This window comes from Lysinibacillus sp. IITD104 (assembly GCF_036698265.2).
Lineage (GTDB): Bacteria > Bacillota > Bacilli > Bacillales_A > Planococcaceae > Lysinibacillus > Lysinibacillus boronitolerans.
The window spans coordinates 3,570,330-3,615,126 of the sequence record NZ_JBAHYH020000001.1; the positions used below are offsets into that span (position 1 = coordinate 3,570,330).

Consider the following 44,797-nt stretch of genomic DNA (forward strand, 5'->3'; position numbering starts at 1 on the left):
CTTCAAAAGCTTCCGTAAGCTCTCGATAAATATTCTCTAGCAGTATAAATGCTTGTTGATTAGTCACTAACTCTCCGTTCTTTACTTGCAATACAGCTGTCAATGGATTAATTAAGCTATTAAGTACCGCTTTTGCAAAAAGCATTTGCTCTGCATTACTAGCCAATTCAATAGGAAATGAGGAATGTTGTAATTGTAGTAGCTGTTGAAAAGCCTGGTGTTCTCCTCGTTCTATCGCTATTTTACATAGTCCTACTCCTCTATGCTGAACCGTTGATTGGTCCAACAATTGAGCTCCAAAGGTCACTGAACCAAAGGCGATATTTTTTTGTGGCAAGAGTAGCGCCTCCTCAAAATGCGCTAAGCCGTTTTGCATAAAAAGCAACGGCATATCACTTGAGAATAAGGATAATTGATTGTAGAGCTTTTGCAAATGTCCATATTTAACAGCAATCACTAGTAAATCTTGCTTCGGGAGATTAGCCAAATCCGTAGTAGCAACAATCCTTTGCACAGTTTTAGTCCCATCAACGTTGATACGTGTTAACTTCTTGGCATTTAGTTCATTTACTTGTTCCTGCCTTCTGGCAACCAACGTTACCGGTACACCAGACTCCGCTAAAAAGCTTGCTGTTAATTGACCAACCGCCCCTGCCCCAATTATCGCTACTTTCATTGTCTCCACCCTTTCCATCTTTACTGATCAATGTTACCTCGAGGTCTTTACATCTGGATTGTTCAAAAAAATTGAAACACTCTGGGATACTTTGAAGCAACACGATATTATTCACACCATCAAAGAGGGTTACGCACTTTTTTGCATGCCCTTATATCAGTAGACTTCTAAAACACCCATCTGATGCTTCACCTCTGAATAATACATTCATAAAACTATAAGAATAAGGTGCCTTAGAATACATCTAAGGCACCTTCTACGCAGGTTCTTTTATTATACAGGATAGACTGATTATTGACGATATACAGAAAGGGTTTTATGTCCATAAAAGAAAAGCAATGTAATTCATGTTCCAAAAGCCACGTAAGCATAATTTTAATCTTTCATTAATGAATAACCTTGCTGAAGCCATTTCACTAGCTTATCATGCTCATTTTGCAATTCACGATGCTTCATTTCAAGCGTTTGATAAGCCTCCGTTAATTCGTCAAAACTTGTCAACGCTAATTTCAAATGACTTCGCATAGATTGTTGGGGCTGATTTCGCACAGCTAATAGCGACTGACTATATTGACCACGTAATGTTTTATTCCAGCGGAAACCACATGCTTGTTTTGTACGACCTAGTTCTGCAGCCGCCATTTCAAAGGCTTCTAGCTGCGTTTTACCATTTTGCACATTATGCAAGACAATCTCTGCTAGTCTTTCATCGTCTTCCTTTGTCCATTGATCTTTTCTTTTTTTCAATTCCATAATCTATCACCCTCGCATTTTTTACTACTATATGCAGTAACGAGCAAAATAGAATCATTGCATGAAAAAAGACAGTGATCTTGATTTCCTCTTATCACTGCCTCTATACATTACTTATTATTATTCTTTGTCAAGAAATTATTAACTGCTTGGTGGTGCGCGTCACTTTCCCACAACTTTGCACATGTCCGAACTTCCTCCATTACACGCTCATACATATTGCGTTCACGCCACTTCCGAAGTTCAATTTCTTTATACGCCTTATGAACAGAAGGATGGATTTTACGCATATGTTCAATAAAATCATCCAACGCTTCTTCTTTCGAGCCTTCAAAAACACGCATAGCCCACCCTATCTCATATAATAGCTGTGCGGGATATGGCTTTGCATCTACAAGCATCTTCATCGCACGATCATGGCGTAATCCCCGCTCAAATAAGTATGTACCACCACCCCAACCACTTGTAATCGCTAAGGTCCCTTGAATAAAGCCACACTTCGCATGACTTGCCACTAGACGAAAATCACAGGCTGTAGCAATCTCACAACCACCTCCAACAGCAGTACCATTTATAAGAGCAATAGTCGGCACCGGCAGTGTTGCAAGTTCATATAATATTTTCCCCATCTTACTTAACATACCAAATGCCTCATCTTCTGTTTCTAATGAATGAAACTCAGATAAATCCCCTCCTGAGCAAAACGATTTATCGCCAGCACCAGTCACTACTAAGAAACGCACATCTTCGTGCCCACGAATATATGTAATGACTTCTTGAAGACCGTTCATCACTTCATCATTGACCGCATTCCGTTTCTCTTCTCGGTTAATGGTAAACGTCATAATGCCATCATGATTGTCAATTGTATAAGACATATTACTACCCCCTTTGTCGCAATGAATAAATTGTATCACACAATTATTTCACTATTGTAAAGAACTTCATAATCAACGAAATATTCCGTCTTTTCAAGCAAACAAAAAGGCTAGTAAAGAGCCATGGTCTCTCTACTAGCCTTTTAAGTGAGCAAACACTGTATTATTTGCTTACTACTTCTTTACCTTTGTATTGTCCGCAAGCTTTGCAAACACGGTGTGATAATTTAGCCTCACCACAGTTAGGGCAAGTTACCATACCAGGTACAGATAATTTGAAATGCGTACGACGCTTTCTTTTTGCAGTTTTAGAAGTTCTTCTAAATGGTACAGCCATTGATGGCACCTCCTTACAGATCGTCTATTCGTCTGTTTGATCAAAATACTTAGCTAAAGCAGCTAGTCTTGGATCCACTTTTTGTTCGTCAGCTTTTTTGTGTAGCTCTACGTCTTCATCTGTTGCATAAGACCAGTTTTTACCACCATGCACTTGTCCTTCAGAATCTTCCTTGAACACTTGCATTGGTACCTCAAGCAAAACTAATTCCTCAAGAACTGGTTTCATGTCGATGACTTCACCGTCAATATAGTGAATGTCTCCGTCATCGTCTCCTCGTTTATCTTCGTCAATCCAGCTAAAAATTTCAACTGTCTCAACTTCAATTGGAAACTCAACATCCTCCCATGTGCGAGCACATGGTAGTGTTAACGTTGCTGTCACAGTTAACTGACATGTCATTTGCGATGCACCAAAAGTACATAGCCCTTTTACATGAACGGGCGAAATTGCTCGAATATCCTGGTTTCGCTCCATCACTTCGTCCAGCTGGACAAAGGCATCGATTGGCATCCCGTTTTGGCGGTATTTAGATAATTGATGAATTGACCATTTCATTCGTTTAATCACCTCGAGACAACACTGTTGATTATATAATGTGTAAAAATAGATGTCAAGATAATTTCTTGTCACCACTTTAAAACCCACCTATAATTATATACTATGAGAAGTGTATTTACTCCTAACAGTTTAAAATAAAGACACAAATTATAAGGGGGAGAAGCATGCAAGCAGTTGGAATTGTTGTTGAATATAATCCTTTTCACAACGGACATGCTTATCATTTAGAACAGGCTAAAAAAGCAGCACAGGCAGATCTCGTAATCGCTGTTATGAGCGGCACATTTTTACAACGTGGAGAACCTGCCATGGTAGATAAATGGACACGTACGAAAATGGCACTTTCTGGCGGTGTAGATATTGTTATTGAACTGCCTTATGTCTATAGTACAGCACCTGCCACAGACTTCGCAAAAGGAGCCATTTCCTTATTAAGTGCTGTTGGTTGCAACTCTTTTGCCTTTGGAAGTGAAGACGGCTCTATTCAGCCCTTTCAAAACACTTTTGAGCTGATTGACAGCCACCGTACAGAATATGACCAGTTCATTAAAGACAGCCTTAAAACAGGTGCAAGCTACCCAAAAAGCCTACATTACGCCTATGAACAGCTTTCTCAGATGTACCCTGCTCCATACATCGATCTTGCACAACCAAATAATATATTGGGTTTTCATTATCTTGAAGCAGCAAGGGCACTTAACAGCAACATTAAACCATTAACAATTCCTCGCGTTGCAGCAGGATATCATGATGCATTAAAGGAAGATGCATCGATCGCCAGTGCCACTGGCATACGTAAAGCCCTTGCCTCTACAAATTCTTTACAAAGTGTACAAAATGTTGTTCCTACTGCTACTTTTGATTATTTAACAGACTGGCATACAAAGTATAACCAATTTGCAAGCTGGGAAACCTTTTGGCCGTTATTACAGTTCACCATTATAAGACATACCCCTTCAGAACTTACTCGTTATGCAGAAGTAACAGAGGGCATAGAAAACGCAATTGTAAAAGCAGCAAAAAACAGCTCTACATTTTATAGCTTTATGGAAAAAATAAAATCTAAGCGTTATACTTGGACCCGCCTTCAACGGATGATAACACATATCTATACAGGGTTTACCAAAAAGCAGCTTCAAAGTTTTAACGCACCCTCTTTTATTCGGCTATTGGGTATGAGTTCGACAGGACAAGCTTATTTAGGTCAGCAAAAAAAGAATATAGAATTACCCTTAATCAGTCGAGTTGCAGCTACAAATGATGCGATGTTAGCTATCGATATTCATGCAGCAGAGCTTTATAATTTAAGTATCGAGCAAGGAACAAAGGGGCTTACGCTGCCAAGGGATTATCAAACACCACCTATTCGTTGCTAAAGACATCAAAAGGGATGCTAAAGTCCTCTTAGCATCCCTTTACATTATTTTGGTTGAAGTTGCTTTAAATAATTGATAGCATCGTCAACGCTTTTCACGGGAACGATTTTCATTTTTGTTTTAATCTCTTTGGCCGTTTTGACAGCAGTTGCATAATTCGATTCTAGCTCTGGATACTTCGCTTTCATTTCTTGAGTGATTTCATCATCTGGTGCAAAAAAGATTTCCATACCGTCACGATCAGCGGCAATAACCTTATAATCTATTCCACCAATTCTGCCAACCGATCCATCTATTAGCATTTCACCTGTACCAGCAATTGCATAACCTTTTGTTAAATCTTCATCAAGCAGTTGGTCTAATATTTCAAGTGTAAACATCAGTCCAGCAGAAGGTCCCCCAATATCCTCTGTTTTCATCGTCACTTTCGGATTCGTTTCAATTGATTTGCTTTCTGTATAGGAAATACCTAAACCCGCTCTATGTTCTTGGGCGTTTGGAATTTCCTGTAGTGTAATAGTCTCCTGATGTTGTTCTTCATTACGTATAAATTGAATGGTTACTTTATCGCCAAGCTGCTTAGGTTTTAATAGATCCACAAGCATTTGCTGGCTAGTTATTCTTTGACCATCAACCTCGATAATTTCATCACCAGCTTTTAAAATACCGTCAGAAGCTCCTCCGTCTAATACATTTAATATGAATACACCATTAAAAAGAACCTTTGTCTCTAGTCCTGCTCTTTGGAAGGCTACATATTTGGCATTAAATTGTGAATCAGACATTAACTTTAACTGTCGAATATTATATTCCTCATCATCCTCTAAAGGATTTCGTACTTGCTCAATATCCATTAGCTTTTGATATTTTTGAACTTTCGCCCACAAATACGAAAATGGTGTGGCTTGCTGCATAGCAACTGTCATTAAACTTAAAGACCCCTCACTATCTGCCTCTTTACTATCCACAGTAACGAATTTACTGACATCATAGGCACTTCCAGGTTTCATAATATACGCGTCTAGTCGGTATAACATCATAAAACAAATCACGACTATTAACACTGCATAAATACTAATTTTTTTCTTCACTTGAAAACACCTCCTAGGACGCTTGCAAAACCATACGTTCATGTTTTTGCCTTTCTCACATATATTGATTTTAGCATTTGCCTATGTGAATGACAAAAAGTTGAAACGAGATGATAACATGTTTGCTACAATTCAAATAGTGCTCTGCGTAATTCTAATTCTCTTACTCTTGTTATTCCCACAAACCGCTCACAGTGGTACTGATTTAGGCTTAAATCTTTTCATGGAAGCACTTTTTCCGTACTTATTGCCGTATCTTGTGTTAACACAATGGCTTCTGCGTTTAACAGCCCCTATGCGTACCAAAACTAAAAGGGCTTCTTTATACGTACAAGCCTACATTATTAGTGCTCTTGGAGGCTATCCAACTGGCGCAACCACTATTGTTTATTTGAAAAATAGTGGTCAACTACACCCTAAAGAGGCAAATTTTTTGCTAGCTGTTTGTCATGCCCCCAGTCCACTTTTTGTATTAGGTTTTGTAAGTCTTGATTTACTACACAATAATACATTTGGATGGTTGTTTTTATGTTTACTACATACGTTTAATATTTGTTGCCTAGTAACTGGCTACTTTTTCTTTCGCAAAACTGATTCACCTAATATCTCCGTACACAACACACCACTCTATAGTGCTCCATTTTCGGAAAGTATTAAAGAAACAGCCCCAACAATTCTGCTAGTTGGTACAACCATCATCTTTTTCACAACGATTCAAACCATCGTACAACAAGGCTTAGATCAGCTGATACCAAAGCTTCCCTATACGCTTGAGCTTTCCATAGCAGCTGTTCTGGAGGTAACGAACGGTCTTAAAATGACAGTTACAGCATTTCCAGATCTTCCGTATATCCATTTACTTGTTGTGATTTTGTTAACGATGCAAAGTATAAGTATTCACTTACAAATTTTTGTTATCGCCAAATCTGCAAAACTTTCTGTACGACCTTATATTAAATTCCGCCTCCTTAGCATAATCATTGTACCCACTATTTATGCTCTATTTTTTCTAAAATAACAATCGCTCTAAATATTAAAAAGAGGATGTCGTTGTTCTTTTGACATCCTCTGCATCCTTATTGTGCAAAACCATATTTTTCTTTTAAAGCCTTTACGACACATGTAGGGACTAGCTCGTTAACATCACTACCGTATTTCGCAACCTCTTTTACTATACTAGAACTTAGGAATGAATATTGATTTTTCGTCATGATGAAAAATGTTTCGATTGTTTCATCCAGGAAACGGTTCATCGATGTAATTTGCATCTCATATTCAAAATCTGACACTGCTCGTAAGCCACGAACAATTGCCTTCGCCTTTTTTTCCTTAGCATAATCAATCAATAAGCCTGAAGAACTCTCTATACGAACATTAGGTAAGGTGTTTGTCACTTCAGCCATCAAAGCCATACGTTCCTCTACAGAAAACAAAGGATTCTTTGCTGAATTGTTTAATACTGCTACATATACGATATCAAACACATCCGCCGCACGTTTAATTATATCTAAATGGCCGAATGTTACAGGGTCAAAACTTCCAGGAACTACAGCAATTTTTTCAGACAACTTATTCTCCCTCTTCCTCTGTACAGCGATAAACAGAAATAATTGTTCCGCCATATGTTTCTTGTCTTGTTAAAACAAATTCCCCAAAATTTTGAGGTAATTGTACCTCTTTTGCATGTTCACATAAAATAATACCATCTTGTTGTATTTTACTGTTATCGACCAAAATCTGTACGAGGTCATAATATTCCTGCTGATGGTATGGTGGATCTAAAAAAACGAGTTTAAACGTAATGTCACGTTTTAATAGCGCTTTCACAGCGCGTTTTGCATCTATACGAAAAAGCTCTGTATATTCTTCATAACGGCATTTTTTTATATTTTCTTGTAGCACCTGGAATGCTTTAGGATCTTTCTCAATAAAAACGGCACGCTCCGCCCCTCTGCTTAATGATTCAATCCCCAAGCCACCGCTTCCAGCAAACAGATCTAGCGCGAAACCTCCATCAAAAAACGGCCCAATTATATTAAAAATGGATTCCTTTACTTTGTCAGTTGTAGGCCTTGTCGTATTTCCTGCTATTGCTTTAAGCGGCATTCCTTTGCGCTCTCCTGCTACAACTCTCATATCAATATCTCACCGTGCTTTCGTCTATATAAAGTATTTTGCAGCGAAAGGTTGGCCCTCCGCTGCAAAAGTTATTGTTGCTCTTGTGTTAATATTTGAATACGCTCATCCTTTTTTTGCAGTTCAACTTGGAATAATCGCTGTAACCAAGCTTCTTCTACATAATAATGATCAGCAATCTTAATAATTGGTTCAGAGATTGATGAATATCTACGTTGGTTGAATACATAAAATCCAGGCTCTTTCGGAAAGCGGAATGTCCGATGCTCACTATTTACATAATAGCCATTCTTTCCTTCCTCAGCCGAGTAGCCAAGGTAAGGCAATAATGTATCTGCCGTATATAACACCTGTCCATCATATAGAATAACATGAACATCTTCTTTCAACGTATCATCCACATAGATATCACGTGCATCCTCAAATAAAAGTGGATAGGTTCCATTTTGCTGAGCTGCATTTAAGGCAAAATAAGATGTTTTGGCATCTAATACCTGTGATAAGTACTTGTCCATTGTATCTGGTGAAATCGATTCATCTCCAAGCTTTTTCAATGTTTCCTGCCAAGCTTGTTGTTGACTATCCGTCATGTAATCATTTAATGTCTTGATGATTTTCTTTGTTTTTTCTCCACCAATTGGATCGTTTATTAAATAGGATGCCACAACCTCAGGCAACCATTCTGGAGAATCTACAAAATTATATTGTGATTTTATTTGTGATAAAATTACTTCCTGCTCTACAGCTTGTGCAGTAAGTGTTGGTAAAAATAACAATCTTTCGTCATGAACTGCTACTGGACTTTTTTCTTGAATAATTGCAATATGTTCATCACTTAGAAGCTGTATATTTTCTACTGATTTCAGAAAATCATTAGGGACTTCTTGCTGTGCATAAATTGATAATACAGGTGTTTGCTCTTGCGCTTTAAGCTCCCCAGCTTGCCAATATAAATCTTGAACAGTACCGTTTCCTCTAAACATTGTGTAATTGACAAGTACAAGTTGTTGTTGACCTACTAGGGGTAAACCTGTAACCCATTGTCCTTTCACTTTACTGTCTGTAGAAATCGAAACAATTGAATAGGACGCTTCACCATTTATTAGTGTAGCAAAAACATTTTGAAGGAGCATCTTATTTTTTAAGCCACCTTCAATTGGAATTATGTATGACACAGATTGTGATTTTGTCTCCCCTTTTGCAAAATAAGAGACTTCATCTGATAAACGATCACAGCTTTTTTCATTTTCAATAAAGCAACTAGCGTTTGTTGCTTTTTCAGGCCATTTAATTTTCACCTTTTGATTTGGTAGGTTTTTAAAATGTTGACGAATATCTAAGCTATTTTCGCGATAGACAATTTCTATTTCCTGAGAATAATGAAAATCTCCTATGCCTGTTTCTAAATCAGATGAATAAGCATGGTATTGGAAAAATACCGTTCCTGTAATGATTAGTGCTAAAATAGAAAAAAAGCTTAATGCAAATTTCATGTGCTTGACCTCCCGCAGCATGATACTATGAATATTGGAAAGGATGTGCAATTATTATGCCACAACAATTTATAGAATTAGGTGAAGGCTATGGTGATGTTTACGAGCTACTCGAAATTATTAAAACCAACCAGGAACGTTTTCATCAAGCCTTTTTACTAACATCTACAAAAGAAGACAAGAAGGTGATTTCTTTAGCTGTCGCCCTTAAACCAGTCGGCGAAAGTAAGTTCATGCCTATTTATATTTGTCGAGAGGGCATCCCATACAATGAAGAACAGCCAACACAGCGACAAAAAATGTTTGAAGCACAAATAGAACAACTCGGTCGAAAAGCAGTAGTTGTAGAAATAAAGCACTCATCTATATTTTCGGAATCAAAACTATTTTATCAATACTTAATAGGTATATTAAGACTAAATAACTATATACCTGCATTGACATAAGTTTATAGACCTACTTTATAGTCATATTCCTTTGCTTTATCTGGTTTTGCATTTTCATATTCAGTTTTTACAAATGGACGATAAGACGCCACAACGTCTTTCACAAATGGAAGGCGTTGTAGTTTTGTTGTCATCATGTCAATATCCTCACGATCGCAGTAAAGCACTACGTATTTTTGCCTTCTAGAAATATAAAGAACATGACCATATTTCCGAAGTGACTTCGCATGTTTTAATTGATGGACGTAAACGATTAGCCCTTGTCGTTCGTTCATATTGGATTCCCTCATTTCTTACATAAAAGAATACCATAGACCAGAAAATGATAGCAACAGAGTTTAGCTGACAGAACGCTCAATTTTCCGTTATAATGGAAAAGCATACGACGTTGAACATCGTGAAGATGAATCAGTGGTTTTAATTAAATTCAATTGTAGCATCATTACAGGAACAGAAGAATGCTGAAAGATGATCATGCCACAAATGAACCCTTTACAAGACATTTGCATCTCCATAATGATTGTTTTTCAAATAGGATGGCAAAAATCGGCATAAAAAAAATCATCATTCACTTATACTAGTAACTCATTTAATAGTAGGACACCTGTACTTACTACTATTGATTAAACAATGAATTCACTACTACTTTTTATATGAGGATAATTGTTAAGGAGGACGAATATGGGTAAGAAAACAAAAATTGCGCTTGCAATTGCAGCAGCAAGTGCAGCAGCTTGGGCAGGCAGTAAAGCTATTTCAAAACCACAGCAACGCGAAGGTAAACAAGCATTACAATTCGAACGCCCCATAATTCTTGCACATCGTGGCGGAGCTCTTTTAGCACCAGAACATACAATGGTTGCATTTGAAAAAGCTGCACAGCTAGGTGTTGATGGCTTTGAAATCGACATTCGCCTAACGAAAGATGAGGAAATTATTGTTTTCCATGACGAGACAGTTGAACGTACAACGGACGGCTATGGGCTTATTGCAGATATGACGTTGGCAGAAATCAATGCCTTAAACCACGGCTACCAATTTGAAGATTTAGAAGGAAATTTCCTATATCGAGAGGATAAATTAGATGTCGTCACTTTACGAGAGTTGCTTGAAACCTATCCCAACATGCTAATCAACATTGATATCAAAGATGCTCCTGATACTTACGAAGGGAGTCTAATGCCTTCTAAACTTTGGCGCTTAATTGAAGAGCTTCAAGCTGAACATCGTGTCGTTGTGACAAGCTTTTATGGTGAGCAAATAGATCGCTTTAATTTATATGCGCAAAATCAAGTAGCACTTGGTGCAGGTGAATCAGATGTAAGAAAAGCATTTGCTTCCTTCTCAAGTCAGTTTGGACATTTATATCACCCTAAAGTGGATGTTTTTCAAATTCCTCCAAAGTCAGGGGTTATTGCATTAGATTCTCCTAAATTTATTCAGTTTTTAAATAACCTCAATATTCCAGTCCACTATTGGACAATCAATGACATAGATACGATGAAAAAATTACTCCATAATGGGGCAAAGGGCATTATTACCGATCGTCCTGATATTGCTGTTGAGTTATTACAAGCTCAAGAATCTAAATAAGTCAAGACATAAAAGGGAAGCACACTGAACGAATGTGCTTCCCTTTCATTTAAATGTTAGACCCATTATTACTTTCCATATCATTAAACGTTATGTTAAATAGTTTATGATTGCATCAGTTACTTCTTGTAGTGTGGCAGTTCCACCCAAATCAGGCGTTTTTATATCCTGCGCTAATGTTTGCTCAATAGCATCTAATATCCTTATTCCCATATCTTGATAACCAAGGAAATCGAGCATCATCTTACCTGTCCAAATTTGTCCAATAGGATTGGCGATTCCTTGACCAGCTATATCTGGTGCAGAACCATGGACAGGCTCAAACATTGATGGATATTGCCCTTCAATGTTTAGATTTGCTGCAGGTGCAATACCGATGCTTCCCATAATGGCACCTCCTAGATCTGTCAAAATATCCCCAAATAAATTCGATGCTACGATAACATCAAAGTTTTCTGGTTTCATCACTAAAAATGCCGCTAGAGCGTCAATATGATTAGATGCTTGACCTATCTCTTCATATTCTTTTCCTACTTGAGCAAACACTTCATCCCAAAAAGGCATGCTATATGTAATCCCATTTGATTTTGTAGCACTAGTCACATGTCCATTACGTGTTTTGGCTAGTTCAAATGCATAGCGCATCGCCCGTTCTGTTCCCTTTCTTGTAAAAACAGCATTTTGGATTGCTACTTCATCTTGACCACTATGTATTCTTCCTCCGCTTTCCGCATATTCCCCTTCGGAATTTTCCCTTACAACAATAAAATCAAAGCCATTTGGTTGTCGTAAAGGTGATGGTAGCCCTTGTAGAAGCTTTGCTGGTCGCACATTAATAGATTGCTGTAGCTCACGTCGAATTTTAATGAGCAGACCCCATAATGATACATGATCTGGAACCAAGTTAGGCATTCCGACTGCACCTAAAAAAATTTGATCATACTGTTTTAACAGCTCAATGCCATTATCAGGCATCATTTTCCCTGTCTCTAAATAGTATTCACAGCCCCAGGGAAAAGTTGTCCATTCAAATTGAAAGCGACCATCTAATAACGCTGCCTGATCTAGAACTTTTATTGCAGCTGGCACAACCTCTTTTCCTATTCCATCCCCAGGTATCACAGCGATACGATATGTTTTCATTCATGCTTCCTCCTTCAATTTAATGATAAAAAAGACTGTAAACTAACTCAGTTGTTGCCTTCGAGTTGTCTACAGTCTAGAAGAGATATGTTATATACACATCCGATTTACGCTGAGCAAGAGCATGAACCGCCTGAGCCGCATCCACCTCCGCAAGATGAACTAGATGCAAAGAATGGATTACTAACAGGAACTTTTACCGCTTCAGAGACTGTTTTTCCTATTAATAAGCTAATCTCATCAAGTAAATCCTGGAAATCGTTTTCAGCAATTTTCAAGGCCGAAACTTTCTCATTTAAGTCAAGGGCCCTTTTCTGTTGGCGAATCGACTTCATAATTGTATGGTAGTCCGGATGATATTTACCGAAACGTTGTACATCTTCGTACTGCTCTTTCATGCGATTAAATGCATATATAGCTTCAACAATTTGTGCATCACTATATACTGCTTCATAAGCTTGTTGTAGCGCCATCGCAGGTTCTGAGGAAAGAATCATCTCACAAAGCGCTTCCGCCTCATCCAAAATGATTACCCAGTCAGAGGTCATCATCATTTTTAATTCCCCCAATCTCTTTCCCATCATAACAGATTTTATGGTAATTTTACATTATTGATAATTTTAATGAAAGAGGTTTTCCAAATGATGACAACATCTAAAGGTCAGATTGAACAATTAGTTGCCGAGATTTTACAAGATAGTACCGAGGAAGATGAAGAAGTTTTATTACATCTTTTAAATGGACTGCGGGAGAAACAGCAAGGCATTCACCGTCGTTATCTTAATGCTACTTTACATATGGTAGGTAAATTTGAGCCTGAGGCCAGTGAGGTTCGTATCCCTATTACACCTGTCATCCACAATACGATAAAGGTGCCACATGGAGGTATTATTGCCACGATTGCTGATGCTGCTATGGGAGGGCTTGCTTCGCGGTCTGTGCCTGAGGGCTATAATGTAGTTACTACGAATATGAATGTATCGTATATTGCTACCACAACCAATAAAGAATTGATTGCACGTGGTCGTTTTGTCCATAAGGGACGCCAAACGCTTGTCATGGAATGTGATATCGAAGATGAAACTGGTCGTAGGCTTGCCATCGCTACAGGATCTTTCTTTGTTATTCAGCGTCGTCTGTAATTAAACTCGCAAAATAGTCTTTAATACATTGTTGATCGGAAAAAGGGAATTTTTGATTTTTAATTTGCTGTGTTTGTTCATGCCCTTTTCCGGCAACAAGGACAATGTCACCTTTTTCTGCCTTTGCTAACGCTTGATGGATAGCGAGTTTGCGATCTAAATAAATTTCATAATATTGTTGCTCTGAAAAACCAGCAATAATACTTTCATTAATCACAATAGGATCTTCATCACGTGGATTATCTGTTGTTAAATAAATAACATCAGCGTATTTACTTGCAACTGCTCCCATTGCAAAGCGTTTCGCCTTATCTCGATTTCCCCCACAACTGAAAACAAGGTAAATTGTTTTGGAGCGATCAAAGGTTTGTAACACCGCTTGTAAAGCTTCTGCTGTATGGGCATAATCTACATATACATCAATACCTAATGGATTTTCAATCTTCTCTAGCCTGCCCTCTGGTAGCCTTAATGACCACATATGTCCAACTATATCTTCCATAGGTACACCTAAGCGCCATACAGCCATTAAAGAAGCTACAGCATTTTGCACATGATATTTTCCGACAAAAGGAATTTCTACAATATGTTCACTCGCTGTAGTCTGTAAACAAAGAACGGTTTTCCCAACTGATTCACTGACGATTTGGATATGTAAATCATTGTGATTATCAAAACCAAATGAGCAAGATTTTTTCTTATCATAAATGCCAACAGAGCGGCAAAAATTATCATCTCCATTTAATACTAGCTTTTTTGATAAATCCGCTAAACGCTTTTTAGCACGTTTATAAGCTTCTAACCCTCCATGATCTTCTAAATGATCTTCTGATAAATTTAAAAATACACCACAGTCAATGTCACAATGATCGAGCCTATGCTGCTGCAACCCCATTGAAGAAGCTTCTAATACAACATGAGTCACACCTTTTCGCACACACTGTTTAAGAATGGGATGTAATTCTTTAGCCTGCAATGTTGTTAATTGCTCATAAGCTGTTTGTTGTTTCTCACCATTGATGAAAAAGCCAACTGTTCCAATAACTGCTGCTTGTTTATGTAGTGCATTTAGTAGCTGACTGACAAAATGACTCACTGTAGTCTTCCCATTTGTACCCGTAATGGCGATAACAGTTAAAGCTTCTGCTGGAAAAGCAGCAAGCTTCGCACTTGCATACGATAAAAATAATGCTGTATTTGGAACCCATACAAAAGGAATTTCTTTATCTATAATTGGCAAAGAAATACTTTCTTCTGAAACGATGGCAGCTGCTCCGCGTGCCAATGCTTCTTTGACAAACCGACTTCCCGATGTTTTTTTACCTTTTCTCACAATAAATATGTCACCAGGCTGTACTGCCTGTGCATAGTCCTCTACACCAGTAATTTCTGTCCGTATAGATCCCCCTGTCACGCTGCATGGCCAGTCTTTTAATAACTCTGCTAATTGCAAACCTCATTCCCCCTCTCAGTTCTCTATCATATGACGGCGTTTGTAACGGTGTGACGAAAAATGTAGAAGCCTCAAAGAAGGAGAAATGCACATAAAAAATGAAGACAAGCCCTTTTGCTGAAAGCTTGTCTTCATTTGAATATTATTCTGTTATGGTGAGGTTTGATCTGATTTCTCTGTAGAATCTTCGCTATCTTGTTTTTCATTTTTTGTCTCTTCATCATCATCTTGCTTTTCTCTTTCCAGTTCTTGCGTAGTAGGTTCAATATATATTTGCGTGTAATAATCTACAAAGACGCCAGAACCAACGCGGGTATATCGATCATTCAAAAGAACTTTTCTGTGTTCAGGAGAATTTGTCCAGCCATGCATGGCTTCAATCGCATCAAAATAGGCAGTTGCCAGGTTTTCATTCGCTTCACTATACTCGATATGTTGCGTCTGTAATCGCTTTTTTAGATCGCCATAGGTTGGAGATTCATGCGCTAAAAAATTTTGCACCTTCATGTCCTCACTATGCATCCTTGCCGCTTCCTCTAACGATTCATCCATTTCTAAAGGAAGTAAATCATGATGGACTCTTGTTACATTTAACAAATCATCTAATTGTTTAGCGCTAGCCACATCAATTTCTTGCTGTAAAAATGAGGAAGGAGGCGTACGTCTTACAAGCTCCCCTTGGTAGCTCATTTCATATGGCTGATGAAGGACAAGTGTTTCACTGTCTGTATATCGTATCCCTTGTAACTCACTCGTCTCTCTATCTATATAAAGCTGTGCATAAAGACCATCAAATTTGATCAGCAGCCTTGTTTGCATATCTTCTTCACTCATCGAGAAAATGAAAATATTTTCGCCTACAGTGGCCGCTACCTCATAATCAATGATTGTCATTCTGTATATTTCATCACGTTTTTGGCCCACTTTAAAAGGAAATGCATCAATTTCTTGTCCTGCTATGTAAATTTGTGTCACAATATTATTATCAATACCAATCATAAAAAAAGTTGACACATCTTTATTGTAGACCCACCATTGATAACCAAATGAAGATGGCTCTTTTCTTGCTGGCTCCCCATATTGTTCTAAAACAGTTTGCGTGCTTTTTCCTATCAATGTGGAGATACCCGTTTGTGGACGTGTCATTGCTCCTATTGCAGGTTCCTGCTTTAGTTGTGTTTGAGGTATGATATTCGAGTTGGTATTTGGGCCTTCTAGTGGCTCATTTTCCTTAGGGGTATTAAAGAACATAAAGCCAATTAATGCAACTGCACCACAAACCATTAAAATGCGGAATAAAGCTTTCATACAGGACTCCTTTTCATCACCATTATTGTAAGTTATTATATCAATTGTAATTGGGTTGACACAATGTTGTCATTGCAACAATGTCGAATATGCTCTATTATAAAAATGAGCGTATACTTTGTACGAGAACCTAAAGGAGGACTATACATGTATTTTGAAAATACTAACCTTGAAAATTTAACAGCTGATCAAGAACTACTTGTCAGCATTATGAAAAAACATGGTTTAAAATGTGATGGCGGCTGGGATTACGAGCGTATGACATTCGATAAACGATTCGATACTCGTGAAGGTCGTTATTACCTACGCGTATTCGCATATGCTATTTCTGGTGACGTAGGTGCACACGATGCCATCCTTACATTAATGAAACCAGTCCTTGGTAAATACTATTATCCACATGGTGTTGAATATGGCGATGACGAAGTTTATCCAGCACACCTTGTAAAAAAATGTGAAGAAATCTTAAAAAAGGTTAAATTAGAATTAGATCAATTCTCAATCGAACCTACAAATAAAAATAACTTTGAACCTGTTAACGCACGCTAATCTTTCGTACATTAAAGTGACTACAAGTAAGTGTAAATAGCTTCATGGTTGTAAAAAGACTGGTGGTCCAGTCTTTTTTATTTTGAGTAAAAAAATTTTTTCTTCTCATACTACCTATATCTATTACAAGATGTAGGTGGGAAAAATGTTATCATTTTTTAATCGTCCTTTTTTTCGTCATCCCATTATTGTTATCGCAATGGGTATACTTATCCTTTGGTCAATCTCTATATCGTTACCAATTTTACTTGCCTACTTAACCGCGTTACTTTTAGAACCAATCATTGTTCGAATGTGCAAACGGTTTAGAAAAAAATGGAAAATCGTTGTTTTCTTCTTTTTTTTATTTTTTCTAAGTATATCTTTATTATTATGTACACTTATCCTCTATATAAGCTGGAAACAATTTTCTTCCTTTATTATTGATATACCAGATTATCTTAATCAATTGTCTGCCCTATGGATACAAATGCAATCTAAGCTCAGCAACTACACCTATCATTTACCTGTAGAGCTAGTTTCACAAATTCAATTCATGATTGCAAAAGCCTTAGCATCCATTGAAAAATTTTCCTTATCCTTAACTAACGTCAATGTTTGGTCCACATTACTAACATATATTCCCACACGACTATTTGATATTTTTGTTTATTGGATTGTGTTGTATATGTTGCTTTTAGAATTACCAACAATTAATCGCAAATTATTAACGCCTGTTCCTTTTCATTACCATCAAAAAATTATCTTTATTGGACAACGTGTTAAGCTAGCCTTATTTGGATTTCTGAAAGCTCAATTACTTGTAGGGATAGGGATCTTTGCCATATCATTCGCTGCGTTTTATTTTTTAAAAACACCTTTTCCTATACTATTAGCACTTTTACTTGTTGTTTTAGACTTTATCCCTTTTCTTGATTCATTTATTTTATTAGTCCCATGGGCAATCTATCAGGTATTTGCTGGCGATTATTTATATGCAGCTATCTTAATTTTATTAACCTTTGGGCAATTTCTAATCCGCCGAATGATCGAGCCCAAAATTATTGGCGATAAAATTGGACTTTCTTCCTTGAATACCTTTATTGCTATGTTTATTGGTTTTAAAATCTTTGGATTTCTTGGGATATTAATTGGTCCATTACTTGTTGTCGTAGTGCTTTCATTATTCCAACCAACTATAAAAAATCTCCCTCCTGCACAGAAATAAGGAGGGAGATTTTTTTTAAAATCCTAAAATGGCTTTAATTACTGATGTTGTTTCACCAGGTTCAAATAAAATATACAATAATAAATAAACTAATACACCTGTTATGGCAACAAAGAACCAAATAATACTTGTAATTGGCCCAATTCGTCTGTGTAATTTAATGTTCATTTTCAAACCTGAAATAATACTAACGATACCAAACACTGCTCCAGATGTCGCTAAAATAATATGGAAAATCAAGAAGAACGTATAATATGGTTTTAAATCTTCTCCACCGCCAAAAGCCGTATTTCCAATAAAGATTGTACGGGACGCATAGATGATAAAGAAAATAAGTGCTGCAACACCTGCAGCAAGCATCACTTTCTTATGTCCCTCTACATTTCTTTTTATAATTAAGCCCCACCCTATTGCTACTAGTACAGCACTAATAACGATAAACGATGTACTAATAGTAGGCAAAATTTGCAATTCCATTGTCAAAACTCCTTACACAAAGTAAATTTCTATTCTTCATTTAATGTTGCTGTTGACTTTCCCACTTCTTTTGGTGGGCAGCTAAAGCGTCAGCAGTGATTTTATCTGGATCTTTTTGCTCAGAACGATACCATCTTGTGAAGATTGTACCAATAAGTACACCAAAAATAAGTTCTTGTAGGATTTTCATTAACACGCCACCTAACTGCTGATCTGCAACGGGTTTCATGTCTGTAAATAGCTCTGGTCCAGATAAAGATAATCCTGACAATGTAGAGGCTGGTACACAAAGCTCCATTGCCTTTAACCATGCATCACCGTTTGTGTATGTCTCATACATTGCATTTGGAGCAAAGATGATTAATCCACAAGCAGGTGTAATTAAAACGGCATTGGCAATAATATACGCCAGTTTATGCAAAGGCTTCATTTGATCACTATTTGGCATATTTTGAATTAAAGGCCAGTACATAAACACTGCTGAAAGAAATAATACAAATGTATAGGTACCATGTAATGTTTCATTTAATTTAATGTAATCCAATACGGACGGTAAATGATAGATAGAAAATAGACCGATAAATACAAAGACTGCAACAACTGGTAATGTTAGCACTTTAAACAACGTTCTAACTACCGGCGCCTCAATAGCCACCTTCCAAACCCACCAAGGAATCCCTTTAATTAGGAAAATAGGAACAAGCAATAACAGAATAGCCATTTGCACCATGTGCATGGTAAACATAATATGAGCCATTAAATCGATAGGTGATCCTTTGATAATATAAATGGTAATCATAGCTAAAACAAAGTAAATAGCTTCACTTTTTTTCAAAGGTTCACTTACTTTAAAATCTTTACGCCACTTTGTTGTGACTAAAAAATAAATGATTGTTATAAAAACAAGAACCCCTATTAAATACGGGCTCCACAATGCTTGGAAACCAAATATACTAAGTGGCATATAGAACGCACTCCTTTAAACTTCAGTACTCCTATTATAAAACGCTTACAGCTATACTGCAATGAACGAAAGGTGAACAAATGTTAAGTTTAACAGCGTTTGCCTCTTTTGATACCTTAATAACTTCAAAACATAAGAAAAGCACGTTCGTACAAAATAACGAACGTGCTTTTTTGGTGATTACCACCAAATGATTGTTAAAAATGCTAAGAAGAATGTAAATGCGATTAAGATTCCCATCCACATGAAGAATCCAATAACGCCACCAAAGTGCGTTTTTTTGTCTTCTAAGTGCATGAAAGAATAAAGTTGAAGTACAACTTGAACGCCAGCCAATAATAATACGAATGGCATAATTAAGTATTTAGAAAAATCAGCTGCAACTACTGCGAATGCGATAAAAGTGAAGAAAATCATAATCGCAAAGTTGATTACTTGTTTACGCATATGAACGGCATTATGATGACGATCATACTCATACTGTGCTTGAGACTTAGCAACTATAGGTGTATCGTGTGAAGACATTATCCGATCACTCCCATCAAGTAAACTACTGTGAAGATAAATACCCAAACTACGTCGATAAAGTGCCAATATAAAGCAGCTACGAAGAATTTAGGTGCATTGTACAGGTTTAATCCACGTTTAGCATTACGGATCATTAAAGTACCAATCCATACAAGACCTAAAGTTACGTGGAAACCGTGTGTACCAACTAAAGAATAGAAAGCTGTTGCGAATGCAGATTGGTTAAATGTAAAACCAAGGTGCACATAGTGGTTGAACTCATAGATTTCAAGTGCTAAGAATCCAAGACCTAAAGCTAATGTAATCGCTAACCAAGTTTGCATACCTTTAAAGTTAAAGTTACGCATATGGTAAATTGCATAAACAGATGTTAATGATGATGTTAATAATAACATCGTCATAGCAAATGCTAATGGTAATTCAAATAAACCTTGAGTTGTGAACTCCATGCCAGCTGGCCCTTTGTTCTTAAGCGCTAAATAAGTAGCGAATAAACTTGCGAAAAGTACAACTTCACAGGCAAGGAAAATCCAGAAACCAACGACTTTATTTTTACCTTCCATCGTAGCTTGTTCAGGATGATCTGGCCAAGTATGAGGAGTAAATTTAGTATTGAAATCCATTATTTATTTCCTCCTTTGCCGTAAAGATGTTCTTCAATTTCAAGAATTTCTTCTTTGTGTAAATGGAAGCCATGATCGTCTTTAACAGAACGGGCAATCATCGCACCAAATGTAATAGCTAAACCAATGATTAATACATAGATAGACCATGGTTTATCTGCGTCTGGATTGTAAAGTGCACCAAATGCTGCAATAAACATACCTAATGAAATAACGAATGGAATCGCTGAGTTATTTGGCATATGGATATCACCTAGTGGCTCAGCAAATGTAACTTCTTTATTACCTTCTTGCTTTTCAATCCACCATGGATCTAAACCACGAACAAGTGGTGTTTGACGGAAGTTATAGAATGGAATTGGTTGTGGAATTGACCATTCTAAAGTACGTCCATCGCCCCATGGGTCGCGTCCTGCTGGTTTGCCCTTAATAGACATTAAGCAGTTGATTACCATTAAGATAACCCCTACACCCATCATTAATGCACCGATTGTAGAGATATAGTTGAATTGATCCCAACCTTGACCTTCCATGTAAGTGAATACACGACGTGGCATACCCATCAAACCTAAGAAATGTTGAAGGAAGAATGTTAAATGGAATCCGATAAAGAATACCCAGAAAGTAATCTTACCAAGCGTTTCGTTTAACATACGGTTGAAGAAAATTGGCCAGTAGAAGTGCGCTGAACCGAATAGTGCTGTAACAATACCACCAACGATTACGTAGTGGAAGTGAGCAACGATAAAGTAAGAATCGTGTAATTGATAGTCAAGAGGTGCAGATGCTTGCATTACCCCTGTAACACCACCCGCAACGAATGACGGGATGAATCCAAGTGCATAAAGCATTGGAGTTGTAACTTTAATTGACCCACCCCAAATAGTTAGGATCCAGTTGAATACTTTCATACCTGTTGGAACCGCAATTGCCATTGTTGCAACAGCGAAAATTGCGTTTGCTGTTGGCCCAAGACCAACTGTAAACATATGGTGAGCCCAAACCATGAACCCTAAGAAACCAATTAAAATTGTAGCGAATACCATTGAAGAGTATCCAAATAGACGTTTACGAGAGAACGCTGGAATGATCTCAGAGAATAAACCAAATGCTGGTAATACTAAGATATAAACCTCTGGGTGTCCGAAGATCCAGAATAAGTGTTCCCAAATTACTGTGTTACCACCCATTGTATGGTCAAAGAAGTTACCACCGAACATACGGTCAAATAACATCATTAATAAACCAATTGTTAATGGAGGGAATGCGAATAAAATTAAGGCACTTGATACAAGAGCAGTCCAAGTGAATAATGGCATACGCATAAATGTCATACCTGGAGCACGCATTGTAATAATCGTAACGATAAAGTTAAGACCTGAAATTAAAGTACCTGCCCCTGAAATTTGTAAACCAAGTACATAGAAATCAATACCATGTCCTGGAGAGTATAAAGATAATGATGCATAAGAAGTCCAGCCCGCATCAGGAGCGCCACCCATAAAGAATGACAGGTGAAGGAATACTGCACCTAGGAAGAATAACCAGAACCCTAATGAGTTAAGGAACGGGAATGCAACGTCACGCGCACCAATTTGTAATGGTACAAGCATGTTCATAAATGCGAATAGTAGTGGCGTAGCAGCTAGGAATAACATTGTTGTTCCGTGCATTGTTAATAATTCATTGAAAAAACCAGCTGATACGAAATCATTATTTGGTTTCATTAATTGAATACGCATTAATAATGCTTCAAAACCAGCGATAGCGAAGAACAATGTACCGGCTAATAAATACATCACTGCTAACTTTTTATGGTCGACAGTAGTGATGTAATCCCAGACAGCTGCTCCAAAGCCCTTTTTCTGTGTGTATGAGCTCACAACTTTTACCTCCCTCAAAATTTGTTACATAGAACGAAAATTATTTTTCTACTGATAAGCCCATGATGTAAGTTGCAAGAGCTTCAATTTCTTCATCAGATAAATTACCGTAAATAGGCGCAGTGCCATCAGAATTCATCATTAAGTTACCTGGTTTAAATTCCTCAGGGTTTTTAATCCAAGCTTTTAAGCTTTCTTCATTATGCTCTAAGAAACCAGCAACACGGTTACGGTCACCAAACGTAGTTAAGTTTGGACCTGGTGTACCGCCTGCTCCTGAACCAGAGATAGCATGACAGCCTAAGCAGCTATTAGCAAAAGTTGCTTCACCAAGATCAGTTGAAGCTTTGTCAGCAGTTTGTCCTTCAGTTGCTTTCATTGCATCAACCCATGCATCAAATGCATCTGGGCTTAATGTTTTTACTTTAAAGTCCATTAAAGCATGTGAAGGTCCACATAATTCAGCACATTTTCCATAAAATACGCCATCTTTAAGATCTTTTGATTCTTTATCGAATACTAAGTAGAATTTGTTTAAGTTTTCCACGTTTGTATCCATTTTACCGCCTACAGCAGGAATCCAGAATGAGTGCTTAACATCGGCAGCTTTTAAATTAAAGTAAACTTTTTCACCTGTTGGTACCACTAGCTCTTGAGCCGTTACGATACCTTGGTTAGGATATTCGAATTCCCACCAGTATAATTTTGCCGTTACATTGATTGTTAGGGCTGTTTTGTTCCCTTCTTCATCTACCTCATCCATTGCAGCAACATCTGCAAATTTATAAGTAGTTGTAACAACTGGTACAGCGATAATTAATAATAAAATAATCGGAATAACTGTCCAAATCACTTCTAAAGTATGACTACCCTCTACTTGCTTAGGGATAACATTTTCACCCACGCGTGCACGACGGTATTTTAGGAATGCAAGTAAATAGATAACGGATACTATTACTACTACTAGCGTCATAATTACAGTAGTTAACAGTAATAAATTCAATTGTTGTTTACCTACTTCTCCAGATGGTTTTAGTGTAGAAAGATAATCTTCACCACAACCTGAAAGGAAAACCATCATCACTGCTAGAAGTGAAAAAAGACGCCATTTTTTAAGCCCTTTCATCATAGCTTAATTAAACCCCTCTTTCTTTGTTGTATTTTCATGTGTACCTAGGACATCAGTTCTGTCTATATGAATTCTTATAAAAAGAAAGAATCCCTAACTTTAGCTAAACACCGCAAATATTATGATGGCTACAAATAGTATGGTCATATGATTCAACGAATAAATAAACATTTTATTTGCCCATTTCATATCATCTTTTGTTGTAAAGCCTTTCAGAGCTAGTATTAACCAACCCAAGTTCAATGCAGTAGCAAGAGTTAAAAAGCCAATTCCAAGCTCTGTTAAAAGGAAAGGTAACGGTAATAATAAAAGAATCCAGAATAACATTGAGTACTTTGTACGTTTAAATCCCTTTATAACAGGTAGCATTGGTATTTTAGCTGCACGATATTCCTCAGTCCGTTTCATGGCAAGCGCATAGAAATGTGGTGGTTGCCATGCAAACATAATAAGGAATAAGGCTAGTGCTCCTGGACCTAAGGCGGGCTCAATCGCTGCGAATCCAATAACAGGAGGAATAGCCCCCGAAATACTACCTACAACCGTGTTACTAACATGCTTCCTCTTTGACCACATTGAATACAGAACGACATAAGCAAATATTCCTACTAGTCCCCACATGCCGGCTGCAAACGATGCCGCAAATAACAAAATTTCACCTACAATTAAAAATGAGAGGGCAATGGTCAACACAAAGTTTGGCTTAAATCTGCCTGTCACTGTCGGTCTTGCCTTTGTTCTTTTCATGATAGGATCTATATCCTGATCTATGAAATTATTCATTGCACCTGAGCCACCAATGATTAATGCCGCACCCAGCATGGTGTAAAATATGACATCAAGCTCTTGCAAGAAATGTCTACTAGTAAACTGAAAAGCCAGCCACATCCCTGTAAACGTTGTGACAAGATTCGAGTTAACGATTCCAATTTTTATTAGTGCTAAGAAATCTTTTACAACAGATGTTGTTTCTGGACCAGGATTTCTAGTAGCCGCCAGTGTACGACCGTTTGACATAATACCTCTCCTTTCATTTTTGTAAGCATATTCCGCTAACAATAACTATAGCGAAATTTGCGATTGATTTCTAGACATTAAGTGAAATTTAGATGAAGTTGTAAAAATTAGCTTTGTCTAGAAATATAATTAAAAACAACATATCTATAGTAAAACATTTTCTAAAATGAATTGTGAAGGTTAAAGCACGAAATTATGAACAATTTGTGAAATGGAATCGACATCTAGTAGTCCCTTCTCTTTACAAGTTGTTTTTTATACGTATTTTCGATATTATCTAGTAGCAGAAACATTACGTTCTTGTAATGTTGATAGATAAAGTAGGTGACTCATTTTATGCAACACAACAGGTATTTGAAGTGGTTTGCTGTTGCCGCTACAGTAGGGATGCTCCTTATATTACTAGGTGGGGCTCTCGTTACCAAAACAGATAGTGGCCTAGGCTGTGGTCGAAACTGGCCTGATTGCAATGGATCTCTTATTCCAAAGGAGATTACACCAGAAGTCCTTATTGAATTCTCACATCGTCTCGTAACAGGAGTTGTATCTATTTCAATTCTTGTGTTAACCGTTTGGACATGGCGTAAGCTCGGACATATTCGTGAAGTAAAGCTATTAGGTTTCTTAGCAATGTTTTTCTTAATCGCGCAAGCTCTTATTGGAGCAGCTCAAGTATTATGGGGGCAAGGTGATTTCATCTTAGCACTACATTTTGGGATATCTCTTATTTCCTTTGCCGCGGTTCTTCTTCTCTCTATGATTGTATTTGAAGTCGATCGGAAATTTGATGCTGATAACGTATTTATCGGTAAAAAGTTACGTTGGCATACAATTGCTGTCACAATTTATTCTTATTTAGTCGTTTATACTGGGGCGCTAGTTCGTCATACAGATTCGAGCTTAATTTGTCCTGATTGGCCATTTTGCTATAATGAAACACCTTTCGCACCGCCGAATAATATGTATGAATGGGTGCAAATGGGACATCGATTAGCAGTTCTTATTATTTTCATTTGGATTGCATACATAACTTGGCATGCTGTAAAGGAATATAAACATCAACGTGTTATATACTATGGATGGATAATTGCCTTTACAATAGTAGTTTTACAAGTTATTGCAGGTATGTTAGTAGTCCTTACTAAACTGAATTTAACGGTAGCTTTACTGCATTCATTATTTATTTCCCTTTTATTCGGTTTATTATGCTATATGATCATGCTAGTCGCTCGAAGTAATTATAATGAGAAAAAGAAATAGCCCATTAAAAAAGATTCGCCACCAACGATGTGTCGAATCTTTTTTCTATGACTATTTTTGTTTCTTCATAGCCTCAGTCCCTATAACTCCAACAATTAAAATAATCATGGATACAAAAGCATAATCTTTAAAAAATGTTGTAAAAGGAATGTCGAAATATCGACAAATTAGCGTTACGAGACGGCCTCCTAATAAAATTAAACCTATGACTAACATCCAGTTAAATAGTGCTTTAAGCATTTTTTGGCCCCTCTACTTTCATTGCTGTCCATATAATATTTGTTACCTCGAGACTGTAATCCTCTGCCGCAATAGCAAGCGGTCCCCCTATAAGCATGTATTCACCAATCGCTCCTTGAATTACTTTTGCCATTACATCGACAGAGCGAACACTAAATGTCCCCTGTTTTTTTCCATCTTCTAAAATATTACATAATGCCTTCAATAGTGGATCTTCCTCTTCATCTGGCAGTTTATAGTAAGGGATGTCTTGTTCAGTTCGAGCGTTGAAGACAATTTCTAATAATGCTGCATTTTCTTTTGGGTGTGTCGCTTGATAAGCAATGCTTGCCTCTATGAAGTTTGCTAATTGTGTGACAGGGTCACTGGCAGTATATGTTTTTGTCAAAATAAAAGTTGTGGATTGCTCAATTAGTGCTAGCAGACTTTGGTTGATTAAATCTTGTCGATCTACAAAATGATAAGAAATTAATGCTGTGCTAATAGAAGCACGTTTAGCAATTTGTGCTAGACTCGCCTTTACATAGCCAATATCATCAAGTGTCGTTATCGTAGCTTCAATAATTTGCTGCTTTCTTGCTTCCTGAATAAAGGTATTTTTACTGCTATCCATAGACCCCTCCTGATTGGTCGAACATTTTTTTGATTAAGTAATCAAATTTTATATGATTTATCGCTTAAACGCAATAAAAAAGGTTATGTAGATATTACTAATAAAAGTATCTAATAACCTTTTTTTACGACTATCTATTCAATTTCAATTAATAGATCCCCTGTTGAAATGGCATCTCCTGCACTTGCATATACCTCTTTTACAATGCCGTCTTTAGGTGCTTGGACAGTTGTTTCCATTTTCATCGCTTCTGTAATTAACAGGTGATCCCCACGTTTAACAGGACTACCTTTAGAAACAACAACTTTCAACACAGTACCTGGCATTGTAGCACCGATTTGGTTTGGATTGCTTGGATCGGCTTTTAATGCTAAATTGCCATCAACCTCAACAGTCATATCTTGAATCACCAATTCACGCGATTGTCCATTGAGCTCAAAGTAAAGGACACGTGTTCCATTGTGTTGCGGTTCCCCGATTGAAACGAGTTTAATAATCAATGTTTTCCCTTTTTCTATTTCGACTTCAATAATTTCCCCAAGCTTTAAGCCATATAAGAATGTTGGTGTGTCAAGAACTGAAATATTACCGAAGGATTCTGCTGTTTTCGCATACTCCTCAAAGACTTTTGGATAAAGAGCATAAGCCAGAACATCCTTTTTCGTAACAGGACGATTTAACTTTTCCTCTAGCACAGCCTCTAATTGATCAAACTGAATAGGCTCTAATAATTCTCCTGGACGAACTGTAATTGCTTCGCGATCTTTTAACACTACTTGTTGTAATGCCTCTGGGAACCCGCCATGTGGCTGTCCAAGATACCCTTGGAAGAATTCAATTACAGAATCTGGGAAGTCAATTGTTTTCCCTCTTGTTAAGACCGTATTTTCGTCTAAGTCATTTTGCACCATAAATAAAGCCATATCTCCTACCACCTTGGAGGATGGTGTCACTTTGACAATATCACCAAACAGTAGATTTACACGGGAATACATGCGTTTTACTTCTTCCCAACGATCACCAAGCCCTACCGCTTTTGCTTGCTGCTGTAAGTTACTATATTGGCCACCAGGCATCTCATGCACGTAAATCTCAGAATGTGGGCTAATCATGCCACTTTCGAAATCTTTATAGTATTTACGAACATCTTCCCAGTAGTACGATAATTTTTCCAAAGAATCAATATCCGCACGTACTTCTCGTTTACTCCCCTTCATCGCATAGTACAAGGAATTTGCACTTGGCTGAGATGTTAAGCCCGCCATAGATCCAAGCGCTGTATCGATAATATCTACACCTGCTTCAATGGCTTTAGCATATAAGTAAATCCCATTGCCGCTTGTATCATGCGTATGCAAATGGATTGGCAGACTTGTCGTCTCTTTTAACTCGGAAATTAAACGATAGGCCGCTTCTGGCTTCAGTAAACCAGCCATATCTTTAATCGCTAAAATATGTGCACCAGCTAGCTCTAGCTCCTTCGCCATATCCTTATAATATTGCACCGAATATTTCGCTCGACTATCATCCAAAATGTCACCTGTATAACAGATGGCCGCTTCAGCAATTTTTCCAGATTGACGCACTGCATCAATCGCCACTTCCATACCTTTAATCCAGTTTAAACTATCGAAAATACGGAATACATCAATTCCTGATGAAGCCGATTCAGCGATAAATTCTCGGATTAGATTATCAGGGTAATTCGTGTAACCAACGGCATTAGCTCCACGCAGTAACATTTGGAACAAGACATTTGGTACTTGCTCGCGCAGTTTTTCTAGGCGCTCCCATGGGTCCTCTTTTAAGAAACGATAGGCTACGTCAAATGTTGCACCGCCCCACATTTCCAGCGAGAATAACTGATGCATCATGCGAGCTGTTGCATCTGCAATCTGATACATATCCTGTGAACGAACACGTGTTGCAAGGAGAGATTGGTGGGCATCGCGGAATGTAGTATCTGTTAGTAGTACGTCTTCCTGTGCTAAAATCCACTGCACTAAGCCATCTGCTCCCTGTGTATCTAAAATCTGCTTCGTACCTGCTGGTGGTACAATTAAAGGATCAATTTTAGGTTGGTTCGGCTGAGCAAAGATAGGTTTTGACTTCTTCTCTACACCTGGGAAGCCATTTAAGGTCACATTCCCTATATAGCTTAACAGCTTTGTTCCACGGTCTTTACGCACAGGGAACTCGAAAAGCTCTGGCGTTGTATCAATAAAGCTAGTATCAAAGGCACCTGATAAAAATTTCTCATGTGTAACAACATTGTTTAAAAAAGGGATATTCGTTTTAACGCCACGAATACGGAATTCTTTCAAATTACGATCCATTTTCGCTGCAGCTTCTTTAAAGTTCATGCCCGATGTTGAAATCTTTACTAACAAAGAGTCATAGTATGGTGTTACAACAGCGCCTTGGAATCCATTTCCAGCATCTAACCGCACGCCAAAACCACCACTTGAACGGTAAACCATTAACTTTCCAGTATCTGGCATAAAATCATTTGCAGGGTCTTCTGTTGTCACACGGGCCTGAATGGCATAGCCAATCATTGGCATATCGTCTTGCTTTGGCATATGAATTTCTTCACTGTGTAGCCCATAGCCTGCCGCTACCTTAATTTGGGCATGGACGATATCGACACCTGTAATCATTTCTGTAATTGTATGTTCTACTTGGATGCGAGGGTTTACCTCGATGAAATAAAAATCGTCTCCTGCGACTAAAAATTCCACTGTCCCTGCATTTATGTACGAGACATTCTTCATTAATTTCACAGCAGCATCGCAAATACGATTTCTTAACTCTTGTGAAATCGAATGAGATGGCGCAATCTCCACCACTTTTTGATGACGACGCTGAATTGAGCAATCACGCTCATATAAATGCACAATATTGCCATGTTTATCGCCAATAATTTGTACTTCAATGTGTTTTGGCTTTATGATTGCTTTTTCTACATACACTTCATCGGAACCAAAAGCAGCCTTTGCCTCTGATTTTGCTCTTTCATAGGAAGAAGCAAGATCCTCTGGCGCATGGACTAGACGCATCCCTCGACCACCACCGCCAAGTGCTGCCTTAATCATAACTGGATAGCCATAATTGCTAGCAAATGTCTCTACCTCTGCTAGATCGGCTACTGGGCCATCTGTACCAGGAATAACCGGAATCTCAGCCGCAATGGCTTGAGAGCGTGCTTTGACCTTATCTCCAAACATATCTAAATGCTGAGAAGTTGGTCCGATAAAGACAATGCCCTCTTCCTCACAGCGACGTGCAAATTCCACGTTTTCTGATAAAAAACCATACCCTGGATGAATCGCATCAACATCTGCATCTTTTGCGATGGCAATAATACCTTCAATATCTAAATAAGCATCGATTGGTTTCTTGCCAGCTCCCACTAAATAAGCTTCATCTGCTTTAAAGCGATGAAAAGCACCACTATCTTCTCTTGAATAGATGGCAACAGTCTGGATATTCAGCTCCGTACAGGCACGGAAAATACGAATTGCAATTTCTCCTCGATTGGCTACGAGAATTTTGTTGATTGATTCCATAGGTATCCCCCTTTATGATTGTGTTTTTTTCCTCTCTACCTTTTCAAACATAGAAACATTGATCAATATTCCCATCGCTAAAGATAGAATGATTATAGATGTACCGCCATAGCTTATAAAAGGTAACGTTACACCGGTTAACGGGATTAACCCGGTTACACCCCCAAGATTAATAAACGATTGCCAGCCTATCCAGCTCGCAATGCCAGCCGCAATCATGCGTGCCAATGGATCTTTTGTTCGCAATGCAATAGAAAAACCTTTATATACAATAAATCCTAAACCACATAGGACAATTAAAACACCCCAAATCCCTAGCTCTTCCATTATGATTGCCATAATAAAATCTGTTTGTGGTTCAGGCAAGTATCCTAATTTTTGAATGGATTGACCAAGGCCACGCCCTTCTAAGCCGCCTCCGCCAATGGCATAATAACTATTCACCACTTGGTGACCACTACCATCCTCATACTCAAACGGATTTAAGTAAGACAATATCCGTCCTTTTCGATTTCCTGTTAGTAGCTCTCCCTTAAATATCCATAGAATACCAAGAATGGCTGTACCAAATGCACCCAATACACCAAAAAACTTCCAAAATGTTTTAAATGGAATACCACTTGAAGCAACAACTGAAACAGCAATACCACATAGAATAATCACTGCTCCTAAGTCTGTTTCAAAGGCTACCCCAGCAACCACTAAAATCCATAGAAAAATTGGGTAAAAAATTTCAGTAGGTTGTAGCTTTTCAAACGTATATTTTTGCGCTTTTCGATAAAAAGCAGCTGCAAAATATAAAATTATAAATAGTTTCGCATACTCTGAAGGTTGAAAATTCCCTAAACCTGGAATAGCAATCCAACTTTGAGAACCTACTTCCTCTGCCCCATTACCTGCTACTTTTACCCATGTAAATAACACAACTAACACAACAGTTAGCAATAACATAATATTCTTATTCGCATAATGCTTATATGGGAAAAATGCTGTAAGGATAAAGCCAAGAAATGCCACCATTAAATTGGTCACTTGCTTTTGATAAAAATAATCAGGTGCTTGACCTTTTTGAACAATAGCAACCATCATACTTGAACTGTAAATCATAATTAATCCAAATAAACTTAATAATAGGACCGTAAAAAATAAGGGGTAATCAAAATTTTGTGCATAACGTTTTAAGTATTGTCTCATTGGAAAACCTCGTTCTAGTAAAAAAACTCAAAGCGCAAAAAAGCGTTTGAGTTTTTCTTTTTATTTGTCTGTATACGCGTCGTGTAGTACAGAAAGTTCCTTCTCGAGTGAATCGAGAATTTCTTTGCCTTTTTCACGTTCAATTAATCCAAGCTTCACAGCAAAGTCAATTTCACGTGACAGGCCGAACATTTGTGTATCTAATACTTCCTCATATAAAGGGCATTGTGGCATTGTTAAATGATCCATTTGTACTCGAATAAGGCGAGCAATCTTATCTGCATCAGCAACTAATAGCTCCAAAGCCTTCTCTTGAAAAGAAGTTTGTGATTTCGTATCCATGAGGACGCCCCCATTATCTGATATTTCTTCGATTCTATCTTAATAAAGTTTATCTTTTAGTCGATAAAAATGCAAGTGTCTTCATTGGAAAATAGAGAATTCGAATTATATTTCTTTATTATCTCTAGGCATTAGCGTTATACTATGTCATGGATATACAAGATTTGAGGAGGATTTCTATTATGGAAACAATAATTCCTATCACAGGTGCAGTCACATACCAACTAACATTAGATCCTACTGTGTGGATTTTTGATGATCGTAAATTAGATTTAAACACTTACTTCACTACTCAAAATGTTGAGGAAGATGCTGACGTCAAATATATGCGTGAAGTAGGGGCACACTGGTCACGTGAAATTATGGAAGGAGCAACATTCCCACCTACATTAAAATCAGAGAGGAAATTTGACCGTAAAGGCATGGAGACAGGTACATTTGGTATCGAATTAAGTCATTTCTTGAAGAATGCTGAAATTAAACCTGAAGCGACAAAAATCGTCTTAACTTGCAAAGATGGTCAAGAATATCCTTTCACAATTGAAGAAGCTTTTACACTTATTTTAAAATATAGCCAAGACGGGAAGCCTCTTTTAGAAGACGGTCCAATCCATGTATTACTAAGAGACGGTTCAAATATTGACAATCCTATTAAAAACGTATCAGCCATCCGCGCTGAATAGGAGGGAATGCAATGCGCGTTAAATGCGTTATTTGCGATACGATTCATAATTTAGATGATAATTTACCTTTAGCAAAAAAATTGCGTAATCGACCAATTCATACTTATATGTGCGATATTTGTCATGATCGCATTTCGGAAAATACTGTCGCACGAATGGAAACAGGCAATTTCCGTTTTTATCGTACGTCACCACAGATGGATAAAGAATTTTAACTAAAGAACAGCTTTAAAAGAGGTGCCTCTATTTTGAGACACCTCTTTTTTTCTACTATCCATTATTTTTAATAATCGTTTTTTCAACTAATTCTACAACTTGATACATAATAGTAGCAAAAAAGGCAATGATCAGAAGTGACATAAGGACAAGGTTAAAATTAAATACTTGGAAGCCATAGATAATTAAATAGCCAAGTCCTTTTGAAGCTACTAAAAATTCCCCTACAATAACCCCTACCCATGATAAGCCAACATTCACTTTCAGGGTTGAAATGATCGTAGGAAATGATGCTGGCAAAATGACCTCACGAAAGATTTGCCATCTGGTCGCTCCAAATGTTTGTAAAACCTTACTATAATTTGGATCGACTCCTTTAAATGCCGTATATACTACAATTGTTGTAATGATGATGGATATTAATGCACCCATCGCTATGATGGAAAAGTAGCCTGGGCCAAGTGCAACAATCAAAATCGGACCTAGTGCAACTTTTGGCATCGCGTTTAAAATTACTAAATATGGATCAAGTACTTTTGATAGTAACGGGGACCACCACAAGACAATAGCTATCAATGTTCCTAATAAGGTCCCCGCTAAAAAGCCAATTACGGTCTCCATTAATGTAACACTTACATGCAATGTTAAAGAACCATCACTTACTTTTTCAATAAATGTATGCCATACATGCGTTGGCGAGCTAAAAATTAAACGATCAATCCATTCTAATCGTGAAAGCAGCTCCCATCCTCCAAAGAATAGTAGTAAAATAATAAGCTGATATACTCGAACATAGCGTTTTTCTCTTTTTAACAATTGCTGATATTGCTTAAATAATGTATTATCCAAGGCTCTCCAGCTCCTTCCAAATCGTTTGGAAAATATCTGCATAGGCTGGATGCTGTCTTACATCAAAAGGTGATAGCTCACTAAGAGCTTTAGGTATTTCAAACACCTTGTGAACTGTCCCTGGGTTTGCAGAAAATAGAACTACACGCTCACTCATCGCGATTGCCTCGCCAATATCATGTGTCACAAGAATAGCAGTCTTTTTATAAGTTTTTAATGTTTCCACCACTAAATCCTCAAGCTTTAATTTCGACTGATAATCTAATGCAGAAAATGGTTCATCTAATAATAAAATTTTAGGATTTACAGCTAAGGTACGAGCAAGGGCGACACGTTGCCGCATACCTCCTGATAATTCTCGAGGATAATTTTTCCCCACATGCGGTAATCCTACTTCCTGTAATAATGCGTTGGCCGTTACTTTATGTGTTTTATGACTTTTCTCCATTATCTTCAAGCCAATTGTGACATTTTCCTCAATGGTCTTCCAAGGAAATAAATAGTCCTGCTGAAGCATATAGCCAATGCTAGATTGATTATTTGCTGATAGCTTTTCACCATCTATATAAACATTGCCTTCAGTGGCAGGGAATAATCCTGCAATAATTGATAATAATGTGGTTTTTCCGCAGCCACTCGGACCAATAAACGAAACAAACTCTCCTTCATGAATGGCTAAACTGATATCACGTAATACTTCCTTTGCCTGTGTACTTGAAAAATAACTATGGTGAATATTCTCTAGCTGTAAAAATTCCATATTACTCAGCAGCCTTTTTAGCAAAGGTAGTATTCACAAGTTTTTCATACTCCACTCGTTGAGGAAGTTCACCTGCTTCCTCCATAATTGTTTGCAAGTTATCCCACTCTCCTTCATCAAGGATTGGGTCAGTAGCATAAGAGCCTTGTGCTTTATATCGCTCAATTACAGTTTCAATTATCTCTATATCTACATTTTCAAAATATGGTTGAATAATTTTTGCTACTTCAGCAGCACTCTCATTTTGCACATAATCCTGTGCTCGTTGTAATGCATTTGTAAAAGCTTGAACAGTTGAAGCTTCATCCTTTAAATAACTACTTTTTGCCATAAAGGACGTGTAAGGAAGATTACCAGACTCCGTTCCAAATGAAGCTACAATATAACCTTTCCCTTCTTTCTCGAAGACACTCGCAGTAGGTTCAAATAATTGTACATAGTCACCAGTGCCTGATGCAAAAGCAGTTGCAATGTTGGCAAAATCAATATTTTGAATGAGCGTTAAATCATTTACAGGGTCGATGCCATGTTTTTTCAGCACGAATTCACCTGCCATTTGTGGCATACCACCTTTACGTTGCCCCAAAAACGTTGAGCCCTTCAATTGATCCCACGAAAAATTATCCATCTTATCTCTTGCCACTAAAAAGGTTCCATCCGTTTGGGTTAACTGTGCAAAATTTTGAATAGGATCATTTGCACCTTGTAAAGTGACATAAATAGACGTCTCCGATCCAACTAAAGCTATATCAATTCCATCTGACAGTAACGCCGTCATCGTTTTATCGCCACCTGCAATCGTTTGTAGCTCCACAGAAAGACCCTCCTCCTCGAAGAATCCTTTCTCAAGTGCTACATATTGAGGCGCATAGAATATTGAACGAGTTACTTCTCCTACTTTGACTTTTTCTAGCTCTGCTTTATTACATGCCGTCAAAGAAAGGAGTAACAAAGCAATGACACCTAACAATAAACCTTTTGTAAGCCAACGCATTCCCTTTCCTCCTTGATGTGTTGAAAATAAGCCTATCGACATTAACTTATTCACATAAGAAGATTTCGGTGCCTATCATTTTTTAATTTGTGTAGAGTGCGGGTGTTTTCCTCAGCTTGACTACAGGGGGAAACATACAAAAAAACAGCCTTAGCATTAAAACCGCTAAGACTGTTTATAACAGATAAAAAGTTCTTATTATAAAGTTCGTAATTGTTACTGATTGGTAGCTTGTTGCTCTTCTCTTTTTTCACGCCATAATCTTGTTTTATAGACAATTAGAATTAAGGCCGCTACAATCAGACCTTCAATCATTGGTAAGAATAGGGCAAAGAACGTAAGCATAATACACCCTAAAAATAGGAACGCATAAATAATAATATTTTGAGATAACTTTAATTTCTTGGCAAAGCCTAGCTTATAGACAATGGCAGAAAGTGCAAATACAAGAAGAAATACAACATAACCTGCTATTTCATAGCTTGGTAAATTTTCATATAAAAATCTAGTTATACCAGCCATTCTTCCATAAACTCGTGTTGTTTCATCTGTACCTGTCTGTGCAGCAACTTGAATAACATTTAGTTCACCCAATAAAGCGGACTTCAGATCCAAGACTCCTCTTCCTTTCGTGGAAGCAAAAAATTATTGTTCAGCGTTTTTTAATTTTTTCGCTATTCTTTCACGTTCATTTTTATCTAGAATTTGTTTACGAAGGCGAATAGATTCTGGTGTGATTTCTAAATACTCATCATCATTTAAGAATTCTAACGCTTCTTCTAGTGTTAATAAACGTGGCTTTTTAATAACGTTTGTTGCATCTTTTGTCGCAGAACGAACATTCGTTTTTTGCTTCATTTTTGTTATGTTTACAGTGATATCATTATCACGTGTATTTTCACCAACGATCATACCTTCATAAATTTCAGTACCTGGTTCTACAAAGAGTGTACCACGGTCCTCTACTTGCATCATACCATAAGTTGTGGATTTACCAGTTTCCATTGATACAAGAACACCTTGATGACGTCCACCAATACGTCCTGGAATATATGGTTGGTAGCAATCGAATGTATGGTTAATGATACCAAAACCTTTAGTCATAGACATGAATTCTGTTGTATATCCAATTAAACCACGAGCTGGAACAAGGAAAGTTAAACGAACTTGGCCATTGCCATTGTTCACCATATCTAACATTTCACCTTTACGCGTACCAATCGATTCAATAACCGAACCTACATTTTCTTCTGGCACATCAATTTGTACACGTTCAAACGGTTCACATTTTACACCATCAATTTCACGAATGATAACTTGAGGTTTTGATACTTGTAGCTCAAAGCCTTCACGGCGCATATTTTCAATAAGAATTGATAAATGTAGCTCACCACGTCCAGAAACCGTCCATGCATCTGGTGAATCTGTATCTTCTACACGTAGAGATACGTCCGTTTGAAGTTGTGAACGTAAACGCTCTTCTACTTTACGAGCAGTTACCCATTTCCCTTCACGACCTGCAAACGGTGAATTATTCACTAAGAAAGTCATTTGTAATGTTGGCTCGTCTATACGTAATGGTGTTAAAGCTTCTTGATGTTCAACTGGACAAACTGTTTCTCCAACGTTGATGTCTTCCATACCTGAAACAGCAATTAAGTCACCAGCTTTTGCTGATTGGATTTCTTCACGTTTTAAACCAAAGAAACCAAATAGTTTCGTTACACGGAATTGTTTCACAGTCCCATCTAACTTCATTAAAGCAACTTGTTGTCCTACTTCAATTGTTCCGCGGAATACGCGTCCAATCCCAATACGACCAACATAATCATTGTAGTCAAGTAATGCCACTTGGAATTGTAATGGATCTGCTGAGTTGTCTACTGGTGCAGGAATTGCTTCAATTACCTTTTCAAATAGACATTGCATATTTTCTTCTTGTTTTGTTGGATCAGCATCAAGAGAAGCTGTACCGTTTACACCTGATGCATACACAACAGGGAAATCTAATTGATCATCATCAGCACCTAGCTCGATGAATAATTCTAATACTTCATCAACCACTTCTAATGGACGAGCTGAGTCTTTATCAACTTTGTTTACAACTACAATCGGTGTTAACTTTTGTTCTAACGCTTTTTTCAGTACAAAGCGTGTTTGCGGCATACAACCCTCATACGCATCGACAACTAGTAAAACGCCATCTACCATTTTTAAAATACGTTCTACCTCACCACCGAAGTCGGCGTGTCCAGGCGTATCAAGGATGTTAATACGAGTTCCGTTATAGTTTACTGCAGTATTTTTTGCTAAAATTGTAATACCACGTTCGCGTTCAATATCATTAGAGTCCATTGCACGTTCTTCAACATGTTCGTTTGAACGGAATGTACCTGATTGTTTTAATAGTTGGTCGACTAAAGTAGTTTTACCATGGTCAACGTGGGCGATAATTGCGATATTGCGAAGATCTTGACGTAAGTTTGTCATTATTCCACTCCATATTCTTTTTTCGAATGTTTAACTGTGATATTATAGCACAAGAAGGATAGAAATGTCCTTATTAGAATTTCCATCATTCTAAAAAATATATTTGATCGACAAATTTTTTATATAGGAGGCTAGGCTAGGCTATGAATCGTGCAAAAATCGTAATGGCCATCTATGCATTGGCAGCTGTATTAGCAATGTGCTCTATCGGCTACTCTGTTGCAGCTAGTAGTATATTTGGTGTAATAGCTGGTATTGTGGCTACTTGTGTCATTTTCATGACAGCCTTTAAAATGAAGCGTAAACTACGTGCGCAAGGATTACTTTAAAGAACATAAAAAGGAGCTGTCTAGTAAATAGACTGCTCCTTTTTATTCATATGGCACAATATATTTTTCTAATAACTCTTTATGAATAGCGGGATTGGCAATAATAAATGTATCCTGATGAAGGAAATCAAAGCCTTCACCATGTAGATTTGTAGCAACTGCTCCAACTTCCTGAGCAATGATGGTCCCTCCTGCAATATCCCATGGTGCTAAACGCATAGAGACATAGGCATCTAATTTGCCGCTAACAACAAATGCAATTTCCATTGCCGCAGAGCCATAAGACCGTGTACCGCGAACTTTACGAACCATATCTATCACCTTTTCATGGTGAATATGTCGATTAGGTGCGACCCAATGTGCATTGATGCCAATGACAGACTCTTCCATTGTAACAGACTGTAGTTTTCGCAATGGTGAATCATTATACCATGCCCCTTGACCCTCAATGGCACTAAATAAATCCTCTCGCATGACATCAAATATGTAACCTAATTTTCCTACGCCATTGACAAAAATACCTATAGAAATCATAAAATGACGATGCTGTTTGACAAAATTCATCGTGCCATCAATTGGATCAATAATCCAAACTACACCATCTAGCGATTTAACCTGTTCGCCCATTCCTTCTTCCCCTAGGATTTTGTGGGTTGGATCAAAAGCTTTAATTTGCTCAATAAAGAATAACTCAGTCTCTCGATCAATATTGGTAACGAGGTCATTTGCACCTGATTTTGTCTCTATTACTAGATTATACGAAAAAGCCTCCCGAATACGTCGCCCAGCTTCAAAAATAATATCTTTTGCAAATTTATCAATTTGTTGTAAATCCACTCATAACCCACCCTTCGAATATAAGAAAAGGCCATCTATGTTGGTCGCTCTCGTATGTTTATGATACCTTTTCCCACTACTTCATAACTTTTGCTATATAAAAGCTAATATTACCTTATGATATAATTTCTATTTTACCCTTTGTCACAATAAAAATCACCTGCTGTCGGAATATTCAGCAAGTGATTTTTTAAATGGGTATTAGATTTTGACTACGCATAGGCGTGCAAACTTTCAAGTTCCATCTGAATTTCTGCCAGACGTTTTTTACTTTTTTCAATTTCAATGTCATTTTTTTCATTCATTGCTGCAAAAAGTGAAGCTAATTCATAATCTAATTCTAATTGTAATATGTGCTCATATTGCTTTTCAATGTCAACTTTACGTATAATTTTTACGAACGGTTTCATAAAAAACACTTCCTTTTTTTATTTTTTTTACAAAAACTTCGCTCATTTGATAAAGTTCTTGTTATAAGATTTTTTCCCAAATTCAGCGTAAAATAAACCTTATAAAACGAAAGGAGTAAAATAAAATTGCCAAAAATAAAGTGGACAAACAAAGACTTTAAGGTTTTTACAATAGACGGTTTAGAACAGAGAATGGATGCTTTAAATTTACATGTACGTCCAAAATTTAATCAGCTAGGGGAAGATTTCTCTTCATACTTCTCTAGCCAATTAGGTGAAGAATTCTTCCCTCATGTGGCTAAACATGCTCGAAGAACTGTTAACCCCCCAAAAGATAGCTGGGTTGCCTTCGCCCCTTATAAAAGAGGCTATAAATCATTGCCTCACTTTCAGATTGGTCTATGGCACACACATTTATTCATCGTCTTAGCTATTATTTATGAAGCGCCTCAAAAAAATGTTATGGCTGAGCGTTTACTAGCTCATAAATCATTAATTGAGCAGCTTCCAGATGATTTTATTGTGTCAGGAGATCATATGTCCCCTGAGGCCGTTTCTCTGGAAGTAGCAAAAGAAGACAAGCTTGAAGAACTACTTATTCGCCTACGTGATGTCAAAAAAGGTGAATTCTTAATTGGCCGTCATATTCCAAAAGAGCAAGCAACAAAGCTAACAGCAAGCGAATTACATCAATTAATAGAGGACACATTTAACAGCTTACTTCCTCTTTACAACGTTATTGTGGGAAAATAGGATTAGCTATTAAAGCTTTTTATTGATGTAGTTTATGCAAAATGTCGTTTTCTAACACAAAAAATAAAGAGTGGATGTGAGATTAACTCACATCCACTCTTTTAACGACCATTTTTAGGGGTAACTTTTATGATCATCCCATCTTCTGCTTCCTTTGTTTGTTTTACAACAGGATAGCTAATGTAGCCACTCGCCTCTTCAAATTCGCGAAAAATTGATTTTTCCTCTGCTTGGGAAGGAACAATCTCTTTAAAGCGTCGATATTTAGCTAGCATAACTTCACGCTTGATGCCCTTTTCATAAGCTTTCTCAATTCCCTCGAAGAATTGAATAACATCCACGATCTCCTCTGTGGACCAATCAGTTGAAAACGGATAAGAGTATTCCATTCGACAAAACCACCTTTACGTTATTGCCCCCATTTTAACCGTATACTTTCAGCTTCTGCAACCATTCGCTTAATAAGGTCTTCAACCGTTGGGATATCGTGAATCATTCCAGTCACTTGTCCAGCCCAGCCAAAGCCCTGATCCTTGTCACCATCGTAAATAAAACGTTTATTCACTGAGCCACTAATATATTCTTTTAATGCCTCATATGTTGGCGTTTTTTCCTCGATCTCCAAAATCTTTGCAGTAAAATCATTGCGTAAGGCACGAGCTGGTGCACCAATTGAGCGCTTAATAATGGTTGTATCTGCCTCAGTACTCGCAATTAGCGCCTCTTTGTAAGCCTCTGAAGCATCAACACACTCTTTTGTTGCTATAAAACGAGTGCCCATTTCAATGCCTTCAGCTCCCAAGGCTTGAGCAGCCATCCAGCCACGTCCATCGCCAATTCCGCCAGAAGCAATGACAGGAATACTTACGCTATCAACCACTTGTGGAACAAGAACCATTGTGCCGACATCATCACGACCAAGATGACCACCGCCCTCTTGACCCACGACCATCACAGCATCTGCTCCAAGCTGTTCAGCCTTTTGAGCTTGTCTACGAGCAGCTACAAGGACTAATTTTTTTATATCCGTGCCTGCCAGTAAATTAAATATAGGCGCTGGATTTCCCCCCGTCATTGTAACAACCGGCACTGCTTCTTCGATTGCCACACGCACCATATCCTCATAGCCTGTACCATGCATGCCAATCGCAAAATTTACGCCAAATGGTTTATTTGTTAATGTTCGGACTTTATGGATCTCTGCTCGTAACAATTCAGGATCTCGTAAACTCATAGCTGTTATTTGCCCTAAACCACCAGCATTCGACACAGCTGCAGCTAAATCAGCATATGCTAAATAGGCTAATCCCCCTTGAATAATTGGATATTTAACCTGTAATAGGTCCGTCACACGTGTATTCCAATTCATAGTACCTCCCCTTTCGTTCAATACTATTTTCTCGATATCCTGAAAAAAATCCTTTTATTTTTTAGGAAAAGCCTATTTTTTCGTGTCGTTAGGTGCTATAATTCATTTGTTTTCTTAGATATTATAAAGTGAGGTGGTACCTGCGTTGTCACAATTAGAGACTCCATTGTTCGACGTATTATTAAAACATCGGAACAGACATCCCATTCAGTTCCATATTCCAGGCCATAAGAAAGGGCAAGGGATGGATCCTGCTTTCCGAGAATTCGTCGGCGACAACGTTTTATCAATTGATTTAATTAATATTGCTCCACTAGACGATTTACATTCACCAAAGGGTGCTATAAAAGAAGCGCAAAACTTAGCAGCTGAAGCCTTTGGTGCTGATCATACATTCTTTTCCGTTCAAGGTACTAGTGGCGCCATCATGACGATGATTCTAACCGTCGTCGGTCCAGGTGATAAAATTCTAGTACCACGGAATGTCCATAAATCTATTATGTCAGCGATTGTATTCGCTGGTGCCATTCCAATTTTTATTCATCCTGAAGTCGACAGCGAATATGGGATTTCTCATGGCATATCCCCTGAAGCTGTGGAAAAAGCATTAAATGCTTATCCAGATACAAAGGCAGTACTTGTTATTAATCCAACATATTTTGGCTTTACAGCTGATTTAAAGCGCATTGTTGAGATTGCTCATGACCGTAATATTCCGGTAGTAGTAGATGAAGCGCATGGCGTACACATAAAATTCCATGATGACCTTCCATATTCAGCTATGGAAGCAGGTGCTGACATGGCAGCTACAAGCGTGCATAAGCTTGGTGGCTCCATGACACAAACGTCTATTTTAAATGTACGTGAAGGTCTTGTTTCTGCAAAACGTGTACAAGCTGTATTTTCTATGTTAACAACAACTTCGACATCCTATCCATTACTTGCTTCACTTGACACAGCGCGACGTCAGCTAGCCATTCATGGATACGATTTAATTGACGATGCATTACGTTTAGCAAAGGATGCTCGTAAACGCATTAATCAAATACCACATTTAAAGTGTGCAGGTAAGGAAAAGTTACATTCATCTGCAACTTATGATATGGACCCATTAAAACTTCTGATTAGTGTGAAAGATTTAGGTATTTCTGGTCATCGAGCTGAGGAATGGTTGAGGTATAATGCCAATATTGAAGTAGAACTGTCTGACCTTTATAATATCTTATGTTTAGTGACTTTAGGAGATACAAAAAAGGAAATTAACCTTTTAGTAAATGCCTTAACTCGTATGTCAAAAGCATTTGATTCTGAAGCAGCTATAACAGAGGCCTTGGTGAATGTGCCAGAAATTCCAGCACTTGCCATGTCCCCACGTGATGCTTTTTATGCAGATACAGAAGTCGTTCCTCTTGCCGAAGCAGATAACTGTATTTGTGCAGAGTTTATTATGGTGTATCCTCCTGGGATTCCTATTTTTATTCCCGGGGAAATAATTACACAAGAAAATATTCATTATATTCAAATGAATATTGAAGCAGGTTTACCAGTTCAAGGACCAGAAGATACAACATTAAAAACAATTCGTGTTATCAAAGAACGTAAGCCAATTTTCTAAAAAATAAAAGCTAGCTCTTCAAAAAGTGAACTGAACCCCGAATAGTAGACACTTAAAAAAAAGTGCCCTATTCGGGGTTTTTTCTATGGGAAAAGCCCGTTATACTTAACATAATTAATTTGAACGGGAGTTATCTTATGAGTAAAATCTATTTTAATGAACATCAACGTCAACTATTAGAAGCCAATCCCAATGTTGCTTCAGTATCTGACCGAGCGATTCAATATACACCTGAATTTAAAATTAAAGCAGTAAATGAGAACTTAGCTGGGAAAGGACCTACTCAAATCTTTATAGAAAATGGGTTTGATCTTGAAATGATTGGCCCTAAAAAAGCTAAATCAGCTTTGAAGCGTTGGAGAAATACTTTTAATCAATATGGAGAAAATGGTTTTTTGGAAGAACGTCGAGGAAAAGGAAGTACGGGAAGACCAACAACTAGTGAGTTATCCGCTGATAAGAAGCTAGAAAAAGCAGAGGCTCGTATTCGTTATCTCGAAGCTGAAATTGAATTACTAAAAAAGCTAGAGGAACTCGAAAGGAAGGCGAAGAAACACAAGTAGCTCCACATGAAAAATACGCAGTCATCAATGAAGTAATTCGTAAATATCAACTAATCAATAGTGTCTCTGAGCTATGTACTGTCGCACATGTTAGTCGCAGTGGTTATTATGCATGGCTGCGGAATACTGAAAAACATGCCATTCGAGAGAACAATGATTATGAGGATTATCTCTTTTTAAAGTGCATCTATGATGCATTCAAAGGGAAAGTTGGCTATCGTGGACTTTATATGAAAGTATGTGAATTACTTGAAAACCCAATGAACCCAAAGAAAATACGCCGTCTAATGCGCAAGTATAATTTCTTTGCGAAAGTGCGACGTGCAAACCCATATAAAAATATTGCAAAAGCTACTCAAGAACATAAGACATTACCAAATAGATTAAACCGTGAATTTACACAAGACGAGCCGGAAAAAGTATTTTTAACTGACATTACCTATTTAAAGTATCGAGGAAAAACAGCCTATCTATCCTGTGTTAAGGATGTCGCTACACGTGAAATAGTGGCATATGAATTATCACAAACATTGAAAATGTCGATTGTTTACAATACTCTAGCAAAATTAGAAGAGAAATTAGGGAATAATATACATCCAGAAGCCATGATACACTCTGATCAAGGTTTCCATTACACGCATCCAGAATTTCAAAAAAGGGTGAAACAGATGAATTTGAAACAATCTATGTCACGTAGAGGGAACTGTATCGATAATGCACCAATGGAATCCTTCTTTGGACATATGAAAGATGAAATGGACTATAAAGAAGTTCATACATTTGAAGAACTAAAACAATTAGTTAATCAATATATGATTTTCTATAATGCATCAAGAAGACAATGGAATTTAAAAAAGATGACTCCGGCAGAATACCGAAGTCATCTAATCGCTGCTTAAATAGCAGGGTTACTTTTATTAAACTGTCCGAAATTTAGGGCGCAGTTCA

At 37.6% G+C, this 44,797-nt stretch carries 49 protein-coding genes (1 of these 49 running past the window's edge); 14 read left to right on the forward strand and 35 right to left on the reverse strand.

What is annotated here, in order from left to right:
- The 5 genes from V1L66_RS18190 to V1L66_RS18210 all read right to left on the reverse strand — a co-directional run.
- A protein-coding gene (locus tag V1L66_RS18190) for a 2-dehydropantoate 2-reductase (RefSeq protein WP_312125009.1) crosses the window boundary here: on the reverse strand, positions 1-694 show its 5' portion. The gene continues 227 nt to the left of window position 1, outside the view; only the first 694 of its 921 coding nucleotides appear in the window; it begins with the start codon at positions 692-694; its stop codon lies off the left edge, out of view.
- 357 nt (positions 695-1,051) lie between these two features.
- Positions 1,052-1,429, reverse strand: coding sequence for a transcriptional regulator (locus tag V1L66_RS18195; RefSeq protein WP_333006130.1), 378 nt, complete (start codon positions 1,427-1,429; stop codon positions 1,052-1,054).
- Between the two features lie 110 nt (positions 1,430-1,539).
- Positions 1,540-2,307 (reverse strand): enoyl-CoA hydratase/isomerase family protein, encoded by a 768-nt coding sequence (locus V1L66_RS18200; RefSeq protein WP_333006132.1) that lies wholly within the window; start codon positions 2,305-2,307, stop codon positions 1,540-1,542.
- 163 nt (positions 2,308-2,470) lie between these two features.
- Positions 2,471-2,644, reverse strand: a complete 174-nt coding sequence (gene rpmF, locus V1L66_RS18205; RefSeq protein WP_004224819.1) for a 50S ribosomal protein L32 — start codon at positions 2,642-2,644, stop codon at positions 2,471-2,473.
- A gap of 24 nt (positions 2,645-2,668) precedes the next feature.
- Complete coding sequence (locus V1L66_RS18210; RefSeq protein ID WP_004224818.1) at positions 2,669-3,202, reverse strand: DUF177 domain-containing protein; 534 nt, start codon at positions 3,200-3,202, stop codon at positions 2,669-2,671.
- Positions 3,203-3,369: 167 nt separating this feature from the next.
- On the opposite strand from V1L66_RS18210, the gene V1L66_RS18215 reads away from it, so the two are divergent.
- On the forward strand, positions 3,370-4,581 hold the full coding sequence (locus tag V1L66_RS18215; protein ID WP_333006140.1) for a nucleotidyltransferase: 1,212 nt from the start codon (positions 3,370-3,372) through the stop codon (positions 4,579-4,581).
- Between the two features lie 44 nt (positions 4,582-4,625).
- Here the strand turns inward: V1L66_RS18215 and V1L66_RS18220 are convergent, their stop codons facing one another.
- Positions 4,626-5,672: a SepM family pheromone-processing serine protease gene (locus tag V1L66_RS18220; RefSeq protein WP_258859591.1), complete on the reverse strand. Its 1,047-nt coding sequence runs from the start codon at positions 5,670-5,672 to the stop codon at positions 4,626-4,628.
- A gap of 118 nt (positions 5,673-5,790) precedes the next feature.
- Between V1L66_RS18220 and V1L66_RS18225 the strand changes: the two genes are divergently transcribed.
- On the forward strand, positions 5,791-6,690 hold the full coding sequence (locus tag V1L66_RS18225; RefSeq protein ID WP_258859592.1) for a hypothetical protein: 900 nt from the start codon (positions 5,791-5,793) through the stop codon (positions 6,688-6,690).
- A gap of 58 nt (positions 6,691-6,748) precedes the next feature.
- On the opposite strand, the gene coaD is transcribed toward V1L66_RS18225, so the two are convergent.
- The 3 genes from coaD to V1L66_RS18240 all read right to left on the reverse strand — a co-directional run bounded on the left by coaD (position 6,749) and on the right by V1L66_RS18240 (position 9,301).
- Positions 6,749-7,240, reverse strand: coding sequence for a pantetheine-phosphate adenylyltransferase (gene coaD / locus V1L66_RS18230; RefSeq protein WP_036077107.1), 492 nt, complete (start codon positions 7,238-7,240; stop codon positions 6,749-6,751).
- Between the two features lies 1 nt (position 7,241).
- A complete protein-coding gene (gene rsmD, locus V1L66_RS18235) occupies positions 7,242-7,808 on the reverse strand; it encodes a 16S rRNA (guanine(966)-N(2))-methyltransferase RsmD (protein ID WP_036077105.1) in 567 nt (188 codons plus the stop codon).
- A gap of 71 nt (positions 7,809-7,879) precedes the next feature.
- On the reverse strand, positions 7,880-9,301 hold the full coding sequence (locus V1L66_RS18240; RefSeq protein ID WP_036077102.1) for a hypothetical protein: 1,422 nt from the start codon (positions 9,299-9,301) through the stop codon (positions 7,880-7,882).
- Positions 9,302-9,357: 56 nt separating this feature from the next.
- Here V1L66_RS18240 and V1L66_RS18245 point away from each other — a divergent pair, with 56 nt between their 5' ends.
- A complete protein-coding gene (locus V1L66_RS18245) occupies positions 9,358-9,747 on the forward strand; it encodes a hypothetical protein (RefSeq protein ID WP_036077099.1) in 390 nt (129 codons plus the stop codon).
- 2 nt (positions 9,748-9,749) lie between these two features.
- Here V1L66_RS18245 and V1L66_RS18250 read toward each other — a convergent pair whose 3' ends face one another.
- Positions 9,750-10,022, reverse strand: a complete 273-nt coding sequence (locus V1L66_RS18250; protein WP_004224806.1) for a YlbG family protein — start codon at positions 10,020-10,022, stop codon at positions 9,750-9,752.
- 406 nt (positions 10,023-10,428) lie between these two features.
- Here V1L66_RS18250 and V1L66_RS18255 point away from each other — a divergent pair, with 406 nt between their 5' ends.
- Positions 10,429-11,340 (forward strand): glycerophosphodiester phosphodiesterase, encoded by a 912-nt coding sequence (locus V1L66_RS18255; protein WP_036077092.1) that lies wholly within the window; start codon positions 10,429-10,431, stop codon positions 11,338-11,340.
- Between the two features lie 90 nt (positions 11,341-11,430).
- On the opposite strand, the gene V1L66_RS18260 is transcribed toward V1L66_RS18255, so the two are convergent.
- Positions 11,431-12,483: a tartrate dehydrogenase gene (locus tag V1L66_RS18260; protein ID WP_333006141.1), complete on the reverse strand. Its 1,053-nt coding sequence runs from the start codon at positions 12,481-12,483 to the stop codon at positions 11,431-11,433.
- A gap of 107 nt (positions 12,484-12,590) precedes the next feature.
- Entirely contained in the window at positions 12,591-13,037 is a 447-nt protein-coding gene (locus V1L66_RS18265; RefSeq protein ID WP_016992780.1) for a YlbF family regulator, read from the reverse strand.
- Positions 13,038-13,124: 87 nt separating this feature from the next.
- Here V1L66_RS18265 and V1L66_RS18270 point away from each other — a divergent pair, with 87 nt between their 5' ends.
- Complete coding sequence (locus V1L66_RS18270) at positions 13,125-13,625, forward strand: PaaI family thioesterase (protein WP_258859596.1); 501 nt, start codon at positions 13,125-13,127, stop codon at positions 13,623-13,625.
- Here V1L66_RS18270 and V1L66_RS18275 read toward each other — a convergent pair.
- Both V1L66_RS18275 and V1L66_RS18280 read right to left on the reverse strand, forming a co-directional pair.
- Positions 13,606-15,078: a UDP-N-acetylmuramoyl-L-alanyl-D-glutamate--2,6-diaminopimelate ligase gene (locus V1L66_RS18275; protein WP_016992778.1), complete on the reverse strand. Its 1,473-nt coding sequence runs from the start codon at positions 15,076-15,078 to the stop codon at positions 13,606-13,608. The two genes, V1L66_RS18270 and V1L66_RS18275, sit on opposite strands and share 20 nt — an antisense overlap.
- Before the next feature lie 150 nt (positions 15,079-15,228).
- Entirely contained in the window at positions 15,229-16,386 is a 1,158-nt protein-coding gene (locus V1L66_RS18280; protein WP_016992777.1) for a CAP domain-containing protein, read from the reverse strand.
- Between the two features lie 147 nt (positions 16,387-16,533).
- Between V1L66_RS18280 and V1L66_RS18285 the strand changes: the two genes are divergently transcribed.
- Together V1L66_RS18285 and ytvI are read left to right on the forward strand one after the other, a co-directional pair.
- The gene (locus tag V1L66_RS18285; protein ID WP_333006142.1) at positions 16,534-16,935 is read left to right on the forward strand and encodes a YugN family protein; all 402 of its coding nucleotides are present in this window, start codon (positions 16,534-16,536) and stop codon (positions 16,933-16,935) included.
- Positions 16,936-17,080: 145 nt separating this feature from the next.
- Positions 17,081-18,142, forward strand: a complete 1,062-nt coding sequence (ytvI, locus tag V1L66_RS18290) for a sporulation integral membrane protein YtvI (RefSeq protein WP_333006143.1) — start codon at positions 17,081-17,083, stop codon at positions 18,140-18,142.
- 15 nt (positions 18,143-18,157) lie between these two features.
- Here the strand turns inward: ytvI and V1L66_RS18295 are convergent, their stop codons facing one another.
- The 7 genes from V1L66_RS18295 to cyoE form a co-directional block, all read right to left on the reverse strand.
- A complete protein-coding gene (locus V1L66_RS18295; RefSeq protein ID WP_016992774.1) occupies positions 18,158-18,619 on the reverse strand; it encodes a DUF420 domain-containing protein in 462 nt (153 codons plus the stop codon).
- Between the two features lie 40 nt (positions 18,620-18,659).
- Entirely contained in the window at positions 18,660-19,583 is a 924-nt protein-coding gene (gene ctaG / locus V1L66_RS18300) for a cytochrome c oxidase assembly factor CtaG (RefSeq protein WP_016992773.1), read from the reverse strand.
- Between the two features lie 180 nt (positions 19,584-19,763).
- Entirely contained in the window at positions 19,764-20,108 is a 345-nt protein-coding gene (locus V1L66_RS18305) for a cytochrome C oxidase subunit IV family protein (RefSeq protein WP_004224789.1), read from the reverse strand.
- Positions 20,108-20,734 carry a cytochrome c oxidase subunit 3 gene (locus V1L66_RS18310; RefSeq protein WP_004224788.1) on the reverse strand — a complete coding sequence of 209 codons (627 nt, stop codon included), beginning with the start codon at positions 20,732-20,734 and terminating at the stop codon, positions 20,108-20,110. The genes V1L66_RS18305 and V1L66_RS18310 overlap by 1 nt, the downstream gene beginning before the upstream one ends.
- Positions 20,734-22,617, reverse strand: coding sequence for a cytochrome c oxidase subunit I (ctaD, locus tag V1L66_RS18315; RefSeq protein ID WP_004224787.1), 1,884 nt, complete (start codon positions 22,615-22,617; stop codon positions 20,734-20,736). Before ctaD ends, V1L66_RS18310 begins: the two co-directional genes overlap by 1 nt.
- Before the next feature lie 40 nt (positions 22,618-22,657).
- Positions 22,658-23,746, reverse strand: a complete 1,089-nt coding sequence (coxB, locus tag V1L66_RS18320; protein ID WP_036077087.1) for a cytochrome c oxidase subunit II — start codon at positions 23,744-23,746, stop codon at positions 22,658-22,660.
- Between the two features lie 99 nt (positions 23,747-23,845).
- Positions 23,846-24,763 carry a heme o synthase gene (gene cyoE, locus V1L66_RS18325; RefSeq protein ID WP_016992771.1) on the reverse strand — a complete coding sequence of 306 codons (918 nt, stop codon included), beginning with the start codon at positions 24,761-24,763 and terminating at the stop codon, positions 23,846-23,848.
- 336 nt (positions 24,764-25,099) lie between these two features.
- Between cyoE and V1L66_RS18330 the strand changes: the two genes are divergently transcribed.
- Positions 25,100-26,023, forward strand: coding sequence for a heme A synthase (locus tag V1L66_RS18330; RefSeq protein WP_016992770.1), 924 nt, complete (start codon positions 25,100-25,102; stop codon positions 26,021-26,023).
- A gap of 51 nt (positions 26,024-26,074) precedes the next feature.
- Here V1L66_RS18330 and V1L66_RS18335 read toward each other — a convergent pair whose 3' ends face one another.
- From V1L66_RS18335 to V1L66_RS18355, 5 genes are all read right to left on the reverse strand, one after another.
- A complete protein-coding gene (locus V1L66_RS18335; protein WP_312126974.1) occupies positions 26,075-26,263 on the reverse strand; it encodes a hypothetical protein in 189 nt (62 codons plus the stop codon).
- Entirely contained in the window at positions 26,256-26,876 is a 621-nt protein-coding gene (locus V1L66_RS18340) for a TetR/AcrR family transcriptional regulator (protein ID WP_312126972.1), read from the reverse strand. The genes V1L66_RS18335 and V1L66_RS18340 overlap by 8 nt, the downstream gene beginning before the upstream one ends.
- A gap of 134 nt (positions 26,877-27,010) precedes the next feature.
- Positions 27,011-30,445 carry a pyruvate carboxylase gene (pyc, locus tag V1L66_RS18345; RefSeq protein WP_333006883.1) on the reverse strand — a complete coding sequence of 1,145 codons (3,435 nt, stop codon included), beginning with the start codon at positions 30,443-30,445 and terminating at the stop codon, positions 27,011-27,013.
- Positions 30,446-30,457: 12 nt separating this feature from the next.
- Complete coding sequence (locus V1L66_RS18350) at positions 30,458-31,639, reverse strand: FtsW/RodA/SpoVE family cell cycle protein (RefSeq protein WP_333006882.1); 1,182 nt, start codon at positions 31,637-31,639, stop codon at positions 30,458-30,460.
- 60 nt (positions 31,640-31,699) lie between these two features.
- Positions 31,700-31,981 (reverse strand): YlaN family protein, encoded by a 282-nt coding sequence (locus V1L66_RS18355; RefSeq protein WP_004224778.1) that lies wholly within the window; start codon positions 31,979-31,981, stop codon positions 31,700-31,702.
- 182 nt (positions 31,982-32,163) lie between these two features.
- Here V1L66_RS18355 and V1L66_RS18360 point away from each other — a divergent pair, with 182 nt between their 5' ends.
- Positions 32,164-32,664, forward strand: a complete 501-nt coding sequence (locus tag V1L66_RS18360; protein WP_333006880.1) for a peptidyl-prolyl cis-trans isomerase — start codon at positions 32,164-32,166, stop codon at positions 32,662-32,664.
- Between the two features lie 11 nt (positions 32,665-32,675).
- Positions 32,676-32,879, forward strand: a complete 204-nt coding sequence (locus tag V1L66_RS18365; RefSeq protein ID WP_048394712.1) for a YlaI family protein — start codon at positions 32,676-32,678, stop codon at positions 32,877-32,879.
- 55 nt (positions 32,880-32,934) lie between these two features.
- On the opposite strand, the gene V1L66_RS18370 is transcribed toward V1L66_RS18365, so the two are convergent.
- The 5 genes from V1L66_RS18370 to typA all read right to left on the reverse strand — a co-directional run bounded on the left by V1L66_RS18370 (position 32,935) and on the right by typA (position 37,973).
- On the reverse strand, positions 32,935-33,729 hold the full coding sequence (locus V1L66_RS18370) for an ABC transporter permease (protein ID WP_016992766.1): 795 nt from the start codon (positions 33,727-33,729) through the stop codon (positions 32,935-32,937).
- Positions 33,722-34,489, reverse strand: a complete 768-nt coding sequence (locus V1L66_RS18375) for an ABC transporter ATP-binding protein (protein WP_333006878.1) — start codon at positions 34,487-34,489, stop codon at positions 33,722-33,724. Before V1L66_RS18375 ends, V1L66_RS18370 begins: the two co-directional genes overlap by 8 nt.
- 1 nt (position 34,490) lies before the next feature.
- Complete coding sequence (locus tag V1L66_RS18380; protein WP_036077072.1) at positions 34,491-35,483, reverse strand: ABC transporter substrate-binding protein; 993 nt, start codon at positions 35,481-35,483, stop codon at positions 34,491-34,493.
- Positions 35,484-35,699: 216 nt separating this feature from the next.
- Positions 35,700-36,098, reverse strand: a complete 399-nt coding sequence (locus V1L66_RS18385) for a YlaH-like family protein (protein ID WP_036077070.1) — start codon at positions 36,096-36,098, stop codon at positions 35,700-35,702.
- 30 nt (positions 36,099-36,128) lie between these two features.
- On the reverse strand, positions 36,129-37,973 hold the full coding sequence (gene typA / locus V1L66_RS18390; protein WP_004224771.1) for a translational GTPase TypA: 1,845 nt from the start codon (positions 37,971-37,973) through the stop codon (positions 36,129-36,131).
- A gap of 143 nt (positions 37,974-38,116) precedes the next feature.
- Here typA and V1L66_RS18395 point away from each other — a divergent pair, with 143 nt between their 5' ends.
- Positions 38,117-38,302: a DUF5325 family protein gene (locus V1L66_RS18395; RefSeq protein ID WP_016992866.1), complete on the forward strand. Its 186-nt coding sequence runs from the start codon at positions 38,117-38,119 to the stop codon at positions 38,300-38,302.
- Between the two features lie 42 nt (positions 38,303-38,344).
- On the opposite strand, the gene V1L66_RS18400 is transcribed toward V1L66_RS18395, so the two are convergent.
- Positions 38,345-39,139, reverse strand: a complete 795-nt coding sequence (locus V1L66_RS18400; RefSeq protein ID WP_004224769.1) for an inositol monophosphatase family protein — start codon at positions 39,137-39,139, stop codon at positions 38,345-38,347.
- Positions 39,140-39,351: 212 nt separating this feature from the next.
- Complete coding sequence (locus V1L66_RS18405) at positions 39,352-39,549, reverse strand: hypothetical protein (protein WP_026023402.1); 198 nt, start codon at positions 39,547-39,549, stop codon at positions 39,352-39,354.
- A gap of 126 nt (positions 39,550-39,675) precedes the next feature.
- Here V1L66_RS18405 and V1L66_RS18410 point away from each other — a divergent pair, with 126 nt between their 5' ends.
- Complete coding sequence (locus V1L66_RS18410; protein WP_258859602.1) at positions 39,676-40,302, forward strand: YktB family protein; 627 nt, start codon at positions 39,676-39,678, stop codon at positions 40,300-40,302.
- A gap of 101 nt (positions 40,303-40,403) precedes the next feature.
- Here the strand turns inward: V1L66_RS18410 and V1L66_RS18415 are convergent, their stop codons facing one another.
- Complete coding sequence (locus tag V1L66_RS18415; RefSeq protein WP_036077065.1) at positions 40,404-40,691, reverse strand: UPF0223 family protein; 288 nt, start codon at positions 40,689-40,691, stop codon at positions 40,404-40,406.
- 20 nt (positions 40,692-40,711) lie between these two features.
- The gene (locus V1L66_RS18420; RefSeq protein WP_333006873.1) at positions 40,712-41,671 is read right to left on the reverse strand and encodes a nitronate monooxygenase family protein; all 960 of its coding nucleotides are present in this window, start codon (positions 41,669-41,671) and stop codon (positions 40,712-40,714) included.
- A gap of 145 nt (positions 41,672-41,816) precedes the next feature.
- On the opposite strand from V1L66_RS18420, the gene V1L66_RS18425 reads away from it, so the two are divergent.
- On the forward strand, positions 41,817-43,286 hold the full coding sequence (locus tag V1L66_RS18425; protein ID WP_016992872.1) for an aminotransferase class I/II-fold pyridoxal phosphate-dependent enzyme: 1,470 nt from the start codon (positions 41,817-41,819) through the stop codon (positions 43,284-43,286).
- A gap of 137 nt (positions 43,287-43,423) precedes the next feature.
- A protein-coding gene (locus tag V1L66_RS18430; protein ID WP_139254896.1) for an IS3 family transposase occupies positions 43,424-44,748 on the forward strand; the annotation gives its coding sequence in 2 pieces (ribosomal slippage) (positions 43,424-43,802 and positions 43,802-44,748; 1,326 coding nt in all).
- Positions 44,749-44,797: the final 49 nt, after the last annotated feature.

Bases quoted from the DNA above. Each gene is read 5' to 3' on its own strand.
- typA (WP_004224771.1), bottom strand. From the start codon at position 37,973: ATGACAAACTTACGTCAAGATCTTCGCAATATCGCAATTATCGCCCAC.
- V1L66_RS18355 (WP_004224778.1), bottom strand. From the start codon at position 31,981: ATGGATACGAAATCACAAACTTCTTTTCAAGAGAAGGCTTTGGAGCTA.
- V1L66_RS18365 (WP_048394712.1), top strand. From the start codon at position 32,676: ATGCGCGTTAAATGCGTTATTTGCGATACGATTCATAATTTAGATGAT.
- rpmF (WP_004224819.1), bottom strand. From the start codon at position 2,644: ATGGCTGTACCATTTAGAAGAACTTCTAAAACTGCAAAAAGAAAGCGT.
- V1L66_RS18265 (WP_016992780.1), bottom strand. From the start codon at position 13,037: ATGATGATGACCTCTGACTGGGTAATCATTTTGGATGAGGCGGAAGCG.
- V1L66_RS18330 (WP_016992770.1), top strand. From the start codon at position 25,100: ATGCAACACAACAGGTATTTGAAGTGGTTTGCTGTTGCCGCTACAGTA.
- pyc (WP_333006883.1), bottom strand. From the start codon at position 30,445: ATGGAATCAATCAACAAAATTCTCGTAGCCAATCGAGGAGAAATTGCA.
- V1L66_RS18395 (WP_016992866.1), top strand. From the start codon at position 38,117: ATGAATCGTGCAAAAATCGTAATGGCCATCTATGCATTGGCAGCTGTA.
- V1L66_RS18295 (WP_016992774.1), bottom strand. From the start codon at position 18,619: ATGGAATTGCAAATTTTGCCTACTATTAGTACATCGTTTATCGTTATT.
- V1L66_RS18280 (WP_016992777.1), bottom strand. From the start codon at position 16,386: ATGAAAGCTTTATTCCGCATTTTAATGGTTTGTGGTGCAGTTGCATTA.
- V1L66_RS18415 (WP_036077065.1), bottom strand. From the start codon at position 40,691: ATGGAATACTCTTATCCGTTTTCAACTGATTGGTCCACAGAGGAGATC.
- V1L66_RS18215 (WP_333006140.1), top strand. From the start codon at position 3,370: ATGCAAGCAGTTGGAATTGTTGTTGAATATAATCCTTTTCACAACGGA.
- V1L66_RS18285 (WP_333006142.1), top strand. From the start codon at position 16,534: ATGTATTTTGAAAATACTAACCTTGAAAATTTAACAGCTGATCAAGAA.
- rsmD (WP_036077105.1), bottom strand. From the start codon at position 7,808: ATGAGAGTTGTAGCAGGAGAGCGCAAAGGAATGCCGCTTAAAGCAATA.
- V1L66_RS18380 (WP_036077072.1), bottom strand. From the start codon at position 35,483: ATGCGTTGGCTTACAAAAGGTTTATTGTTAGGTGTCATTGCTTTGTTA.
- V1L66_RS18270 (WP_258859596.1), top strand. From the start codon at position 13,125: ATGATGACAACATCTAAAGGTCAGATTGAACAATTAGTTGCCGAGATT.
- V1L66_RS18335 (WP_312126974.1), bottom strand. From the start codon at position 26,263: ATGCTTAAAGCACTATTTAACTGGATGTTAGTCATAGGTTTAATTTTA.
- V1L66_RS18420 (WP_333006873.1), bottom strand. From the start codon at position 41,671: ATGAATTGGAATACACGTGTGACGGACCTATTACAGGTTAAATATCCA.
- V1L66_RS18250 (WP_004224806.1), bottom strand. From the start codon at position 10,022: ATGAACGAACGACAAGGGCTAATCGTTTACGTCCATCAATTAAAACAT.
- V1L66_RS18200 (WP_333006132.1), bottom strand. From the start codon at position 2,307: ATGTCTTATACAATTGACAATCATGATGGCATTATGACGTTTACCATT.
- V1L66_RS18375 (WP_333006878.1), bottom strand. From the start codon at position 34,489: ATGGAATTTTTACAGCTAGAGAATATTCACCATAGTTATTTTTCAAGT.
- V1L66_RS18340 (WP_312126972.1), bottom strand. From the start codon at position 26,876: ATGGATAGCAGTAAAAATACCTTTATTCAGGAAGCAAGAAAGCAGCAA.
- V1L66_RS18225 (WP_258859592.1), top strand. From the start codon at position 5,791: ATGTTTGCTACAATTCAAATAGTGCTCTGCGTAATTCTAATTCTCTTA.
- ytvI (WP_333006143.1), top strand. From the start codon at position 17,081: ATGTTATCATTTTTTAATCGTCCTTTTTTTCGTCATCCCATTATTGTT.
- V1L66_RS18360 (WP_333006880.1), top strand. From the start codon at position 32,164: ATGGAAACAATAATTCCTATCACAGGTGCAGTCACATACCAACTAACA.
- V1L66_RS18245 (WP_036077099.1), top strand. From the start codon at position 9,358: ATGCCACAACAATTTATAGAATTAGGTGAAGGCTATGGTGATGTTTAC.
- V1L66_RS18255 (WP_036077092.1), top strand. From the start codon at position 10,429: ATGGGTAAGAAAACAAAAATTGCGCTTGCAATTGCAGCAGCAAGTGCA.
- cyoE (WP_016992771.1), bottom strand. From the start codon at position 24,763: ATGTCAAACGGTCGTACACTGGCGGCTACTAGAAATCCTGGTCCAGAA.
- V1L66_RS18260 (WP_333006141.1), bottom strand. From the start codon at position 12,483: ATGAAAACATATCGTATCGCTGTGATACCTGGGGATGGAATAGGAAAA.
- V1L66_RS18350 (WP_333006882.1), bottom strand. From the start codon at position 31,639: ATGAGACAATACTTAAAACGTTATGCACAAAATTTTGATTACCCCTTA.
- coxB (WP_036077087.1), bottom strand. From the start codon at position 23,746: ATGATGAAAGGGCTTAAAAAATGGCGTCTTTTTTCACTTCTAGCAGTG.
- V1L66_RS18195 (WP_333006130.1), bottom strand. From the start codon at position 1,429: ATGGAATTGAAAAAAAGAAAAGATCAATGGACAAAGGAAGACGATGAA.
- ctaG (WP_016992773.1), bottom strand. From the start codon at position 19,583: ATGCCACTTAGTATATTTGGTTTCCAAGCATTGTGGAGCCCGTATTTA.
- V1L66_RS18310 (WP_004224788.1), bottom strand. From the start codon at position 20,734: ATGGATTTCAATACTAAATTTACTCCTCATACTTGGCCAGATCATCCT.
- V1L66_RS18305 (WP_004224789.1), bottom strand. From the start codon at position 20,108: ATGTCTTCACACGATACACCTATAGTTGCTAAGTCTCAAGCACAGTAT.
- V1L66_RS18210 (WP_004224818.1), bottom strand. From the start codon at position 3,202: ATGAAATGGTCAATTCATCAATTATCTAAATACCGCCAAAACGGGATG.
- V1L66_RS18240 (WP_036077102.1), bottom strand. From the start codon at position 9,301: ATGAAATTTGCATTAAGCTTTTTTTCTATTTTAGCACTAATCATTACA.
- V1L66_RS18405 (WP_026023402.1), bottom strand. From the start codon at position 39,549: ATGAAACCGTTCGTAAAAATTATACGTAAAGTTGACATTGAAAAGCAA.